General features: G+C 38.4%; 37 protein-coding genes and 1 pseudogene. 20 read left to right on the forward strand and 18 right to left on the reverse strand.

The features are described from left to right. The 4 genes from SKA34_RS02010 to SKA34_RS02025 all read right to left on the reverse strand — a co-directional run. A partial coding sequence (locus SKA34_RS02010; protein ID WP_006643823.1) for an outer membrane beta-barrel protein occupies positions 1 to 336 on the reverse strand: 336 nt, incomplete at its 3' end. A 168-nt stretch (positions 337 to 504) separates the two neighbouring features. After that, positions 505 to 741, reverse strand: coding sequence for a DUF3389 domain-containing protein (locus tag SKA34_RS02015; RefSeq protein WP_006643824.1), 237 nt, complete (start codon positions 739 to 741; stop codon positions 505 to 507). 7 nt (positions 742 to 748) lie between these two features. Further along, positions 749 to 1,177: a hotdog fold thioesterase gene (locus tag SKA34_RS02020; protein ID WP_006643825.1), complete on the reverse strand. Its 429-nt coding sequence runs from the start codon at positions 1,175 to 1,177 to the stop codon at positions 749 to 751. Positions 1,178 to 1,298: 121 nt separating this feature from the next. Beyond that, positions 1,299 to 2,366, reverse strand: a complete 1,068-nt coding sequence (locus SKA34_RS02025) for an OmpA family protein (RefSeq protein ID WP_006643826.1) — start codon at positions 2,364 to 2,366, stop codon at positions 1,299 to 1,301. Between the two features lie 537 nt (positions 2,367 to 2,903). Between SKA34_RS02025 and SKA34_RS02030 the strand changes: the two genes are divergently transcribed. After that, positions 2,904 to 4,379: an FAD-dependent oxidoreductase gene (locus SKA34_RS02030; protein WP_006643827.1), complete on the forward strand. Its 1,476-nt coding sequence runs from the start codon at positions 2,904 to 2,906 to the stop codon at positions 4,377 to 4,379. A 130-nt stretch (positions 4,380 to 4,509) separates the two neighbouring features. Here SKA34_RS02030 and SKA34_RS02035 read toward each other — a convergent pair whose 3' ends face one another. Beyond that, entirely contained in the window at positions 4,510 to 5,202 is a 693-nt protein-coding gene (locus SKA34_RS02035) for a hypothetical protein (RefSeq protein WP_006643828.1), read from the reverse strand. A gap of 310 nt (positions 5,203 to 5,512) precedes the next feature. On the opposite strand from SKA34_RS02035, the gene SKA34_RS02040 reads away from it, so the two are divergent. The 9 genes from SKA34_RS02040 (at position 5,513) to SKA34_RS02080 (ending at position 15,688) form a co-directional block, all read left to right on the forward strand. Then, on the forward strand, positions 5,513 to 6,055 hold the full coding sequence (locus SKA34_RS02040; RefSeq protein WP_006643829.1) for a hypothetical protein: 543 nt from the start codon (positions 5,513 to 5,515) through the stop codon (positions 6,053 to 6,055). 157 nt (positions 6,056 to 6,212) lie between these two features. Beyond that, a complete protein-coding gene (locus tag SKA34_RS02045; RefSeq protein WP_006643830.1) occupies positions 6,213 to 7,157 on the forward strand; it encodes a DNA ligase in 945 nt (314 codons plus the stop codon). A gap of 237 nt (positions 7,158 to 7,394) precedes the next feature. Then, the gene (pdhA, locus tag SKA34_RS02050) at positions 7,395 to 8,504 is read left to right on the forward strand and encodes a pyruvate dehydrogenase (acetyl-transferring) E1 component subunit alpha (protein ID WP_006643831.1); all 1,110 of its coding nucleotides are present in this window, start codon (positions 7,395 to 7,397) and stop codon (positions 8,502 to 8,504) included. Further along, entirely contained in the window at positions 8,497 to 9,480 is a 984-nt protein-coding gene (locus SKA34_RS02055; protein WP_006643832.1) for an alpha-ketoacid dehydrogenase subunit beta, read from the forward strand. The genes pdhA and SKA34_RS02055 overlap by 8 nt, the downstream gene beginning before the upstream one ends. Then, positions 9,477 to 10,679: a dihydrolipoamide acetyltransferase family protein gene (locus SKA34_RS02060; RefSeq protein ID WP_006643833.1), complete on the forward strand. Its 1,203-nt coding sequence runs from the start codon at positions 9,477 to 9,479 to the stop codon at positions 10,677 to 10,679. The genes SKA34_RS02055 and SKA34_RS02060 overlap by 4 nt, the downstream gene beginning before the upstream one ends. A gap of 127 nt (positions 10,680 to 10,806) precedes the next feature. Further along, entirely contained in the window at positions 10,807 to 11,127 is a 321-nt protein-coding gene (locus SKA34_RS02065) for a cytochrome c (protein ID WP_006643834.1), read from the forward strand. A gap of 155 nt (positions 11,128 to 11,282) precedes the next feature. Then, positions 11,283 to 12,416 (forward strand): M14-type cytosolic carboxypeptidase, encoded by a 1,134-nt coding sequence (locus tag SKA34_RS02070; protein ID WP_006643835.1) that lies wholly within the window; start codon positions 11,283 to 11,285, stop codon positions 12,414 to 12,416. A 376-nt stretch (positions 12,417 to 12,792) separates the two neighbouring features. Continuing rightward, a complete protein-coding gene (locus tag SKA34_RS02075) occupies positions 12,793 to 14,457 on the forward strand; it encodes a sulfatase-like hydrolase/transferase (protein WP_006643836.1) in 1,665 nt (554 codons plus the stop codon). A gap of 55 nt (positions 14,458 to 14,512) precedes the next feature. Further along, complete coding sequence (locus tag SKA34_RS02080) at positions 14,513 to 15,688, forward strand: anaerobic sulfatase maturase (protein ID WP_006643837.1); 1,176 nt, start codon at positions 14,513 to 14,515, stop codon at positions 15,686 to 15,688. A gap of 12 nt (positions 15,689 to 15,700) precedes the next feature. Here SKA34_RS02080 and SKA34_RS02085 read toward each other — a convergent pair whose 3' ends face one another. Further along, positions 15,701 to 16,852, reverse strand: coding sequence for an ROK family transcriptional regulator (locus SKA34_RS02085; RefSeq protein ID WP_006643838.1), 1,152 nt, complete (start codon positions 16,850 to 16,852; stop codon positions 15,701 to 15,703). 96 nt (positions 16,853 to 16,948) lie between these two features. Beyond that, positions 16,949 to 17,773, reverse strand: coding sequence for a CPBP family intramembrane glutamic endopeptidase (locus SKA34_RS02090; RefSeq protein WP_006643839.1), 825 nt, complete (start codon positions 17,771 to 17,773; stop codon positions 16,949 to 16,951). Between the two features lie 169 nt (positions 17,774 to 17,942). Here SKA34_RS02090 and SKA34_RS02095 point away from each other — a divergent pair, with 169 nt between their 5' ends. From SKA34_RS02095 to SKA34_RS02105, 3 genes and pseudogenes are all read left to right on the forward strand, one after another. Further along, positions 17,943 to 18,365, forward strand: a complete 423-nt coding sequence (locus SKA34_RS02095) for a DUF3859 domain-containing protein (protein ID WP_006643840.1) — start codon at positions 17,943 to 17,945, stop codon at positions 18,363 to 18,365. Between the two features lie 129 nt (positions 18,366 to 18,494). After that, positions 18,495 to 19,320, forward strand: a pseudogene (locus tag SKA34_RS02100) (phosphate ABC transporter substrate-binding protein). A gap of 255 nt (positions 19,321 to 19,575) precedes the next feature. After that, a complete protein-coding gene (locus SKA34_RS02105; RefSeq protein ID WP_006643843.1) occupies positions 19,576 to 19,956 on the forward strand; it encodes a PH domain-containing protein in 381 nt (126 codons plus the stop codon). Positions 19,957 to 20,013: 57 nt separating this feature from the next. Here SKA34_RS02105 and SKA34_RS02110 read toward each other — a convergent pair whose 3' ends face one another. Continuing rightward, positions 20,014 to 21,195: an amino acid aminotransferase gene (locus SKA34_RS02110; protein WP_006643844.1), complete on the reverse strand. Its 1,182-nt coding sequence runs from the start codon at positions 21,193 to 21,195 to the stop codon at positions 20,014 to 20,016. A gap of 926 nt (positions 21,196 to 22,121) precedes the next feature. On the opposite strand from SKA34_RS02110, the gene SKA34_RS02115 reads away from it, so the two are divergent. From SKA34_RS02115 to SKA34_RS23255, 4 genes are all read left to right on the forward strand, one after another. Beyond that, positions 22,122 to 23,345, forward strand: a complete 1,224-nt coding sequence (locus SKA34_RS02115; protein ID WP_006643845.1) for an amino acid permease — start codon at positions 22,122 to 22,124, stop codon at positions 23,343 to 23,345. Positions 23,346 to 23,373: 28 nt separating this feature from the next. After that, positions 23,374 to 24,648, forward strand: coding sequence for a tyrosine--tRNA ligase (gene tyrS, locus SKA34_RS02120; protein WP_006643846.1), 1,275 nt, complete (start codon positions 23,374 to 23,376; stop codon positions 24,646 to 24,648). A gap of 269 nt (positions 24,649 to 24,917) precedes the next feature. Beyond that, positions 24,918 to 26,027 (forward strand): M20/M25/M40 family metallo-hydrolase, encoded by a 1,110-nt coding sequence (locus SKA34_RS02125; RefSeq protein ID WP_006643847.1) that lies wholly within the window; start codon positions 24,918 to 24,920, stop codon positions 26,025 to 26,027. Between the two features lie 178 nt (positions 26,028 to 26,205). Continuing rightward, complete coding sequence (locus tag SKA34_RS23255) at positions 26,206 to 26,370, forward strand: hypothetical protein (protein ID WP_006643848.1); 165 nt, start codon at positions 26,206 to 26,208, stop codon at positions 26,368 to 26,370. A 58-nt stretch (positions 26,371 to 26,428) separates the two neighbouring features. On the opposite strand, the gene gcvT is transcribed toward SKA34_RS23255, so the two are convergent. Together gcvT and SKA34_RS02135 are read right to left on the reverse strand one after the other, a co-directional pair. After that, positions 26,429 to 27,547 (reverse strand): glycine cleavage system aminomethyltransferase GcvT, encoded by a 1,119-nt coding sequence (gene gcvT, locus SKA34_RS02130; protein ID WP_006643849.1) that lies wholly within the window; start codon positions 27,545 to 27,547, stop codon positions 26,429 to 26,431. 84 nt (positions 27,548 to 27,631) lie between these two features. Then, positions 27,632 to 28,258, reverse strand: coding sequence for a helix-turn-helix domain-containing protein (locus SKA34_RS02135; RefSeq protein WP_006643850.1), 627 nt, complete (start codon positions 28,256 to 28,258; stop codon positions 27,632 to 27,634). A gap of 357 nt (positions 28,259 to 28,615) precedes the next feature. On the opposite strand from SKA34_RS02135, the gene gcvH reads away from it, so the two are divergent. Continuing rightward, entirely contained in the window at positions 28,616 to 28,996 is a 381-nt protein-coding gene (gcvH, locus tag SKA34_RS02140; RefSeq protein WP_006643851.1) for a glycine cleavage system protein GcvH, read from the forward strand. Between the two features lie 120 nt (positions 28,997 to 29,116). Continuing rightward, positions 29,117 to 31,996, forward strand: coding sequence for an aminomethyl-transferring glycine dehydrogenase (gcvP, locus tag SKA34_RS02145; RefSeq protein ID WP_006643852.1), 2,880 nt, complete (start codon positions 29,117 to 29,119; stop codon positions 31,994 to 31,996). A gap of 241 nt (positions 31,997 to 32,237) precedes the next feature. Here gcvP and SKA34_RS02150 read toward each other — a convergent pair whose 3' ends face one another. The 3 genes from SKA34_RS02150 to SKA34_RS02165 form a co-directional block, all read right to left on the reverse strand. Then, a complete protein-coding gene (locus SKA34_RS02150) occupies positions 32,238 to 32,525 on the reverse strand; it encodes a YciI family protein (protein ID WP_006643853.1) in 288 nt (95 codons plus the stop codon). 192 nt (positions 32,526 to 32,717) lie between these two features. Continuing rightward, positions 32,718 to 33,895, reverse strand: a protein-coding gene (locus tag SKA34_RS02155) for an IS3 family transposase (RefSeq protein ID WP_086004105.1) whose coding sequence is annotated in 2 segments (ribosomal slippage) — positions 32,718 to 33,637 and positions 33,637 to 33,895 — 1,179 coding nt in all. Because the reading frame shifts where the segments join, the coding sequence is not laid out codon by codon here. Positions 33,896 to 33,989: 94 nt separating this feature from the next. Next, positions 33,990 to 34,250 carry a hypothetical protein gene (locus tag SKA34_RS02165; protein ID WP_157044439.1) on the reverse strand — a complete coding sequence of 87 codons (261 nt, stop codon included), beginning with the start codon at positions 34,248 to 34,250 and terminating at the stop codon, positions 33,990 to 33,992. 614 nt (positions 34,251 to 34,864) lie between these two features. Here SKA34_RS02165 and SKA34_RS02170 point away from each other — a divergent pair. Further along, positions 34,865 to 36,334, forward strand: a complete 1,470-nt coding sequence (locus SKA34_RS02170; RefSeq protein WP_006643855.1) for a C69 family dipeptidase — start codon at positions 34,865 to 34,867, stop codon at positions 36,332 to 36,334. Between the two features lie 453 nt (positions 36,335 to 36,787). On the opposite strand, the gene SKA34_RS02175 is transcribed toward SKA34_RS02170, so the two are convergent. The 5 genes from SKA34_RS02175 to SKA34_RS02195 form a co-directional block, all read right to left on the reverse strand. Further along, complete coding sequence (locus tag SKA34_RS02175) at positions 36,788 to 37,417, reverse strand: bifunctional 4-hydroxy-2-oxoglutarate aldolase/2-dehydro-3-deoxy-phosphogluconate aldolase (RefSeq protein ID WP_006643856.1); 630 nt, start codon at positions 37,415 to 37,417, stop codon at positions 36,788 to 36,790. A gap of 12 nt (positions 37,418 to 37,429) precedes the next feature. Next, a complete protein-coding gene (locus tag SKA34_RS02180; RefSeq protein WP_006643857.1) occupies positions 37,430 to 38,377 on the reverse strand; it encodes a sugar kinase in 948 nt (315 codons plus the stop codon). Positions 38,378 to 38,466: 89 nt separating this feature from the next. Beyond that, the gene (locus tag SKA34_RS02185; protein WP_006643858.1) at positions 38,467 to 39,978 is read right to left on the reverse strand and encodes a sodium:solute symporter family protein; all 1,512 of its coding nucleotides are present in this window, start codon (positions 39,976 to 39,978) and stop codon (positions 38,467 to 38,469) included. A gap of 204 nt (positions 39,979 to 40,182) precedes the next feature. After that, positions 40,183 to 40,578 (reverse strand): RidA family protein, encoded by a 396-nt coding sequence (locus SKA34_RS02190; protein WP_006643859.1) that lies wholly within the window; start codon positions 40,576 to 40,578, stop codon positions 40,183 to 40,185. Positions 40,579 to 40,742: 164 nt separating this feature from the next. Further along, positions 40,743 to 42,176 carry an amidohydrolase family protein gene (locus SKA34_RS02195; RefSeq protein ID WP_006643860.1) on the reverse strand — a complete coding sequence of 478 codons (1,434 nt, stop codon included), beginning with the start codon at positions 42,174 to 42,176 and terminating at the stop codon, positions 40,743 to 40,745. Positions 42,177 to 42,407: the final 231 nt, after the last annotated feature.

Below are 42,407 nucleotides of genomic sequence, written 5' to 3' on the forward strand. Positions count from 1 at the left end.
CAGACCCCATTGATCATTCAGGTTCCATGTCATTTTAGCGGCAAGATCAATAGCTTGTTGTTTGATCTTATTGTTTTCAAACTTAGCTTCACCTAACCATGTATAACCCGTTTCAATAGCAAACCAAGGCGTAAAGTTGTAACCCGTAAATACACCAGTGGCTACATCATCTTTATTAAGATTAATGCCTGTTATATCTTGATAGTTTTGTTGAAAATTTGAATAGTGAGCACCACCTAGTCGTGCACCAATATAAAAAGGATTAACAGTAGCTGCGGATACAGCGCTTGATACAACTAATGCAAACGGTAGTAATGCGATATATTTTTTAGACATGTGAAATTCTTATTATTGTTCAATTATCACTCAAACATACCCCTGAGGGATAAATGTTTTCCGTCGAGAATAATATTCCATATTTATAATTTCAACTAGGTTATTCATAGATAAATTAGTTCATAAAGATAATTTTAATATTCTTTATTCAATACAAAGCAAAGAAGGTTAATAAATAGTAATCGCAATACCTATTTCATTAGCAAGTTGTTGCAATTGTTCATCCGAATCTAACTTTATAGACCAATTAATACCGCTTCCAACAGCACTAACAACATTGGCACCAGAAATAAGTGTTAGCTCATCAACTTGTGATTGAAGATTAATTCTACAATTACCTTCAATTCTCACTACAACTTCTCGTTGGGTCGCGATAATTCGACCTTGTTCAAAATTTATTATCATTGGTTATTTATTTCTTCTTATTATTAATGACGGCCATTGTTAATCGGCTAGTACAAATTAATCGCTGTCTTTCATCTTTTATTTCAATTTGCCAAACTTGTGTCGTTGCGCCTAAATGAAGAGCACTAGCACGACCCGTTACAATCCCCTCTCTTATCGCACGAATATGATTTGCGTTAATATCTAAGCCAACACAATACTTTTCATGATCAACACACAAATTAGCTGCTAATGACCCTAATGTTTCAGCCAAAACGACTGAGGCTCCACCATGTAACATACCTAGTGGTTGGTGTGTTCTATGATCAACAGGCATTGTTGCTGAGAGTGAATCTTCGTCAAAAGCTGAATAGGTAATACCCAAATGTTTAATTAATGTATTTTCTGAGGTTTTATTAAGGCTCGCTAAGCTAAACTCTCTTTTCCAAATAGTCATTCCACTCTCATATCATTAAACTACGATAACGTATTAGTTTAACATTGATTTTAAATTTTATTACAGACATAAAAAAAGCGCCTTTCGGCGCTTTATTCATTATTACAAACTATGTAATAAATTACTGCTCAACAGTTACTGTAGAACCAGCTTCTTGAACGATCTCGTAACCAGATGCAGTTACATCTACACGACGGTTGTCAGTACGACCAGCTTCAGTTTTGTTGCTAGCTACTGGGTTAAGCTCACCACGACCTTCAGCACGTACACGGCTGCTGTCTAGGTTGTATTCATTCATTAGGAATGTAGCAACTTTCTGAGCACGCTCTTCTGAAAGCTTCTGGTTGTAAGCTTCAGCACCCTTGCTGTCAGTGTGACCAACAACAACTAGCTCTGTTTCTGGGTTGTCTTGAAGACGCTTAGCAATTGGTGCTAGACGCTCTTTGTCTGCATGAGTGATTTTGTAGCTGTCAAATGCAAATGGGATAGAAACAGTTACAGGCTCAACTTGTACTGTTGTCGCTTCAACAACTTCTTCAACTACTGGTGCAACTACTGGTGCAGGAGCGCCCCAACCGTAAACTAGGCTAACGCCGTAGTAGTTAGCATCCCAGTTAAACTTAGTGTCTGTACCAGTAGGCTTAGTTTCCATGTTGTGGTAGTACTGGTATTCAGCACGAGCAGATAGGTTGTCAGTGAAGTGATACTCAGCACCCAGACCTGCAGTTGCAATTAGGCTGTCATCACGATCAGAACCTACGCCTTCAACTTTAGCGCGAGTGAACTGCCATGCACCACCGACTTTAGTGTATAGATCAACTTTATCAGTTGCTTGGTAAGTAAACTTACCTACAAGGTCGATAGCTTGTTGCTCAACTTTACCTAAATTGTGGTGCTCGTCGCCTTTAAGAGTAGCTTCGCCTAGCCAAGTGTAACCACCTTCAATTGCGAACCATGGTGTTACATTGTAACCCATGAATAAACCTGCAGCGAAATCATCACGATCGATAGCGTTACGGTTCTGAAGCTCTTGATCATAAGTACCATTCGCGTAGTTCTTAGAATCAAAGTCAGAGTAATGAACGCCACCAGCACGAACGCCAGCGTAGAATGGGTTAACAGTTGCTGCGTTTACTGCACCAGAAATTAGAAGTGCAAGAGGTAAAATCGCAAAACGTGCTTTAGACATATTTATTATCCTTTATTTTATTAATGTTGCCACTACAATTGCTTTTTTAGATGCTTAAACTCACAAATCCAAACCTAGTTTTTGTTTTTGCGAATCACCTCAAAAAAACAGGGTTTAATTTACCAAACATAAAAACAAAAAGCTATAATAAAAATATTTTTCGTAACATTTAAAAATTTTAAATAACTGTATTTAAAATACTCATAAACATTACACAAAAAAAAGCGCCTGTATAAAGGTAAATCAACGTCACATTTTTATAACATAATTTATCATGTTCATAATTATGTAATTTTACTTTTCCGTTATTGACTCAGCTTATATATATACTTTTTATTCATATTTATGCTTAATTAATCAATGCGCTTATTTTGTGAGCCAAAACATATGAATGACTGTTCTAACTTTTGATCTAACTTTATATTTCTCTCGTAACTGTAACCTTGTAAAATACGCTTGGCTTAACATGCTAAATAAAAGCCATACAAATAATAACGTTATAACTACTATTGAATTTCACATTTAAGCCTAATCATTATGAATATTTCAGAACACCGCTCATCAGAAGGCATTCGCCATTCAACTGTTGGTATTATTGGTGGAGGGGTTGCAGGTGCTACAATTGCACTTCGTCTTGCTGAACTTGGAATTTCAATAAACCTTTTCGAAGAAGGTATAAGTCTCGTTAACGGCCCCCCTATCTGTCATCTTCATGCGGGTGGCAATTTGTATCGTGAGATTTCCAATCAACAGTGCCTCAACTTATTAGAGCAATCGATTGATACGCTTAGAGTGTTTAAACATACTGCAAACATTCGCCCTACTGTTATCGCAGTGCCAATTGACGATAAGGGCTCGGCATTAGATTTAATACCTCGCCTAGATTTACTGAAAACCACTTATGAGCAATTGGTAAAACGAGATAATAAAAATAAAGTATTGGGTGAGCCTAGTGATTACTTCACTTTGTATTCTAAGCAAGATATAGAAAAGTTAAGACAATTAGATAATCCAACACACCCGATCACACCTAATGATTGGATGATCCCTGTTGCTAAATCTCTTCAATTAGATCAATTCAAATACCCTATTGTCATAGTACAAGAGTATGGTTTAAGTGTATTTCGAATTGCAGCAACCGCATCTCTAGCACTTAACCAGATGGAAAACTGCCAAGTATTACTTTCGAGTAAGGTATGTGAGGTTGAATATGACCAAGTAACTCAGCGATGGGTAATCACTTATCGAACTCAGGATAATCATAAGCAGCAATGTACTGTTGATTTCTTAATTAATGCTTGTGGCTATCGTTCTGGCACAATCGATGACCTGGCTCATACTCCACGAGAGCGGATGGTTGAATTTAAAGCCGCTTATGTAACGCGCTGGAAAGAATGTAAGGGGCACTGGCCAGAAGTGATTATTCATGGTGAGCGTGGAACACCCAAAGGTATGGCTCAACTGACGCCTTACCCTAACGGCTACTTCCAATTACATGGAATGACGAAAGACATTACTTTATTTGAAAATGGGTTAGTAACCTCTGATCATTCCTCTGCACAACCAAAGCTTAATGACGCTTTTAAAGAAAAGTTAAACCGTCAATGGTCTGAAGGGGAAGTGATTGAGCGTACAGAAAAAGCGATCAAACATGTCGCACAATATGTTAATACATTTAAAAGTGCTGTTATAGGCGGAAAACCATTATTTGGCGCTCAGCAAATTCCAGGGGCTGATGCAACGCTTCGTGCTGCAGATATATCCTTCTCTGGTGACAATTATGCTCGTTCTGAAATTGTAAAAGCATCATCAGCACTATCAGCAGCAGATGCTATTGTGAGTGAGCTCATCACTAAAGGAATAATCACTTCGCCTAATAATGATAACGTAAATACAAGAGAGCAGCTTTTTTCAACAACCTTGCAGTTAGATAAACAAGATATACTTGCCAAGGCAGAAAAAATTGCCGTTCAACGTGGTTTTCCTGCGTCACTAGCTCAACCTATAGGCTAATCACTAATTATAAAAAGCCGCAATGTCTAATTTTAACAGTGTCACTTCATCACTATAAGAAATTAGACATTGCGGCTTTTTTGAAGCTATTCCCAGCACTAAAATAGAACCCTGATGAAGGTTAACTCATTTACGCATTAATTTTCTTATTAAGGGTAGCTAACGACTGCTTTAACTGGCTTTCTTGTGCTTTAAAAGTATTAAGCTTCTTCTGAAGAGCTTCATAATTATCACAGTCTTTCTGTGATACCCAGTTCCAACTATTACCGGATTTAAACTCAGCACATGCTTTTTTTGCTTTTTTTATCTCAGGATTTAGTGTCGCCATTTGCTTTTGAACTTCAGCTAAATCATGCTGTACTTTTGATTTTTGTTCAAACAACACATTTGAATTATCAATCACTTCTTTTTGTTGTTTGGCTTTAGTTTTTAATGCGACTACTTCTTTATTGAGTTTCTTTTTTGTCACGACTAGTTTTTTGGTTGTCTCTTGCTGTTTTTGAATAGTAACCAATTGCTCCGTTAATTGCTTAAGCTGATCTTTTTGTTTGTCTAACTGCAAATTCAGTGCATCTAGCTTTTGATTAGAACTCTCAACCAGTAACGCTTTCTCATCTGTTAACTGTTTAACAGATAACTTTTCTTTATTAAGTTCATCAACCACTGACTGATAGTCACTTTTTAATGTACTATATGCCGTTGAAACAGGCACATTATTGTAATGCTGAATACCTGCGCCCAATGCACCGCCAGTTAATAACCCAATAAGTAACGATAATTTCCAATTAAGTTTTGTAGTTTTTCCTGTAGTACTACTCGACATATTTTTTTCTCCTAAACGTACAAGCAACAGCACATTTTTAATTTTTGTTATTATCTAAATGCGTAATTTAACACTTAATATGTAACCAATTGTCATTTATATAGCAAGGTTTAGAACAACTTCACTTCATGAGCTTTAATCAAAGACCTTCTTTTTAAATCTAGATTGCTGTCTCAGAAATAATAATGTGTATCACAAATAATAGATTTTGGTGTTAGCTACATTTTGATTGCCATAAGCACTAGTGTTTAAAGTAAGAATAAAAAGTTTTACTCGATTTACACTGATGTATGTCTATATGGTGCTTACTATGATTACACCACTACTTTTTCTCACAGTCTCTGCCTTTTCAACGCCTCTGCTTGAGAATTCAGTTTATATTCAAAACAACTCCGCTTGTACGTTACGTATAAAAGAAGAACGATATCAAGATAAGATTGTTTTGGCATTATCCTCTAATTACCATAAAAATTTTGACATAAAAATATATCATTTCAATGATTTGTCCGCACCATCTAGAGGTAAGTTAACTCAAGAACCTATCTTTAATAAAACTAAAGCAGATATAAAATACTTAGTCGATCATAACCTTTTTAAACGTATTGATAGTAATAATGTCATCTACAGCACGACTATCGCTAATGATAATGTCAGCCCAAGATTGTTCATCGATACTTTTCGCTCTCACGGCAACCGTTCACGTATTTATATAGACGGACTTGAACAACCTCTTTCTTTTGTTGCCGATCATAAACAAGCACAAGCTTTCTATAATTGTACGGATAGCTTTACAACAAAGGCTAATGTATTGGCTAATAAAACGACGTCACTTTCGGTATTTAACAACAACTAAATACGTTTAATACACATAAAATTGTTAATACTTGTATCATCTCGAAGAAAATTTAGAGTGACAGCACAACATTTTAATATGAAACCATATTAATATTTTCCATTCCTACAAGCGTCTAATACCTTATTATAACTGATTATAATTTGGAGGTTAGGCAATGATAAATATACTGACTGCTGATGAAATTTCCTCAAAAAAACATCTTAATTATATAAATAAACCTCTCTCACCTATCGCAGCATTAGTTATGCTCACACTTTCCTTTCCTGCGCAATCAAAGCCTGAACTAATGAGAGCTAAGGCATTAAATTTACAGCACCTTAATGAAAAAAACAGTGTTGTTGATAATGTAGAATTCCCTGTCAGTGAATACCTTGTTAGTGAGAAGCTTGATGGAATTAGAGCTTATTGGAATGGTACTCGACTTACGACAAAATCTGGTAAACAAATCCATGCTCCACATTGGTTTATAAAAAACCTACCCGCAATAGCGCTTGATGGGGAACTATGGCTACAACGTGGTAAATTCCAAGCTCTGACTCAAATCGTCATGGATCGCGTCCCTAATGAAGAGGCATGGCGTAGCGTCAAGTATATGGTGTTTGATTTACCTGCATCAGATTTACCTTTTAAACAGCGCTACAACACCTTAGTCAAACTTATCGAAACTCACAGTACAGTTCCAAACAACGTACTTTATCTGGTAGAACATAAACGTATCAACGAAATCAGTATTCTTATGCAATGGCTTGATATTATCGTTAATAACCATGGCGAAGGCTTAATGCTTCAACATATTAATAACCATTATGTAACAGGAAGAACAAATAAGTTATTAAAAATCAAACAACACCAAGATGCTGAAGCGATTGTCATTGCTTACGAAAAAGGAAATGGTAAATATCAGGGATTAATGGGATCTGTTTGGGTAAAAACAGCCAATGATAAAACCTTTAAAATAGGCACAGGCTTTACCGAACAACAACGCAAAAACCCTCCTCCTGTTGGCACCACAATTCAGTTTCGTTACAACGGGTATACCGATCGAGGTATTCCACGGTTTGCGCGTTTTAGCAGAATAAGACTATCGCCAGATACGTAACAAGATAAACAATCAGTAATCACATCAATAATAAGCATAATTGACTACTGAATATAGATAAGAGCTCTCTTTCCCAACAATTTCTCTGTATTGTTTTGTTTACTGTTATATCAACGATAAAGGTCAAGCAAGTTGCTGTCTATTCGTTACACTTAAATTATCCAGTTCAAGCCGTTATAACAATTCACCTCTTAGCAGAAGATCAATAAAGAAGTGATAAAACACAAGGAGCTTGGGATGAATATACAGACACAACCCATGCATCGTTATATAGATCACCGTGGTAATTTAATCGCCTCTCTTCCTGAGTGGGCTAATGATAAATTACTACAGCAATTTTACCGCGATATGGTTTTAGTTCGTCATTATGATAAAAAAGCGATTGCCTTACAAAGAACTGGAAAGTTAGGTACTTACCCCTCACATCTTGGCTCAGAAGCTATTGGCATCGCAATTGGTTCTGCAATGCAATCAACCGATGTGCTCGCGCCTTATTACCGCGATATGCCCACATTATGGGCACGTGGTATAAGTATGTTGCAGAACTTACAATACTGGGGCGGCGATGAATTAGGTAGCAATTTCCCCTCAAGATCCCCCGATATTTCACATAATGACGATATGCCATTTTGCGTGCCAATCTCAACACAATGCACTCATGCTGTAGGTATAGCGGCTGCAATGAAAATCAAAGGATTACACAGAGTAACTGTTGCTACTTGTGGAGACGGGGCAACCTCAAAAGGTGATTTCTTAGAATCACTCAATTGCGCGGGTGTATGGAATATCCCCTTAGTGTTTGTAATAAACAATAATCAGTGGGCGATCTCTGTACCGCTTCATTTGCAATGTCATGCCGAACACTTAGTCGATAAAGCCAAAGGCGCAGGAATAAAAGGTATCATGGTTGATGGCAATGATATTGTTGCCATGTACGATGCCCTTCTACAAAGTTTGGATCAGGCACGAAAAGGCAAAGGTGCCACATTAATAGAGGCGGTAAGTTATCGCCTTTGTGATCATACGACTGCTGACGACGCCTCTCGTTATCGTGACGATGAAGAAGTCAAACAAGCATGGCAGTACGATCCTATTGCTCGATTAAAAACCTATTTAATTAATCAAAATTTATGGTCAGAAGTAGAAGAGTCACAATGGCTAGACATTTGCTATCAGCGTATTAACCAAGCTGTTGATCAATATCTTGCTCTCACTGTACAAGCGCCAGAGTCAGCATTCGATTATCTTTACGAGAAAGCCGATCCCGACCTTCACTCTCAGCGCGACGAGCTAATCAATAAAGCGATGCGAATGGAGAAGCAAAATTCAGGAGGGAATAATGGCTGACATTACATTAATAGAAGCAGTTAACCTCGCCCTTCACTATGAAATGCAACACGATCCTAATGTCGTTATTTTGGGTGAAGATATTGCTGAAAATGGTGGCGTTTTTCGCGCAACACTCGGTTTAAAGCAAGCTTTTGGTTGTAAACGTGTTATTGATACCCCATTAGCAGAGTCGTTAATCGCTGGTGTCACTGTCGGCATGGCATCACAGGGGCTCCGCCCTATTGCTGAATTTCAATTTCAAGGCTTTATATTTCCAGCTATGGAGCATCTAGTATGTCATGCAGCAAGGCTAAGAAATCGCACTCGAGGTCGCTTAACCTGCCCTGCTGTTTTTAGAGCCCCTTTTGGAGGTGGTATTCATGCACCAGAACATCACTCTGAAAGTATCGAAGCAATGTTTGCCCACATTCCGGGCTTAAAAGTTGTAATTCCCTCTTCACCTCAACGTGCTTATGGATTATTGCTCGCCGCGATTCGCAGTAACGATCCGATCTTATTTTTTGAACCTAAACGTATTTACCGAACCGTTAAATCACATGTCGAAAATAACGGTCTCGCTTTACCCCTTGATCAATGTTTTACGTTAAGAAAAGGAACAGATATCACCCTCGTTACTTGGGGGGCTTGTGTGGTCGAATCACTCCAAGCTGCTGAGACCTTATCTCAACATGGCATAGAACTTGATGTTATTGACTTAGCTAGTATCAAACCTATCGATATGGCTACGATTTCTGCATCACTTGAAAAAACAGGCCGCTTATTAGTGGTACATGAGGCAGCAAAAACCTGCGGTGTTGGTGCAGAGATCATTACAAGAGTGGCAGAAAGCGCAATGTTCTTACTGAAAGCGCCACCTAAACGCCTAACAGGATTTGATACCATCATGCCTTATTATCGTAATGAAGATTATTTTATGATCCAACACGATGACATAGTAAATGCCGCTCGTGAGCTCATGGAGGGTTGGCAATGAAAGCATTCACATTACCCGATCTTGGTGAAGGTCTGGCTGAATCAGAAATTGTGCAATGGCATATCAATATTGGCGATACCGTGAAAACCGATCAAGTGGTCGTCACTGTAGAGACAGCAAAAGCAACGGTTGATGTTCCTGCACCTTATAGTGGAAAAATTGTGCATCGTTATGGCAACGAAGGCGATGTTATTAATATTGGACAATGCTTGCTAGAAATTGATGAATTACTCACGAATACTACAGGCGTGCAGCCGGAGAAAATCAGCACATGCTCTGCAAGTAACACATCCTCTTCTACTACTGTTGTTGGAAACATCTCCCAACTGGATAAACATGTTGATGTTGATCCTATTTATGATGATGTCAATCAAACCGTTAATTTACATTCTATCGCTAATCAACATCATCCATTAATTGCGACCCCTTCAGCGCGGTTATTAGCAAATAAATTAGGCGTCAATATTAAAGAAATCACAGGTTCTGGGAGTAAACACTTAATTATTGATAATGATATCTATCTTGCTTATCAACAACAGGTACCAGGGACTGAAATCTTAAAAGGATCGCGCCGCAATATGGCAAAAAATATGACGCGATCGCACCATGATGTCGCTTCAGTCACTATTACTGAAGAAGCACATTTATATTACTGGCAAAAAAATGACGACATAACGGTCAATCTAGTAAAAGCCATCAATAACGCCTGCCATATAGAACCAGCGCTTAATGCATGGTTTGATGCGGACACAATGACAAGGTGTTTACATAAAACCGTTAATATTGGTATTGCTGTAGATAGCAGTCATGGCCTTTATGTACCTGTGTTACATCATGCAGAACAATATCATCAGGAAGGTATCCGACGTTGGATTGATCGTAGCGCTGCCAGTATTCGCAGCCGAAAAATAGATCGTCATCAGTTACAAAAAGCAACCATAACACTTTCTAACTACGGTGCTATTGCCGGTATTTATGCCACTCCAGTTGTGACACCGCCACAAGTTGCCATTATTGGTGCTGGGCGGATCATGGATAAAGTGATTATGGAAGGTGAACGAGTAAAAACCATAAAAGTACTACCTCTTTCTATTACCTTTGATCATAGGGCATGTACGGGGGGAGAAGCCGCGCGATTTATTAAGGCACTAGTCAATAGCTTAGAGAGTCCACCTTGTGACAACATTGAATCATCGTAGCGTGATAACAATTGCTTGGAATAGAGTTACTAACATATTGTTACATCAAACAATAACAATATATTGCATAGCATAAACAACAGCTTATGATAGTAGTTATCTCTCATTTTGCAGTTATATAAAAACTATGCGCTTTCCATTTTTTACAGCAAGTATCATCACACTTCTCTTTTCAAGCTCACTGATGGCAATGCCTGATGGTGATGCCACCAAGGGTGAAATAAAAACGCCGAGCTGTCGTTTTTGTCACGGCAGCAATGGCATTGCACCACGCCCAGATTACCCAAACCTAAAAGGTCAAAATGCCGAGTATTTGTATAACTCAATGCAAGCATATTTAGATGGCAGTCGTACTGGCGGTATGTCATCAATGATGAAAGCCCAACTTAAAAATTTATCAGATCAAGATATCGCCGATATCTCTGAATACTATTCACAGATGAAATAATCGCGCTCAAAGTCAGTCGCCCTTCAATCTTAGTAGAACGACTGACTACTTATTAATCATACAAATCAAATGCCACGTTTTATAGCGGAAAAAATATTATAGGCAGACTATCTTTGTGGTAAGTTGAGGTTAAAGCCTATAATGAGAAACTAAAAATGAAAATCTTCAGTAACTTTGAAAGTGGAAGTATTAACGTTGTTAAAGCTGATAGCAAAGACGACATTCAGTTAAGTATTCCTAACGATAATAACTCTGAACTTCATCAATGGTTCCACTTCCGTTTAGAAACAGAAGCTCAACAACCGCATAACTTTACAATCCTTGAACTGGCAAACTCAGCCTACCCTGAAGGCTGGAAAAGCTATGATGTTGTTGCTTCTTACGATCGTGAAGAATGGTTCCGCATCCCAGCAGAATTTGACGGCGACAAATTAACCTTCAGCGTGATCCCAGAAAATGGATCAATGTATTTTGCTTACTTTGCACCTTACAGCTATGACCGCCATCAAGATCTTCTTCATCTTGCACAAAGTCACTACAACTGCCGTTTAGAAACATTAGGCCATACACTTGATAACCGAGATATGAGTCTATTAGTTATTGGTGATGAATCAACCGCCGAAAACAAAAAGAAAGTATGGGTTATTGCACGTCAACATCCAGGCGAAACAATGGCAGAATGGTTTGCTGAAGGTCTTGTTCAACGCTTACTAGATGAAACCGATACCGTAGGTCGTGCTTTACTTGAAAAAGCCGTTTTCTACGTTGTGCCTAACATGAACCCAGATGGTAGTGCGCGCGGTCACCTTCGCCTAAATGCAATTGGTGTAAATCTTAACCGTGAATGGCAAACGCCATCACTAGAAAACAGCCCAGAAGTTTTCTACGTGCGTGAGAAGATGTTTGAAACAGGTATGGATCTCTTCCTTGATATTCATGGTGATGAAGCGATTCCTTATAACTTCGTTGCAGGTTCAGAAGGGATTCCATCTTATGATACTCGCTTAGAAAATCTTGAAAATATGTTCAAGCAGGCACTGCTAACAATTACACCAGAGTTCCAAGATGAACATGGTTACGATAAAGATAAGCCAGGTGAAGCGAACCTAACAGTAGGCTCTAACTGGGTAGCAGAAGAATTTAAATGTCTTTCTTACACTATTGAAATGCCATTTAAAGATCACAACAACCAACCAGACAGCTTATACGGTTGGTCACCAGAGCGAAGTGTGGCATTTGGTAGTGACACACTCGCAGCAGTTTTAGTTGTTATGGATAAACTAAGATAATTAGTTTTATTAAATCACAAACCTATGGCCACATCTTCGTGGCCATTTTTATGTAATCTCAATTTATAAGATCTGCATACATCCACTTAGTCAAAATATATTTAGATTCGTCTCTCATTTGAATTAATTAAAATAAGTAGGTATTTAAAATATACTTAACATGGTGTTTATTTACTATTTTTTTGGATTAAAATCACATAATTACGTATTAAACAACCCTATTTAAATAAATATTGTCTTTCTTGGTATCAAGATGAGATTTATTTGTAAACATAACCTCAGAAAAATAGATTAGTTTTTTTATGAGTTTTAGATCAATTTTTAATAAACATTAATAAATAAAATACGCCATGAAATAAATTAAAGGAAATCTACTATGGCGATAAAAAAAACAGCTTTAAGTGCAAGTATATTTTTAGCACTGTCAACAGCAACACTTGTTCCTGTTGCTAATGCAACATCTAACCTAAAAGCAACCAATACAAATGTTGCCTTTTCTGATGTTGAAGTATCCGAGTACACAACAACAAATAAACCGAATATTATCGTCCTCATGGTTGATGATTTAGGCTACGGCCAAATGGATTTTGATAAGCGAAGCTTTGATAAAACATACCTGAAAGAAAAAAAAAGTGTCGATACTTACAAAATAAGTGCTGAAAAAGCGATCGAGGCAGCTCAAAAATCCACACCAACATTAAAAAAATTAATTGGTGAGGGCGTTAAATTAACCAATGGTTATGTTGCACACGGTGTATCGGGCCCTTCAAGAGCGGCAATGATGACTGGTCGCGCTCCTGCTCGGTTTGGTGTTTACTCAAATACAGATGCTCAAGATGGTATCCCACTGGATGAAACATTCTTACCAACCTTATTCCAACATCATGGTTATTACACGGCATTAATTGGTAAGTGGCACGCATCTAAAATTAATAATGTTTCCGTTGCCGCAGATAAACAAACCCGTGACTATCATGATAATTATATCACTTATTCAGGTGAAGCATGGCAACCTCAAAACCGTGGTTTTGATTATTTCATGGGATACCATGCCTCAGGTGTTGCTTATTACAACTCACCATCTTTATTTAAAAACCGCGAGCGTATTAAAGCGAAAGGTTACAGTACCGATCAATTTACTGATGAAGCCATCGGTGTTGTGAATCGTGCTAAAACAATTAATGAACCTTTCATGTTGCACCTTGCTTACAATGCACCTCACCTCCCTAATGACGCTCCTGCTCCAAATCAATACCAAGATAAATTTGATACTGGAAGTGCAACAGCTAATAATTTCTATGCCTCAGTATACGCCGTAGACCAAGGTGTTAAACGCTTATTAGAGCAACTTAAGAAAAACGGACAATACGATAATACCTTAATTTTATTTACCTCAGATAACGGTGCCGTTATTGATGGACCACAACCACTTAATGGAGATCAAAAAGGGTATAAATCTCAGACATTTGCAGGGGGCACTCATACCCCAATGTTTGCTTGGTGGCATGGTCGTTTACACAAGGGTGGGAAAGAATTTAACAAGTTGATTTCCGCTATGGACTTCTACCCTACAGCGCTCGATGCTGCTGGTATAAAACTACCTGATAATCTTGACGGTGTATCATTACTGCCTTATCTAAAAGGTAATAATAAGGGAAATCCACACAAATATCTTGCTTGGGTGACCGCATTCTCACATTGGTTTGATGAGGAGAATTTACCCTTCTGGAATGGATACCATAAATATGTACGTAGCGAATCAAATGACTACCCAGAAAATCCAAATACCGAAGATTTAAGTGAGTTTTCATGGACTGTACGTAACAACGAATACGCACTTATTTACACCTATGAAAATAAAGCCACATCATTATACGATATAAATGATCTACGCCAAGAGCATAACCTTGCTAAGCAACATCCAGATATTGTTAAGAAAATGAAAACTGAACTTATCGAGTTTACTAAAGAGAATAAACGACCAATAAGCAAAATTAATCAATCTAAATATGATCATATTATGACGTCGATTAACAGCTAAAACTATACTGGGCATGATATGTGCCCAGTTTCCCCAATATAGCAAAAGGCATCCCATGCACATCACCGCAAAGCCAACTAGTTTCAGCTGTAATTTAAAATGTGATTACTGTTTTTATTTAGAAAAAGAGACTTTTTTTGAACCACAGCAATCAAATCATATGGATATACAGAAACTTGAATTATTCATTCGTCACTATATTCAATCTTCACCAAATGATGTTTATTTTACATGGCAAGGAGGTGAACCTACACTTGCTGGCCTGCCATTTTTTGAAAAAGTCATCGAATTACAGAAGCAATATGCTCATGGAAAAACAATTCACAATGCTATACAAACAAATGGAATACTTATTAATAAAAAATGGTGTGAATTTTTAAAAGATCATCAATTTCTTGTGGGAATTTCAATAGATGGACCCGAGCATTTACATGATATATACCGAGTGACTAAAAGTGGTAAAGGTAGTTTTGCTAAGGTATTAAGGGCAATTGAACTACTTAAACAACATGACATTGCTTTTAACACTCTTACTGTCATTAATAATATAAATGTACACTATCCACTTGAGACTTACAGCTTTTTAAAAACACTGGGAACCAAGCATATTCAATTTATTGAATTACTTGAAACGGACACATTTACAGAAGCTGCTATTCCAGTATGGTTAGTTGATCAGAAACGCCCTTCAAATGTATGTGAGTTTTCGACACCACCTAAAGAGTTTGGCAACTTCATGGCTTCAATATTTCGAGAGTGGGTTAGTCATGATGTAGGTAAGATCTACATTCGTCAATTTGAGTCATTTTTTAACTGTTTTATAGGTGCAGGACACACAAGCTGTATTTTCCAGCCAACTTGTGGTGATAACCTTGTTATTGAAGCCAATGGTGATATTTACGAATGTGATCACTATGTTTATCCAACCTACAAATTAGAAAATATTAAAAATGGAATAAAACAATTACATGGACAACAAGTCGCAAAAGCAAAGGAATTACTTCCCGACGATTGCAAACAATGTGATTATTTAAGCATTTGTAATGGAGGCTGCCCCAAACACCGTATAAATACGGGGATTAATAATAAGAAATCGTATTTTTGCCAAGGCTATAAGATTTTATTTAAAGAAATGGTTCCTTATATGAATGCAATGTCTACATTATTTGAATATGATCAGCCAATAACAAATATAATGCCTTTAGTTAAGAAAATTGGCTTTCAAAATTAATATTATATGTAATTACCATTTAAAATTAGGCATATACTCTATCTTCGGATATTTAACTGCAAAACCCAAAATAGCGGCGCCAACAAGAGCAGAAATTTGACCTTGTTGGCTACATTTTATATCAATAACAGTAAAATTAAATGAGTGCCTTTTTATAATTTCAATGGTGCGAGGTAAAAAAATCTCTGCAAACTCAACCATACAGCCATATATGATTATTTTTTCTGGGTTCGTTATCGTCATATGATTTAAAATCGCTAACGCTAAATAGTCAGATATTTCATCAATTAATGAACGTGCAATGAAGTCTTCTTTTTTAGAACGTTCAAATATACACTTTGCTTTTAATTTTTCACCTGTCAACTGTGCATATTTATACACGAGATAACTTAGTGAACAACTTGATTCAAAAGCTCCTGCTTCATTATTCCAATTAATATTCAGTTGATCACGTGAAACGAGCATAAATCCTATTTCACCTGCAGCATTATTCTTTCCACGAACAAGCCGTCCTTCGACTAAAGATGCAGACCCTACTCCTGCTCCTAAGCATAAAACCAAGATATTATTAACTTGATTAAAACTATTAATATAGAGCTCACCAACTAATGCTGAACGAACATTATTTTCAACGACTGTTGGGATCGACAAATGTTTAGATATCATTTTAGATAAATTGAAACCCTCCCACTGGGGAAGGTTACATGAGCCTTTCAAAATAAAGCCTAATTCATGGTCGACAATGCCTGCAGTCGCGATACTTATCATACTACACTGGGAAATAGTAAGATGAGATTCAATTATTAGTAGCCGGATATCTTCAACTAGACATTGAATAAAATCATCTCTATCTTGGCAGTTGTACGTTAAGATTGTTTTTTTTATGACCAGATCAAGTGATAGTGAAAAAATAGCTAATCTAATTTTATTACCACCAAGATCAATTGAGATAATATGATCATGTTGACCATTTATAGATAAAACCGTTTGATTACGGCGACTACCTTTAGTTTCTATTAAAAGCCTATCATCAATGAGTTTTGCTACTATTTTTGAAACTGTCGGCTTACTCAATAAAGAATATTGAGATATTTGAGACCGTGTATTTGCGATTCCTTGTAAAATTATATTATAGATTAAAAAACTATTTTCACCTTGTATCACACTACATCCAGCCCTATTATATCTATCGCTGTAAAGTTATCATTGATAATTGAGTCAAGACTACTGTCAGATCAATAAAGTAGCTTATTCGACTCTCTATTTTGCTAACATCGGATAAGTAAAGAAAATCAAATGCACCAAATTAAACATAAAGTGTAGTAATACAGCTACCCATAAACGCCCTGTCAGGTAGAAAGCTAAGCCGTAACATAAACCGGCAAGACCTGCGAACACAACTAACAACATGCCACCAGCAATATGTGCAAATCCAAAAAGTAAGCTAGCAACTACAAGCCCAATTACCCAACCGAAACGCTTTGATAAACCTTGTTGAATAAAGCCGCGAAAGAGTGCCTCTTCTGCTACACAAGTAAACAATAAGTTGTTTAATGCAAATAACCACAACCAATGTGGCATCGAAAAAGAAAACTTTAACGCCCCTAAACCCGCAGCAATAGGTAATAACGACAAACATCCCATAATAACTAAAACAAGCGCTTTAACGTTGCATGTTTTGTTACTGCCTAACAATAACGGACAAGCCAGTAACAAACCGAAGAAAACCAATGGTTTATCCAGATTTAAATACATAGTAAACGGTGTGCTATCAAGGCTAGCGTACACCTTATCTAATACTTGTAGATTATCAAAACCGGGAATCACGTGAGCAAAAAGCGCTAAAGACCAAATCAACATGAAGGTTAATCCAGCATAATGCCACTTCCCTTCTTGCTTTGCGGTGAAATACGCCACCAAAAAACCAATGACAATACCATCAATAGCAATGATTGATAAACGTTCTTGAAATACAGCAGCGAGCAAACCTAAAGTAACTAATACGGCAGTCAATAATGTTTTACGATAAAATCCACTAATGACAGCACAAGCTAGTAAGCCCCATATCCAAACTGTTGGTTCCATTTACCATTTCCATTCATAATAAGAGTTATTAACATATAAATTATCAGAAAATATATCATACCCTGAAGAAATATTTGCTAACATCATAATTTGAAAAGAAAATTAATATATTTTGATTTATTATTCGGTCATCGCCTCTGTACCGTTCACCAATCGAGATCAATAATCAATGGCTAAAAGTAAACCTATTGTACACCTACACTCATATGGCATTTTCACGACTTGGGATGCAGACTCAAAAAAGCTTCCTAAGATCAATGAGTTTACCTTAGACATTCCTGCTGAAATTGATATTGAATTTGGCTTTACCGTTAATATAAAAAAAGCCAAAGGCGAGAAGGTTCGTTACTGCATTTACCACCCAAACATCACGAATGACGACGGTGAAGTCTTAGAACCATTCGATGGTTATGTTTATGTTCGTAATAATGATTGGGACTTTTACCTTGGCGATACGATTTGGGCTCCCATCAGTAATAAAGTTGGCCCGTGGCGTATGACATTAGAAATGAATAACAACATAATTGCGGATAAAACATTCAATGTTTTCAATCATGATGAAGGACAATTCTGGAAACGTCGCGGCTGTTAATCATTTTTGAAATACTATCGTTTCATTATTGAAATCTTAGCTTGCTTCCTAGTAACCTATTTTGAAACAAAGTTGTCACATAGTCACTTTAACTTAGTCAGCAAATAACTAAGCCCCTAAAGGATGCACATGACTAAGTCACTTCTTGCACTTTCATTAATTTTAAGTTCTGCGGCAGTATCTACATCAGCTATGGCTGCAGAACATATTGCCGTATCAGGTTCAACTTCTGTTACAGAGGTAATGGAAGTGTTAGGTGAAACCTACCATAAGAGCCACCCTGACGTATTTATTGACATCAACGGGTACTGGTTCAACTGCAGGCATTAAGTCTTCAATCGAAGGTGTTAATGATTTGGGTATGGCTTCACGTAACCTATCAGCTGAAGAGAAAAAAGCAGGATTGGTTGAAACTGAAATTGCTCGTGACGGTATTGCTGTAGTTGTTAACCCAGAAAACCCGGTTAACAGCCTAACAAAATCGCAAATCGAGAAATTATTTAAAGGCGATGTTACCCAGTGGTCTCAAGTCGGTGGTAATAGTGACCCAGTAGTTGTGACAACACGTGAAAATGGTTCTGGTACTCGAGGTGCGTTTGAAGAGTTAATGGAGCTAACCACAAAAATTAACGGTGTAAAAGTGTCATCTATCAGTCAACGAGCACAAGTTGCGAGCGGTAATGGTATTGAAAAAACAGTCGTTGCCAATAATAAAGATGCGATAGGTTTTGTATCACTGGGTTCAATTGATAACTCGTTAAAAGCTGTTGAGGTAGACGGTCACAAAGCTTCTGTTGCTGATGTGATGAATAAGACATACCCACTTTCACGTCCTTTCTTGGTACTAAACCAACCGGGTAAACTAAAACCTGCGGCTAAAGAGTTCCTAGCTTGGATCATGTCGCCAGAAGGGCAAAAAATCATTAAAGATAAAGGTTATATTTCAATGTCTTAATATATTTAAAAAATCCACACTCCTTCTGTGGTAATGAATGAACTTTCCTCCCAGAGTACGCCAGTACTTTGGGTTGAAATGTCCTCTCCTGCTTTATTTACTTCCCCGTCTCATCCTATTCTTATCTACTTTTAACGAAAAGCTTACCCAAACCTTGTCATGTTTCTGCTAGTGTAAAAAACACAATTCGATTAAAATCAAAACAGTATATCGATAAATTAATGATTTAGTTATCAAGGATAAAAGGAAGAAATAATGGGTCTTTTTAATGCACTGTTAGGCAACGCTGGTGAAATGAGCATCGCTGATGCGACTGAGGAGCTATCAACCATCCTAGGTCCAAACGAGAATATTGAACTCGCATATAAACTTGTTCGCGATATGATCATTTTAACGGACTACCGCCTGATCCTTATTGATAAACAAGGTATCACGGGTAAAAAAGTAGAGTACCGCTCTATCGCTTACAAATCGATCACCATGTATGCCGTAGAAACAAAAGGCCACTTCGATTTAGATGCAGAGTTAAAATTATGGGTTTCAGGTCAACATGAACCAATGACTCTTGAGTTCAATGGCAAAACCAACGTCTACGCAATGCAAGGATTGCTCGCGGCAAAAGTAGCTGGTAAATAACAAAACATAAGTAATAAAGCCTGCGCTAATCAAGAAAGATGCAGGCTTTATTATTAATTATCGTGATACGCTAACTAAGGCATCTGCCAAGTGGTCGATATGCTGCTCTTGTAAACCGGCAATATTAATTCGCCCATCACCTACCGCATAAATACCATACTTCTTACGTACCGTTAAAATCTGCTCAGGCGTTAAGCCAGTTACAGAGAACATACCTTTATGCTGTTCAATAAAATCAAATTGCTCACTACCACGTTGACGTATTGCTTGTGTTAACCCTTGGCGTAACGTCAAAATGCGGCTATGCATGGTATATAATTCATCTTTCCAGATAGTTGTCAGTTGTTGATCATTTAAAATATCAGCAACTAATGCCGCGCCATGATCTGGTGGCATGGTATAACTTGAACGCGCTAAAGTAAGAACACGTCCTTTCGCTTTTTGTGCTTCTTGCTGACTATTACTAATAATAATCGCAGCACCCGTTCGTTCACGGTACAAACCAAAGTTCTTTGAACAAGAAGTCGCTACAACCATCTCTTCTATATTGTCAGCCATGTACTTAAGGCCAGCGCCATCTTGTTCTAAGCCATCTCCAAAACCAAGATATGCCATATCGACAAACGGCATAAAGCCATTTTTGTTTGCCAATGCCGTAATCGCTTGCCAATCAGCAAATGTAATATCAGCACCTGTCGGGTTATGGCAGCAACCATGTAATAGCACAACATCTTTTGGACCTGCTTTGGCAATCTCTTTGAGCATTGCATCGCTATTAACTTGCTTAGTTTCAGGCTCAAAATATGGGTAATACTTCACCTTTAAACCTGCCGCTTCCATCACAGGTTTATGGTTAACATAACTCGGATTGGTTAACCAAACAGTAGTATCAGGTTGAGCAACTTGAATAAGATCAGCAAGCATACGTAACGCACCACTCGCACCCGGAGTTTGCACTGCTGCAGCGCGAGAATGTGCCGATGTATCTGAGAGTAAAAGATCCATCATAGACTGATTAAATACTTCGCTACCCGCTAAACTCACGTATGATTTTGTTGTTTGTGTTTTAATTAAACGTTGCTCAGCAAGTTGAACTGCTTGCATGATCGGTGTTTCACCAAGACTATTGCGGTAAACACCGACACCTAAATCTATTTTGTTGTCACGCGGATCTTCTCGATATGCGATCGATAGGGAAAGAATAGGATCTAATTGGGCTGGAGAGAGAGATTTAAACATCTAATTAATTCCATTTATATAACAATGAAATTAAGTTATCACTTCATTTAATTAACGTCATTAGAAATAATAGAATCAAACATTAATTAATTGATTAAGCATCATAACTTAATCAATTATCGTATGCGTTCACCTGCTTAGTCTAACATTTGGCTAGTTAAGTAACGCTTTCAACGAAGGAAATTCTTCAGTTATGTGTTACAAACGCCCAGTTTGCTCTTTTATTAAATATAAAAAAAGATCAATATTTCACGCTAATTCCGTTTTCATTAGTACTTCATGATCAGCATTTTCACAATATTGTCTCTCAGATGATAAGTTCGCGTAAAAACTAGTAGCAACTGAGCCATTTGTTATTGACGGTCGCCGCTTTGAGGTTAATCCTCTTATGCACCTTGATTTCCTCATGATTGACTTTACTTAAAAAGAAATCGGTAACAATAGTTTGGCAGCACACAACTACCTAAACCTACGGATTTACGAGTTATGCTTTTATGTAACAGGTAGTACTTACACTAAGGGCTTCCTAACTTCTTTATCAGCAAAGAATACGAAAAAACTACTCATTTATACGCAGATAGCCGTGGCTCTAATCAAGACGAATAGAATACTGTAGGTTCTGTTTACATTCTTCTTTCAGCGGTAATTACTCACTTCCTACGTAATGAAAATCGCTTCAATAAGTATTGAAATAATCTTCGTAATGTATTCACAAGTCTTCTAAGTAAAATTATTGATGAAGCAAATAAAAAAAAGCGCATACTGCTGCTAAAAAAGAATACAGACGCCAATATTTGAGACTTGCGTACTTTTATATTCGATGAAAGGGATTAATATGTCGATTAATTATCGCCGACTTTTTGCTATCGATGGTTAATTAATTACAACCTGATAACAATTTTATTGGTTCTTTTTGGAAATACGTCATGAATAAAAAAGCAATTGGCGCGACTCTTCTTATTTCTGGCACAATGCTTGGCGCAGGAATGCTTGCACTTCCTCTCATCTCTGCGGGCTTAGGTATATGTAATGCAATAATTTTATTAACCGTTTTATGGGCGGTAATGACTTATACCGGGTTAATGTTATTAGAAGTATGTCTTAACTATCCAACTGGTACAGGGTTTGAAGCTATTGCTTATAATCTGTTTGGTAAGCCTGGGAAATGGGTCATACACATATCATTATTATTGCTTCTTTATGCTTTATCTTGTGCCTATATTGCAGGTGCATCCTCTATTTATAAAAGTGATTTAATCAATTATTTTCATATTTTTATCCCTTCTCATATCATTGCTATTGTATTTACTTTGGTAATTTCAACCATTGTATTTATTAGTACTAAAGCTGTTGATATAGCGAACCGAGTATTATTTAGCACTAACATTGGTATATTTTTCGTTCTTGTTGTTACTATTATCCCATTTCTACATGGTCATTATTTAATCAACACCCACGATTCATCTAAATATGCCTTTGCTGCTATTCCAGTTTTTATTACTGCATTTGGTTTTCATGGCAGTGTGCCAAGCATGGTGAAATATATTGGCCGTGAAAACCCTAAAACATTACGAAATATATTTATTGCAGGTGGTTTAATCCCTCTCGTAGTTTATATTGTTTGGGAAATAACCATGCTCGGCTCTTTACCTCGATTTGGTGACCATAGTTTTCAATATATTGCACAGCATGGATCAAATGTTGGGGTAATGCTTCAACAAATGCAGATATTCATTCAAGAAAAGAGCATAATTTATCTAATTGGTGCTTTCTCATCCATCGCAATGTTCACTTCTTATCTATGTGTTTCATTGGGACTATTTGATTCATTGGCAAGTACCTTTAAACATGGTAATAATACCAAAGATAGACTAACTACTGCTGTACTATGCTACTTGCCACCTTTGGTTTTCACTCTTGTGTACCCTAATGGCTTTGTTCCTGCTTTAGGTGCTGCAGCAATTTTCTTGACTATATTAGCGATTCTGTTTCCTGTTCTTGCCCTTCGAAAACTTCGTGGTAAACAACATCAAATTGAATATAATGTTGCAACAAATAATATCGCATTATTTGTTGTGGGGTTAATTGGCCTACAAGTCATAATAAACCAGATACTGACATTGAATAATGCCGTACCTATTTTTAATTAAACGTAAATAAATGATTATTGGAGAACACATGAATCATTTGAATTTAATTCAAGAGCTTAAAGATCGCGGTCTGATCGCTCAAATTACGGATGAGGAAGCTTTAAGCGAACGTTTAGCAAAAGGTCCGATTACATTATATTGCGGCTTTGATCCAACGGCGGATAGTTTACACCTAGGTCATCTGGTTCCTCTACTTTGTCTTAAACGCTTCCAAGAAGCGGGTCATAATCCAGTAGCTTTGGTTGGCGGCGCTACTGGTATGATTGGAGATCCAAGCTTCAAAGCGGCTGAGCGTTCACTTAACACTTTAGATACTGTTTCAGGCTGGGTGACGAAAATCCAACGTCAAGTTTCTCCTTTCTTGGATTTTGACAACCCAACAAACCCCGCTCGTATGGTAAATAACCATGACTGGTTCGGTAATATGGATGTTCTTACATTCTTACGTGATATTGGTAAACACTTCTCTGTAAACCAAATGATCAGCAAAGAATCTGTTAAGCAACGAATTAACCGTGATGAAGTAGGTATCTCTTTTACTGAGTTCGCATACAGCTTGCTACAGTCTTACGACTTCGCAAGTATGAACAAAGAAATGGGTATGGAACTACAAATTGGTGGTTCTGATCAATGGGGTAACATCACTGCGGGTATCGACCTTACTCGCCGTATGAACCAACAGCAAGTGTTCGGTATGACAGTACCGCTAATCACGAAATCTGACGGTACTAAATTTGGTAAAACTGAAGGTGGTGCGGTTTGGTTAGATCCATCGAAAACAAGCCCATACAAGTTCTACCAATTCTGGATGAACACTGCAGATGCTGACGTATATCGTTTCTTATGCTTTTTCACTTTCCTTTCTGAAGAAGAAATTCAACAGATCGAAGATACAGATCGTAACAGTGGCAAAGCACCTGAAGCACAACGTATTCTTGCAGAGCAAGCAACGCGTTTAGTTCACGGTCAAGAGCAATTAGAAGCGGCACAGAACATCACTCGCTGCTTATTTGAAAACGATTTAGCGCACTTATCTGAATCTGATTTTGCTCAACTTGCACAAGATGGCATGCCAAGTGCTGAAGCTGAGAATGGCGATGATTTACAACAAGTATTAGTCAAGTCAGGTCTTGCTAGTTCTCGTAGTCAAGCAAAAACGCACATTAGCTCAAATGCAATCATGGTTAATGGCGAGAAATTAGGTGAACCATTCTATGAGTTTACAGACGCTGACAAACTATTTGGTCGCTACACCTTGATTCGCCGTGGTAAAAAGAACTATAGCCTAATCGTTTGGGGCTAATAAGTAATTAAGTTAGCTGATACCATCAGCTAACTTATCGATTTATGCCAAATAAGCGTTATGTAGATTCACAATCGGTTCGCTCCCGCATTTGTGTGAAACTATGTCTTATTTGGCATTTTCATTTCTATAACCCAGTTCAAACTTCTTTCATTTCACTTACTCCCCCACTTTTTTATCTCTACTTTTATTGATTTAGCCCCTCATCATCTCGCCATTATTCCTATTAGAGTACGGTGTATTCCTCCTATTTAGTGGTTAGAAGCAATATGACAACAATTAATCAAGAACGCCTTATTTCTCATTTTATTGATCTCATCAAAATCGATAGCGAATCAAAAAACGAAAAAGCGATTTCAGAAGCCTTAGCCGAACAACTCGGACAGTTAGGTTTCAGCGTTTCTAAATTACCTGTGCCTGAAAGTATTTCTAATGGTTCTAACCTTTACGCAAAGCTTGATGGTGAACTTGAAGATAGTATTGTTTTAAGCTGCCATATGGACACCGTAACACCAGGAAATAGTATTGAACCAATTATTGAAGATGGTGTTATTCGCTCAAAAGGCGACACCATTCTTGGTGGTGATGATAAATCGGGTATTGCTGCCATCATCGAAGCGGTACGTACCATTAAAGAAAACAACAAAGCCCATAAAACAATTGAGTTGGCTTTTACGGTTCATGAAGAAGGAGGATTACAAGGCTCGAAGCACTTTGATATGTCGTATATCACCGCAGGTAAAGCAATTGTGCTTGATTCAGGCGGTGCGATTGGTGCGATTGTAACGAGTGCGCCCGGCCAACAAAGCCTAAAAGTTACTATTAAAGGTAAACCCGCTCACGCAGGACTTGCACCTGAGGAAGGTATCAATGCACTGACTGTTGCATCTGATGCTGTGATGAATATGAAATTAGCACGCATTGATTACGAAACAACCGCTAATATTGGTATTGTCTCTGGTGGCCAAGCCACGAATATCGTGATGCCTGAATTGTATCTTGCGGCTGAAGCACGTTCACTTAACGATGATAAGCTTGCTACCCAAGTTCAGCACATGCTTGATGTATTCAACACAACAGCAGAAAAGCATAAAGCGCAAATTGATATTCAATCTACACGCTCTTATAACGCTTACTCTATTGCTGATAACGATCCACATGTTATTGAAATAATGACTAGTTTTAAAAAAATGGGATTAGCGCCATTTACTGTGTCGACTGGTGGTGGTAGTGATGCAAATATCTTTAATGAAAAAGGGTTAAAAACCGTGAATCTATCAACAGGTATGAGCAAAGTGCATACTACGGAAGAATTTATTACCGTCGAAGATATGACCAATATTACTGAGTTTTTATATTCTTACTTAACCAATAAATAACCTTATCGAAGTTTAGTTTCACAGAAATTGGCCTTAAAATTTTTTAAGGCCTATTTTTCGATAGAAAAGTAAATTTAATGTCAATTATCTTCGAGCATGTATTCTTATTCAGTTTTTATTCAAGTTTCTTGTGTAAGGATTCATCAAGTTTGGATTGATGTGATCTAGGGTGAAGAAAATGAAATCAACAAAAAATAATGCAATTGACAAAGAACTCTTCATTACTGCATTGAATGAGTGCTATCGCCGCTTGAATGAAACAGGCTTGACTGTAAAAGATCTTTCAAAAGAGGGTTTTACACTATTATTCCAATCAGCTTATAAAGCAGTAACTACTCGATGAAATATTAGCAAGACGTAACGAAAACGTCTTGCCATAATCATTCAAGTAAAATGCCTATTTAACCACGGTAGTAACGTTGTGGGACAAATGGCATTTTTTCGATCGTCATCGGTAACTTCTTACCTCGAACCTCAGCGTATACCGTTTCACCTAGCTTATTAGCTTCTGTGGCAATGTACCCCATTGCGACAGGAATACCTTTTGTTGGGCCAAATGTTCCACTCGTTACAATACCGATTTCATTGTCTTCGGCATCAAATAACTTTGTCCCTTCTCGCACAGGTGCTTTTGATTGCCCCACTAACCCCACACGTTTTCTTAAAACCTGTTTAGTTTGTAATTGCTCTAAAATGATATCAGCGCCGGGAAAACCACCTTCACGTACACCACCAGCACGACGACTTGGCGTAATTGCCCACATTAAGCTCGCTTCAAATGGCGTTGTTGTAGGGTCAAGATCGTGCCCATATAAACATAATCCGCACTCTAAACGTAGTGAATCTCTCGCACCAAGACCAATCCATTCCACTTCATTAAACGCCAGCAACGCGCGTGCTAATTCTTCGGCTTTATCATTGGGTACAGAGATTTCATAACCATCTTCACCCGTATAACCTGACCGACTGACGTAACATTCAACGTCTAATAACGTCATTTTAGCCGCATCCATAAACACCATATCGCTAACCGTAGGGTTTAATTCAGCAAGTACCATAGCAGCCTTAGGACCTTGTAAGGCAAGTAACGCGCGATCTTCAATCACTTCTAATTCAACGCCATCTTTTAAATGGGCTTTTAAATGAGCAATATCTTGTTCTTTACAAGCCGCATTAACGACTAGGAAAAGATGATCACCAAAATTCGTCACCATTAAATCATCTTCAATACCGCCATTCTCATTGGTAAAAACTGCATAACGCTGTTTACCTACAGGTAAATCAAGAATATCAACAGGTACTAACGTTTCTAATAATGTAGCGGCATGTTGCCCTTTTAAGCGTACTTGCCCCATGTGTGATACATCGAACAACCCAGCAGAATCACGACAATGTATATGCTCTTTTTTTACTCCTAAGCCATATTGCACAGGCATATCATAGCCAGCAAATGGTACCATTTTCGCTCCCATTTCAATGTGTAAGCCATGTAATGGGGTCTGCATAAGTTGTTGAGACATAGTTGCACTCCGTTATCTAGTTGGTGTCCATATAATTGGTAACGTAATTGTAAAATTGGTGATGCTTTAAGTCGTTCGATGGCATTAAGATGCCGTCACCCAGAGAATTAACGCATCTTCTTCACTAACAGATGTCAGCATATGACCCATTGTCGCGTCGTAATAGGCAGAATCCCCTTCGACTAAATGAATCGGCTCATAAAATTCAGAGAAAAAAGTAATTTCGCCTTTTAATACCAGTAAAAATTCCTCGCCGTCATGGCGAATCCACTCGCTATAGTCATCAAAAGATCGTGCGGGCACGTGTGATTTAAACGGCATCATCTTTTTATTAGTTAATTGTGTAGCAAGCAGTTCATGTTCATAGGTTGAAGTAGGATGAGGTCGACCTTCACCATACCGCGTAATATCACGTCTGCCCGAAGCTGTGATGCTTTTAGGTGGTTCAAAAAGTTGGGGGATATCGATAGCCAACCCCGTAGCGAGTTTCTGCATCGCTTGATACGTGGGTGATATTTGCTCGTTTTCAATCTTTGACAAGGTTGAACGTGCAAGTCCTGTACGCTTACTGGCTTCTTCAAGAGTTAGACCTAAAGAAACACGAATTTCTTTTAGCCTCTCACCTAACTTTAAAGGCGCAATATGCTCTGCGGCTTGAGTTTTTTCGATCCGCATCGATGGATAAACATCCTGGATATATTCATCTGTCATATCACTTCCTTTTTCTTCTCCCACCCACACACCACAACTCTCGACCCTCATCATAGTTTCTTATAGGAAACTTAATAAAACTCACATCACAAAGTCATGATCTTTTTTAAAAAAATGTTACCTACGAGGCATACATTATCGTTAAATCCATTTATAAATAGGTAATATTATGGATTTAGTGATGAAAATTAGCGTTTGTTAACTAAATTTAAACTTAGTATAACCATATTAGAAACAAATCAACATGACAAATAGCAAACGTTTGCGTAGAATCACACAATAGATATTGAAAACGTGTTCCACTATAAGAAACTTTTATCAAATAACCATATAACCGGTGGGTTAAGGAGTACAAACATGGAATCAACATTAAAGTTTACCAGTAGCCACGAATGGATCCGTAATAACGGTGATGGAACAGTGACGGTTGGTATTTCTGATCATGCGCAAGGTTTATTAGGCGATGTGGTATTTGTTGATTTACCTGAAGTTGGTGATACGACAGATGCTGGTGATGCATTCTCTTTAGTGGAATCAGTAAAAGCCGCTTCTGACATTTACGCCCCTATCACAGGTGAAGTTGTTGCCATTAATGAAGATTTAGAAGACAGCCCTGAACTGGTTAATGAAGAACCTTATGAAGGCGGCTGGATTGCAACCATCAAGCTTAGCAATACTGATGAATTGACAACATTAATTGATGCTGAAACCTATCTTGCTTCAATTGAAGAAGACTAAATTATAAAAACAAAGATCGGGTACAACACTCGATCTTTGTTGCTTTGCCATTTACAGCATTACCGATGAATATCCCTAAGGCCAGACACTGGTAATTAGGACAACGTTCAGGAAAGAACCATGACCAATACTACTTTTCTTCAAGCTCTCAGTGACGATAACGATTTTTCACATCGCCATAATGGCCCTAATGCACTCGAACAACAGCGAATGTTAGAAACTATAGGTGTCGGTAGTATTGACCAACTTATAGCGCAAACCGTTCCTGCTTCCATTCGTTTAACAGAGCCGATGACATTACCACAGGCACAAAGTGAAGCGGCAATGCTGGCAGAACTTAAACAAATCGCTGGCAAAAACATCATCAATAAAAGTTATATTGGTCAGGGTTATTACAACACGTTTACCCCAAATGTTATTCTGCGTAATGTATTAGAGAACCCTGGTTGGTATACCGCTTATACCCCTTACCAACCAGAAATCTCTCAAGGACGTTTAGAATCTCTGCTTAACTATCAACAAATGATCATGGATCTAACCGCCATGGAGCTGGCTAATGCATCACTACTAGATGAAGCCACTGCCGCAGCGGAAGCCATGACACTATGTAAGCGCGCAGGTAAAAACAAAAGCAATGCGTTTTTCATCTCAACTGATCTTCACCCTCAAACCATTGATGTTGTTACTACACGTGCAAAATACATTGGTTTTGAAATCATTACAGGCAGTGTAGAAGATCTCGCGAAACACGATGTATTCGGTGCTTTACTGCAATACCCTGCCAGTAATGGTGAATTAAAAGATCTAACCGACATCATTGACGCGGCACATGATAAGAAAACATTAGTCGCGGTGGCGTCTGATCTACTGGCATTAACCGTATTAAAAGCACCGGGTGAGATGGGCGCTGATGTGGTTATTGGTAGTGCGCAACGCTTTGGTGTACCGATGGGCTTTGGTGGTCCACATGCTGGCTTTATGGCAACCAAAGATAAACACAAACGTACTATGCCGGGTCGTGTCATTGGCGTATCTAAAGATGCCAAAGGCAATCAAGCACTACGCATGGCAATGCAAACCCGTGAACAGCACATCCGACGTGAAAAAGCGACTTCAAACATTTGTACAGCGCAAGCACTGCTTGCCAACATGGCAGCGTTTTATGCCCTGTACCATGGTCCTGAAGGCTTAAAGAAAATAGGTCGTCGTGTTCACCACTTTACAGCCGTTTTAGCTGCTGGTTTACGCAATAATGGTTTTGAACTAGAAAACCAACACTTCTTCGACACGCTAACAATCAAAACAGGCACTAAAACTAACACGCTATATCAAAAAGCACTTGATGCCGGTGTTAACCTTCGTAAATACAGCGATAAGCTAGGTGTAAGTATTGATGAAACCACCCTTGCTGAAGATATCGAGCAGTTACTTGGCTTATTTACTAATCAAGATCTTAAAGTATCGATGTTCAGTGATGACATTGCTGCTGATGAGTTTGCTGCGATTCCACCAGCGTGTCGCCGAAGCAGTGCATACCTAACCCACTCTGTGTTTAGCCGCTACCATAGCGAAACACAGATGATGCGTTATATGAAGCAGCTAGAAAACAAGGACTACTCATTAACTCACGGTATGATCCCACTGGGTAGCTGTACCATGAAGCTAAATGCAGTAGCAGAAATGATCCCTGTCACTTGGCCTGAGTTTGGACAACTGCACCCATTTGCACCACAAGCACAAACATTAGGTTACCAAGAATTAGCTAAAAACCTATCTGAAATGCTGTGCTCAATCACGGGTTATGATGCGTTCTCGCTACAACCAAATTCTGGTGCACAAGGTGAATATGCCGGTCTAATCGCTATTCAGCGTTACCATGAAGCCAATGGCGATAGCCACCGTAATGTTTGTTTGATCCCAAGCTCTGCGCACGGTACTAACCCAGCGTCTGCGGCAATGGTTTCAATGAAAGTAGTGGTAGTGGGCTGTGATGAGTTAGGTAATATCGATATTAATGATCTAAAAGCCAAAATCGAAAAACACCGTGATGCGCTGTCATGTATCATGATCACCTACCCGTCTACCCATGGCGTGTATGAAGAAGCAGTACAAGAAGTGTGTGATCTTGTCCATGAAGCTGGCGGTCAGGTTTACCTTGATGGTGCTAACATGAACGCGCAAGTAGGTTTAACTAGCCCAGGCTTTATTGGCTCGGATGTTTCCCACTTAAACCTACACAAAACCTTCTGTATTCCTCACGGTGGTGGCGGCCCAGGTATGGGACCTATTGGTGTTAAATCGCACCTTACACCGTTCTTACCGGGACATGTTGAAGGTACAAATAGCGATGAACAGCAATATGCCGTGTCTGCGGCAGCATTAGGTTCAGCGTCTATTTTGCCTATCTCTTACGCTTACATAGCGATGATGGGAGAACAAGGTTTAACCCAAGCCACTGAACTTGCCATTTTAAATGCAAATTACGTAATGGAACGCCTTCGTCCACACTACCCTGTTTTATACCGTGGTACTGAAGGCCGTATTGCGCACGAATGTATTATTGATTTACGTCCAATCAAAGATGCCTCTGGCATTTCAGAAGAAGACATCGCAAAACGATTAATGGATTATGGCTTCCATGCCCCAACCATGTCGTTCCCTGTTGCTGGCACATTAATGATTGAGCCAACTGAATCTGAAGACATTGCAGAGCTTGACCGCTTCTGTGACGCGATGATTGCGATTAAAGAAGAAATCAACCTTGTTCAATCTGGCGAGTGGCCATTAGACGATAATCCACTGGTTAACGCACCGCACAGCCAAGTTGATATGATGGAATCAGAGTGGAACCACGCTTATAGCCGTGAAGTCGCTTGTTTCCCATCAGCACACACGAAAGCAGCGAAATACTGGCCGAGTGTTAACCGTGTTGATAACGTATTTGGCGACCGAAATCTTGTATGTTCTTGCCCAAGTATTGAGAACTATATTGAAGACTAAAGCCTATTTGAGATAAAGAATAACATTCGTTAACTTATAGCAAAACCTAAAAGCGAACCCATAAGGTTCGCTTTTTTTTATGAGCAGAATAGATATACATTTTGAAACATTCGCTTGATGGTTAGCGTAATAATAATAGTCATAACAATATCGTAGAATCGCTAACTCACATTTGGACATTAACTAGTTTACTGATAAGTCCGTTTAACTCATTTTTCTCAATTTAGGTTTACTTAAAGTATTAATTGATTAAAAAGGCAAGCTCAGGAGATGTCTTGCTTGGTACAAACTCTGTTATTTCGTAATTGGCTAGATTATAAATTTTAAAAGGGTCATTATTTAGTATTGTCTCTAGTTCACTGCGATTTTCAGCTTGTGCAAGAATAATCCCACCAGTGCGGGGAACTTTTCTACCAGAAGCTATGAAAATACCTAACTCGTAGTACTTATTTAGGTACTCAATATGATCTTCAAGGTACTTATCAACTTCAGACATTTCACTAATATAAGTTAAAGATACAATAAACATTGTGAATCCTCGTTTAAATTATCGTTGGCCATAGTAAGAGGAAATGATGCATTAAACCCTTTCTTTGTGCACTCTTTGAGAAGAAGCATCACATAAATTAGTACTTTACGCCATATTCAGATAAGAAAAACAACGACAAAAACAACGACAAAAACAACGAGAAGATCCTAACTTTAATGATCGTTGTAGTGGTCAACTAAAATTGGCCACGGTTTTAGAGTTTTCCCAATATAATCGTTCTGATTCGTTGGGAGTTAGGCCGCCATTATATTGATGCGGCCTGAGTTGACAGTAATACCCGATAATGTAGCGGATGATCTCTTGTTGAGCTTCAGCAAAACTACGATAACCCACTGTTGGCACCCATTCGGTCTTTAAGCTTCTAAAGAAACGCTCCATTGGTGCATTATCCCAGCAATTTCCTCGGCGAGATAAACTCTGTTTTATCTTAAAACGCCACAGTAATTGACGGTACTTTCGACTTGTATAGTGGCTACCTTGATCGCTGTGGAACATGACGCCTTTCGGCTTACCACGCGACTCATAAGCCATTGAAAGAGCTTTGCCTGTCAGACTGGAATCAGGTGATAAAGACATCGACCAACCAATCACTTTGCGGGCAAAAAGATCAATAACAACCGCTAAATACATCCAGCGATTTCCTGTCCAAATATACGTAACATCACCAACCCAAACTTCATTTGGGGCGGTAACAGCAAACTGTCGGCCCAAGTGATTTGGAACCTCAACATGTTCTTGAGAAGCCTTTCTGTATCGATGCTTTGGCTGTTGGCAACTGACTAAACCAAGCTCTCTCATGAGTTTTGTTGCTCGGTATCGGCTCAGTTTTAAACCCTGATTTGTGACTATATCTGCAATAGTCCTCGCTCCCGCAGAGGCGTTGCTTGCTGCGTGGGCCTCACTAACTAAGCTGCGAAGTTTGACTGTTTCCGCCCTAATCGCTGTTGGACGCTTTAGCCAATAGTTATAACTACTTCGATGAACATTGAAGACTTCGCATAATGTTTTTACGCTATAGCTCTGCTTGAGTTTCTTGATCATCAAGAATTGTTCAGTGAGTCCGACATCAACAGAGCCGTGGCTTTTTTTAATATTTCATTATGCTCTTCAAGACGAGCTAACTTCTTTTTTAATTCCCGAATTTCTATTTGCTCAGGGGTCATAGGCGAAGCTTTTGGCGTTTTGCCTTGTCGTTCTTGTTTAAGCTGACGAACCCATTTATCCATCGTGGATTTACCCACATTCATGGCTTGGGCGGCTTCTGCCACTGAGTAATTTTGATCAATCACTAACTGTGAAGCCTCGAGCTTGAATTCTGCGCTGAATAGTCGTCTTGTACGATTTGTCATAGTGTCACCTGTTAACGTATGAAGTGATGATATCACCTCTAACTAAGTGACCAAATTCACTATGCCACTACACGTCGACAATAGTAAGAAGTTTTCAACTAATATACGCAATTTTTCTTTCACTGAAATGATATTTTTCATGCAAAAATCTCTCTAAATTATCTCCATTAAACTTTTTATCACACTTAGTAACTATAAAAGAATGTCGTTGTGCGCCTTTGACAAGCACAAAAAGTATAACGCCATAAGCTATGCCTTTTTTAGACAATTCATAACGTTTATTACCGGATAAACACCCCGCGTTAAAAGCAGCATACATATCTGTTAAATTAAATACTTTATCTCTATCATCCAAAAATAAGAATTTTGATTATTTATATATCTAGGTAGTCCAATAAATTAACTTTTAATATTTTTTTTACGATAGATATAACATTAGATTGCTTTCGAGTGGCAAACTAAACCCTATACCCGCTGTCTATCGATAATATTTTAATATATAACAGCGTACTCGAATTACATTATTCACTTTTTAGTAAATAAACCCAATCCATATAAGAATAAAGCTATATTTTTTCATCCACATTACTTTAAATATTAACGACTATAGTTAACGTTACACTTTTAGGTATTTATAAAATAATAAATCCGTTTCTAACGCAAAAAATTTGAATTAACTTAAGGATAGGGATATTTAACAAAAGAAACATTAATAATAAAAACTAATTTTTAATTTATAAATTAAATTAACAAAGTGAAATAAACTCGTAACCGATTGTTATATTTATACAACCATTATCTTAACCATAAAAAGAATTTTAAAACTCAGAAACCCTAGAATCCACTCAATTAGATTCAATGATAATAGGTATAAATATTTTCATATAAAATTACTCTATGTGATATTTTGCGCAAATCATTTATTTCCTCTGAAATATTATTATGGAGAATATTTATAAGGAGTAATAAATGAAAATTAAATTAATCAGCATCCTTACTGCTGCTTGTATGACATCTTCAACATTTGCTTGTACAACTATCTTAGTTGGTAGTGAAGCATCTTCTGATGGTAGTTTTATAATTGCAAGAAATGCGGATCATAGTTCACTTGTTAATCAGCACTGGTTTTATCATCAGCCACAAACTAATGAAGGTGGTGAATTTAAATCGACTGGTAACGGATTTACTTATGCTTTACCGAAGAATAGTCTTGGATTTAGTAGCTTCTCTAAAGCTAAAACAAACGATAAATCTTTTGGTTCTGCAGGTTTTAATGAACTTGGCATTGGCATGTCAGCAACAGAAACAATTTATAATAACCCTAAGTTACTGAAAGTTGATCCTTATAATGAAGCAACAGGAATTAATGAAGATTCTATAGTAAACGTAATCTTACCTCGTATTCACTCAGCTAAAGAAGGAGTAGAAGTTCTAGGCAAAATTATAGAAGATAAAGGTGCAGCAGAAGGGTTTGGTGTTGCTTTTGTTGATCGAGACGGCATTTGGTATTTAGAAACAGGCAGTGGTCATCAATGGATGGCTACAAAAATAGAAAATGATAAGTATTTTGTTTCAGCAAATCAGGGGCGTCTGCAAAAAATAGATCTTAATGATAAAGATAATTATCTATCTAGTCCTTACTTGATCAAGTTTGCTCAAAAAAATGGATTATACGATCCAGATAAAGATAGTGAATTTAATTTTCATAAAATATACTCCGTTGATAATGTAAATGATATTACTTACAACTACCCTCGTGTTTATGAACTCCAGCATCTCTATAACGATCAAATAAAAACAACCTTAGATAAGCCTTTACAGTTTCCTGTATTTAAGTCACCAAGTGAGAAACTTAGTGTTAATGATGTAAAAGAAGGGCTAAGAAATCACTATCAAGGTTCGAGTCATGATCCTTACGCTAATAGCAATCCTAAAGAGTTATATCGACCAGTTTCAGTATTTCGTGCATATCAGTCCCATATTTTACAAGTAAGACCAAATTTACCTAAGTCAATTGGTGAAGTTGCTTATATTGGCTGGGGGATGACGGATTTAACACCTTATATTGCATTCTATCAAGGGGCTAAAATTCCAGCAATATACAAAACAGGGGTTGGTACAAAAGCAGATAATATCTCTGCTTATTGGCAAATGCGGAAAGTGCAGACATTGGCGATGACTAATTACAATGAATTTGCACCGATAGTAAAAGCTGCTTATAAAAATTTTGAGGAAAAACAAGCCAATTTAATGAAAGATACAGAAAAGCAATATTTAGAATTGGTAAAAACGGATCCTAAAAAAGCCCAGATACTATTAAATAACTTCGAACAGCAAGTTACACAACAAGCTATGGCTACGGCTCGTGAGCTTGAAAATACATTATTTACCAAGCTGACATATAATATTGATGAGACATACCATTTCAGTGGTGCATAAAGCATAGTCGCAAATGACATATTAAAAGCGGCGTTTCACGCTGCTTTTTTTATTCCACGTTAATTAATAATTTTTATCTTTTTTAAATCGATTTTCTCGCTTGAGAGTAAGGTATATTAATCAGGCAGTTTTAAAGAGAATATGTTCCATGTGGCTAAAAGTGTAACGTTAACATTAATAATTAATATCTAAGTTTATGTGGATGAACAGAAAGAAAGTTATGTTCTTATATGGCACGTTGTTTCTCTACTGATAGAAATTGAATAATGCAATGTTAGCAAACTCATTTCTGTCCAAACCTTCATAGTTGGCACTTCGTAGCTCATATGACTTCATAATTAAGAAATGCCCCGAGATAATTTAGATTTAAAGTATCTGTAACATCTGGGACATGCGTTTAGCCTACGAAAAATTATTCTAAATAAAGCTATCCAACCAATGGCCTACTAATCATTATTTAACAAGCTCAACCGTTTCACGAACCAATGCCGCAATCTCGTCCCACTGTTCGTTCTCGATCATGTTTGGAGATACCATCCACGTTCCGCCGCAGCACACCACGCGATCGACTGCTAAGTAATCGTTGACGTTGTGTTTACCGATTCCCCCCGTAGGCATTAACGACACATCAACATAAGGCGCTAATAGAGATTTCACCATATTGATACCGCCAGACGCTTCAGCAGGAAAGAACTTCAAGAAGTTAAGGCCAAGTTCAAGCGCTTGTTCTACTTGGCTTGGGTTGTTTACGCCAGGAACGATTGGCATTCCAATCTCTAGGCAACGCTTAACCGTATTTGAATTCAGTCCAGGCGCGACGATAAACTCACTGCCAGATTCTTTCGCAAGGTCTATTTGCTCTATTGTTAGCACTGTACCTGCACCAATACACATCTCTGGGTAGGCATCACGCATTGCACGGATCGAATCTGCTGCCGCTTGTGTTCGAAACGTCACTTCTGCCACTGGCAGGCCATTTTCGACTAATACTTTTGCCAGTGGAACCGCATGTTTTACCTTGTTGATTTGTATAACAGGTATTACTTTGAATTGCTTAAGTGTGTTGATCATTTCTTGAGACATAATAAGTTCTCTTTATTTTTTAATTAAGTGATTCATAGCGCTTACCGGGATGATGGCGCCTGAGTATTGAATAACAGTGGAAGCTAACCGATGACCTAAATCTGCAGCTTCCCTTGCACTCTCGCCATTGAAGTGTGCAGCCAAATACCCCGCCGCAAATGAATCGCCAGCAGCGCAGGTATCAACAACATTTGGAACAGGTATTGCTGATACGTAACTCTCTTCGATTATGCCTTCTTTCGCATGCACGAGTTTACAAGGTTCGCAACCACGTTTGATAACGATCTCTTGGCAACCCAAACGAAGGCAGCGTTGTTGAACACTCTCGAAGTTACCCCAAACTAGCAAATCGTCGTCTTCGGTAATCAACGCGATATCTACGAACGGGAGAAACTTAGCGTACCAGTGCTGAGCTTGTTCAGTAGTCCAAAGTTGTGGGCGGTAGTTATTATCAAAAATTACCTTACCGCCTTGGTTTGAGAAAAGGTTAATTGCTTTTAATAGACGCTCTCGTGAAGCATCATTTAAAATTGCGATACTAATGCCACTGATATAAACCGCGTCGACTCGGTTATCTATTAGCGCAATTTCAAACTTATTCAGACCGTCAAATTGAAAGTAATATTTTACCGCCGCATCGTTGCGCCAATAATGAAAATGCCGCTCACCTGCCCCGTCAGTTTCGACCATATAAAGACCAGGAAGCTTGTTCGCAATACGTTCTACTAAATGAGTTTGAATACCCTCTAACTGCCAACTATTCATCATGTTTTGAGACAGTTCATCACGACCAAGACCTGTAGCGTAATGTACTGATAGATCGGTATGTTGAGTTAAACGAGACAGGTAAAGCGCTGTATTTAGCGTATCACCACCATATTTTTTGGTTAATGGAGAGCCGCTGATTTCGACCATACATTCGCCAAAAAAAACTATATTGCATTGTGCAGATGCCGACATAGCCGATCCTAAAAAGAGAGATTAATGGAGAATATGCCCTGCTGCTAAAGCAGGGCCTGAATTAAGCAAACCTTTAGTGGAATTTTGGTTTAGCTTGTCTGACTTACTGGACGTTGAGATGAGGCTTCTCCAAGTCCACCAGCCTTAGAAATATCCATTTCCATTAGAGCACGCTCTTCATCAAGGATCGTTTTTGCCATTTCTGGTGTTACTTGGTTAGCAGGAGTCACTAAACTCACTGCTACACCCGCTACAAGAGCAAACAAGCATGAAGGGATAACCGGGTTGCCCCAAAATGCTGTGTAATCTGCATTTAGCATTACCACGAATGAAACCACAGAAGCACCCAATAGCGTTGCAAGCGCACCTTGCCAGTTATAGCGTTTCCAAAATTTACCCAACATACCGCACACAAACATGCCTGACATTACTGTTGAGATCATCTTAGTGATGTAACCAATGATATCGTTTGACGTTAATGCGAACAGTAGTGCAAAACCAATCACCACAACTAAAGCTAAACGCGAGTAGTTCATCATTGATTCTTTATTTGGTACACGACCCGTGAACATCACGTATACGTCACGCAGTAGGATTGACACACCCGCAATAGCATCTGAGCTTGCACTCGACATGGTTGCAGATAGGCCAGCGATAAGAACAATCATGCCCACACCAACAGGCAGTACTGATACTGCAATGTAAGGGAACGAGAAGTTCGGGTTATCCAGCGTTGGATTGATAGCGAGTGCCGCCATACCAATGACAGCAGGGATAATTGAGAAGAAAAGGTACAACACACCAGAAGCGACAAACGAGCGACGAATAGTTGAAACATCTTTACCAGAGTAGATACGTTGACGGAATGAAGGCGTCGCAAGCACACCAACACCGATAACGACAGCTAGAGAAACAGCAGGCAGAATACCCAGCTTATCAATTGCTAAAAAGCTCGTAGCTGCAGGTTCCATCGCAGCGTAAAGGTTATCCATGCCACCGATGTAGTTTACAGACATAACCGCCATTAAGATGAAACCAGCAAAAAGAATGATCGCTTGAATGGTGTCGGTCCATACAACAGCAGTGTAGCCACCGATTACCACGTAGATAGTGAATGCCGCTGCTATAATAATCTTCGCAAGGTTAAGGTCGATATCAGCAATCCACGCTAGGTACATACCACCTCCGAGGATGTGAGCACCTAACCATCCTATTGACGCGATAAATATAAGTAGGCCAACCACGTTTTTTACAATTCGGTTAGCACCTACGTAATACGCTAGCTCCTCACTCATAGTCATGAAGTTCAACTTACGAACAGGAGCAAACCACAACGCAAGCAATAGGATGCCAAAAGCACCGCCAATTCCATACAAAGCTCCTGCCCAACCATTTGCGTAGCCAAAGCCAACCGCTCCCATACTGGAACCCGTCCCGACCATCGTCGCAACCGTTGTACCAAGTACTAAGAAAAGTGGTAATCCACGACCTCCTAATAAAAAATCTTCACCAGATTTTTGATTACGCGAAACAAACCAGCCTAACCAAATTAAAAAACATACGTACACGCCGAAGCCTGTAAGAAAAAGAGTGCTGTTCATTTGACACCTCTCATTGAAATATAAAGCTCATTCCTGAGCTTTTATTTATGATTCATTCATTTTATATTTCATATAATCACTTTATTAATTTTTTATATTTTAATTAAAGAGATTTATATAAATGTAGGGGGAAAGCATTTAGGAATTAATTATAAGAATAAGTGCGTCCTAATACTCTCTAATTAGGTTATTGAAATTAGATTATTACCATACGCGATCAGCACGATAGCAAGTCACATCGACTTCAACTTTCACATCTACTACTAGGTCACAAACCATGCAGATACGTGCCGGTGGGTTAGCACCAAAGAATTCTTGGAATACCTTATTAAAAGATTGGAAGTAACGTGAATCAGTTAGCACAACCTTTACATGTACTACGTTTTCTAGGCTATAGCCTGCTTCAGTCATGATATCGATACAGTTTTTGAACGCTAGGCGAGACTGGTCAACAATCCCCCCCTCAACCACTTCACCATCGGTCATCGGTGTCTGTCCAGATACGTATAGGAATCCCCCAGCTTCAGTCGCACGTGCAAATGGTAAATGTTGTCCACCTGTACCTGTACCGCCCTCAACACCGTAACGTTTTATAGCCATTTTTAACTCCAGTCATTTAATTAATAATATTATTTCTATTCCAACATTTTCAAATCAACTCATCGTTTTCATTAGTGAAAAAATCAAAATAATTCGTCATTTTCATTAGTAAATTTAAATTAATTAGTAATTTTCATTATGTATATTTAATAAAAATTAAAATTCTAATTACGGTAAATAAAAACGCCCGAACGATTATTTCTAACTTTCCCTTTTTGGTAACTTAACTCACCATTTACAAATACACTGACTATTCCTTCAGCAACTGAAATAGGATTTTCGAATGTTGCTGTGTCCTTAATCTTCTTTGGATCAAATAAAACTAAATCAGCAAAAGCGCCACAGCGAACTTCACCTCGGTCCGTTAAGTTATAACGCTGAGCCGACATACCAGTCATTTTGTATATTGCTTCTGGTAGCGCGAACAATTTTTCATCTCGACAGTAGTGACCAAGTACTTTTGGAAAGGTCCCCCATAATCTTGGGTGTGGATGCGGATCATTCGGTAAGCCGTCAGAGCCGATCATGGTCAATTTGTATTTCAAAACGCGTTTTACGTCGTTCTCATCCATGCAGTGATACACCGCTCCCGCTGGTTGAAGTGCTTTTGCCGTCTCCATCAGAGATAAGTTCATCTCATCAGCAACCTGCTTAAGCGTTTTCCCTGCATGCTCCGGCTTTGCTTCAGACCAAGTAATGAAGATATCAAAATCATCCGTTACCTGTTTCAAATCTAATGTCGAAGAGCTCGCTGAATATGGGTAACAATCACAAGACACATCTTGGTGTTCAGATACTTTGTCCATTAGGTCGAGAACTTCAACAGTTCTGCCCCAATTCCCCGCACCGGCACATTTAAGATGAGAGATAACAACCGGTACTTTTGCATATTGCCCAGTCTCAAACGCTTCTTCCATCGCGCTTAATATCTCTTCGAACTCAGTACGCATGTGCGTGGTATAGATGCCACCGTGGCTAGACAGCACTTTTGCTAATTGCATCACTTCATTGGCGTTCGCTTGTTTCGCACTTGCGTAAGCCAAACCCGAACTTAAACCTAATGCACCTTGCTCCATGGCTAAATCAAGATTGTTTTGCATTGCAAAAATTTCATCTTCAGTTGCGGTGCGTTGCAAGTCGTCCATCACTTGATTGCGCAATGTAGTGTGGCCAACCAAGGCTGATACGTTTACCGCTGGTTGCGCATCTTCTACTGCTTGTGCATACGCCGAAAAAGTTGGGTATTTGAAATCAGTCTGCGCGCCTAAAAGGTTCATCGGATCTGGAGGATCACCCGCTAACACTGTTGGCGATGCGCTGATTCCACAATTGCCAACAATCACGGTTGTGACACCTTGGCTGATCTTTGGTAAGCAGTCTGGGTAACGTATTACGTTAGTGTCGTCGTGTGTGTGAACATCGATAAAGCCAGGAGCCAATACTAAGCCAGATCCTTCGATTAACTGTCCGCAATCTTCATGATTAATACTTCCAATTTCGGCGATTTTTCCACCTCGGATAGCTACATCGGCACAAAACGATTTTTCACCGGTGCCATCGACCACCTCTACATTTTTAATTATTGTGTCGAATAACATTTCTCAATCTCAATCCACCTTGTTGATGGAGTTATATTAGAAATCCAGTCGATTATATTCAGTGACAAAACACACATAATACTTTAATTTGTGTGATATTTTCTACCACAAAAAGAAACGGAAAACATATTTATACAATTAAAAACAGCAATTTAAAGAATGTTAAGAGGAAGCAATGAATCATCAACTCACACAAGATAATGTTATAAAGTATCAAAAAAATTGTTTAGT

Origin of the sequence: Photobacterium sp. SKA34, assembly GCF_000153325.1 — a bacterium.
Lineage (GTDB): Bacteria > Pseudomonadota > Gammaproteobacteria > Enterobacterales > Vibrionaceae > Photobacterium.

What these genes read in the sequence shown, in the direction of transcription:
- SKA34_RS02015 (WP_006643824.1), bottom strand. Translation starts at nt 741, where the DNA reads ATGATAATAAATTTTGAACAAGGTCGAATTATCGCGACCCAACGAGAA.
- SKA34_RS02020 (WP_006643825.1), bottom strand. Translation starts at nt 1,177, where the DNA reads ATGACTATTTGGAAAAGAGAGTTTAGCTTAGCGAGCCTTAATAAAACC.
- SKA34_RS02025 (WP_006643826.1), bottom strand. Translation starts at nt 2,366, where the DNA reads ATGTCTAAAGCACGTTTTGCGATTTTACCTCTTGCACTTCTAATTTCT.
- SKA34_RS02030 (WP_006643827.1), top strand. Translation starts at nt 2,904, where the DNA reads ATGAATATTTCAGAACACCGCTCATCAGAAGGCATTCGCCATTCAACT.
- SKA34_RS02035 (WP_006643828.1), bottom strand. Translation starts at nt 5,202, where the DNA reads ATGTCGAGTAGTACTACAGGAAAAACTACAAAACTTAATTGGAAATTA.
- SKA34_RS02040 (WP_006643829.1), top strand. Translation starts at nt 5,513, where the DNA reads ATGATTACACCACTACTTTTTCTCACAGTCTCTGCCTTTTCAACGCCT.
- SKA34_RS02045 (WP_006643830.1), top strand. Translation starts at nt 6,213, where the DNA reads ATGATAAATATACTGACTGCTGATGAAATTTCCTCAAAAAAACATCTT.
- pdhA (WP_006643831.1), top strand. Translation starts at nt 7,395, where the DNA reads ATGAATATACAGACACAACCCATGCATCGTTATATAGATCACCGTGGT.
- SKA34_RS02055 (WP_006643832.1), top strand. Translation starts at nt 8,497, where the DNA reads ATGGCTGACATTACATTAATAGAAGCAGTTAACCTCGCCCTTCACTAT.
- SKA34_RS02060 (WP_006643833.1), top strand. Translation starts at nt 9,477, where the DNA reads ATGAAAGCATTCACATTACCCGATCTTGGTGAAGGTCTGGCTGAATCA.
- SKA34_RS02065 (WP_006643834.1), top strand. Translation starts at nt 10,807, where the DNA reads ATGCGCTTTCCATTTTTTACAGCAAGTATCATCACACTTCTCTTTTCA.
- SKA34_RS02070 (WP_006643835.1), top strand. Translation starts at nt 11,283, where the DNA reads ATGAAAATCTTCAGTAACTTTGAAAGTGGAAGTATTAACGTTGTTAAA.
- SKA34_RS02075 (WP_006643836.1), top strand. Translation starts at nt 12,793, where the DNA reads ATGGCGATAAAAAAAACAGCTTTAAGTGCAAGTATATTTTTAGCACTG.
- SKA34_RS02080 (WP_006643837.1), top strand. Translation starts at nt 14,513, where the DNA reads ATGCACATCACCGCAAAGCCAACTAGTTTCAGCTGTAATTTAAAATGT.
- SKA34_RS02090 (WP_006643839.1), bottom strand. Translation starts at nt 17,773, where the DNA reads ATGGAACCAACAGTTTGGATATGGGGCTTACTAGCTTGTGCTGTCATT.
- SKA34_RS02095 (WP_006643840.1), top strand. Translation starts at nt 17,943, where the DNA reads ATGGCTAAAAGTAAACCTATTGTACACCTACACTCATATGGCATTTTC.
- SKA34_RS02105 (WP_006643843.1), top strand. Translation starts at nt 19,576, where the DNA reads ATGGGTCTTTTTAATGCACTGTTAGGCAACGCTGGTGAAATGAGCATC.
- SKA34_RS02110 (WP_006643844.1), bottom strand. Translation starts at nt 21,195, where the DNA reads ATGTTTAAATCTCTCTCTCCAGCCCAATTAGATCCTATTCTTTCCCTA.
- SKA34_RS02115 (WP_006643845.1), top strand. Translation starts at nt 22,122, where the DNA reads ATGAATAAAAAAGCAATTGGCGCGACTCTTCTTATTTCTGGCACAATG.
- tyrS (WP_006643846.1), top strand. Translation starts at nt 23,374, where the DNA reads ATGAATCATTTGAATTTAATTCAAGAGCTTAAAGATCGCGGTCTGATC.
- SKA34_RS02125 (WP_006643847.1), top strand. Translation starts at nt 24,918, where the DNA reads ATGACAACAATTAATCAAGAACGCCTTATTTCTCATTTTATTGATCTC.
- SKA34_RS23255 (WP_006643848.1), top strand. Translation starts at nt 26,206, where the DNA reads ATGAAATCAACAAAAAATAATGCAATTGACAAAGAACTCTTCATTACT.
- gcvT (WP_006643849.1), bottom strand. Translation starts at nt 27,547, where the DNA reads ATGTCTCAACAACTTATGCAGACCCCATTACATGGCTTACACATTGAA.
- SKA34_RS02135 (WP_006643850.1), bottom strand. Translation starts at nt 28,258, where the DNA reads ATGACAGATGAATATATCCAGGATGTTTATCCATCGATGCGGATCGAA.
- gcvH (WP_006643851.1), top strand. Translation starts at nt 28,616, where the DNA reads ATGGAATCAACATTAAAGTTTACCAGTAGCCACGAATGGATCCGTAAT.
- gcvP (WP_006643852.1), top strand. Translation starts at nt 29,117, where the DNA reads ATGACCAATACTACTTTTCTTCAAGCTCTCAGTGACGATAACGATTTT.
- SKA34_RS02150 (WP_006643853.1), bottom strand. Translation starts at nt 32,525, where the DNA reads ATGTTTATTGTATCTTTAACTTATATTAGTGAAATGTCTGAAGTTGAT.
- SKA34_RS02170 (WP_006643855.1), top strand. Translation starts at nt 34,865, where the DNA reads ATGAAAATTAAATTAATCAGCATCCTTACTGCTGCTTGTATGACATCT.
- SKA34_RS02175 (WP_006643856.1), bottom strand. Translation starts at nt 37,417, where the DNA reads ATGTCTCAAGAAATGATCAACACACTTAAGCAATTCAAAGTAATACCT.
- SKA34_RS02180 (WP_006643857.1), bottom strand. Translation starts at nt 38,377, where the DNA reads ATGTCGGCATCTGCACAATGCAATATAGTTTTTTTTGGCGAATGTATG.
- SKA34_RS02185 (WP_006643858.1), bottom strand. Translation starts at nt 39,978, where the DNA reads ATGAACAGCACTCTTTTTCTTACAGGCTTCGGCGTGTACGTATGTTTT.
- SKA34_RS02190 (WP_006643859.1), bottom strand. Translation starts at nt 40,578, where the DNA reads ATGGCTATAAAACGTTACGGTGTTGAGGGCGGTACAGGTACAGGTGGA.
- SKA34_RS02195 (WP_006643860.1), bottom strand. Translation starts at nt 42,176, where the DNA reads ATGTTATTCGACACAATAATTAAAAATGTAGAGGTGGTCGATGGCACC.